The organism is Blastococcus sp. HT6-4, from assembly GCF_039679125.1.
Classification (GTDB): domain Bacteria; phylum Actinomycetota; class Actinomycetes; order Mycobacteriales; family Geodermatophilaceae; genus Blastococcus; species Blastococcus montanus.
In genome coordinates, this window is the sequence record NZ_CP155551.1 from 2,781,529 (window position 1) to 2,837,176 (window position 55,648).

The 55,648-nt window shown below is 75.5% G+C and carries 56 protein-coding genes (2 of these 56 running past the window's edge); 31 read left to right on the forward strand and 25 right to left on the reverse strand.

Annotated features, from left to right (window positions below):
• Window positions 1-1,129 carry the 3' portion of a S9 family peptidase gene (locus tag ABDB74_RS13270; RefSeq protein WP_346619093.1) on the forward strand. The gene continues 950 nt to the left of window position 1, outside the view, so the window shows 1,129 of its 2,079 coding nt (coding positions 951-2,079); its start codon lies off the left edge, out of view; its stop codon occupies window positions 1,127-1,129.
• 15 nt (window positions 1,130-1,144) lie between these two features.
• Here ABDB74_RS13270 and ABDB74_RS13275 read toward each other — a convergent pair whose 3' ends face one another.
• From ABDB74_RS13275 to ABDB74_RS13285, 3 genes are all read right to left on the reverse strand, one after another.
• On the reverse strand, window positions 1,145-2,239 hold the full coding sequence (locus tag ABDB74_RS13275; RefSeq protein WP_346619095.1) for a DUF4192 domain-containing protein: 1,095 nt from the start codon (window positions 2,237-2,239) through the stop codon (window positions 1,145-1,147).
• Window positions 2,240-2,332: 93 nt separating this feature from the next.
• On the reverse strand, window positions 2,333-3,097 hold the full coding sequence (locus ABDB74_RS13280) for a hypothetical protein (RefSeq protein ID WP_346619096.1): 765 nt from the start codon (window positions 3,095-3,097) through the stop codon (window positions 2,333-2,335).
• Window positions 3,098-3,147: 50 nt separating this feature from the next.
• On the reverse strand, window positions 3,148-3,441 hold the full coding sequence (locus tag ABDB74_RS13285; RefSeq protein WP_346619097.1) for a Dabb family protein: 294 nt from the start codon (window positions 3,439-3,441) through the stop codon (window positions 3,148-3,150).
• A gap of 84 nt (window positions 3,442-3,525) precedes the next feature.
• Between ABDB74_RS13285 and ABDB74_RS13290 the strand changes: the two genes are divergently transcribed.
• From ABDB74_RS13290 to ABDB74_RS13310, 5 genes are read left to right on the forward strand one after another with little or no spacing between them, the layout of a single operon-like run.
• On the forward strand, window positions 3,526-4,797 hold the full coding sequence (locus tag ABDB74_RS13290) for a glycosyltransferase family 4 protein (RefSeq protein ID WP_346619098.1): 1,272 nt from the start codon (window positions 3,526-3,528) through the stop codon (window positions 4,795-4,797).
• Entirely contained in the window at window positions 4,791-5,585 is a 795-nt protein-coding gene (locus ABDB74_RS13295) for a class I SAM-dependent methyltransferase (RefSeq protein ID WP_346619099.1), read from the forward strand. The genes ABDB74_RS13290 and ABDB74_RS13295 overlap by 7 nt, the downstream gene beginning before the upstream one ends.
• A 31-nt stretch (window positions 5,586-5,616) precedes the next feature.
• On the forward strand, window positions 5,617-6,681 hold the full coding sequence (locus ABDB74_RS13300; protein WP_346619101.1) for a prenyltransferase: 1,065 nt from the start codon (window positions 5,617-5,619) through the stop codon (window positions 6,679-6,681).
• A complete protein-coding gene (locus tag ABDB74_RS13305; protein WP_346619102.1) occupies window positions 6,678-7,556 on the forward strand; it encodes a glycosyltransferase in 879 nt (292 codons plus the stop codon). Before ABDB74_RS13300 ends, ABDB74_RS13305 begins: the two co-directional genes overlap by 4 nt.
• Window positions 7,553-8,491: a glycosyltransferase family 2 protein gene (locus ABDB74_RS13310; RefSeq protein ID WP_346619103.1), complete on the forward strand. Its 939-nt coding sequence runs from the start codon at window positions 7,553-7,555 to the stop codon at window positions 8,489-8,491. Before ABDB74_RS13305 ends, ABDB74_RS13310 begins: the two co-directional genes overlap by 4 nt.
• Window positions 8,492-8,516: 25 nt before the next feature.
• On the opposite strand, the gene ABDB74_RS13315 is transcribed toward ABDB74_RS13310, so the two are convergent.
• On the reverse strand, window positions 8,517-9,167 hold the full coding sequence (locus ABDB74_RS13315; RefSeq protein WP_346619104.1) for a TPM domain-containing protein: 651 nt from the start codon (window positions 9,165-9,167) through the stop codon (window positions 8,517-8,519).
• 1,316 nt (window positions 9,168-10,483) lie between these two features.
• Between ABDB74_RS13315 and ABDB74_RS13320 the strand changes: the two genes are divergently transcribed.
• From ABDB74_RS13320 to ABDB74_RS13330, 3 genes are read left to right on the forward strand one after another with little or no spacing between them, the layout of a single operon-like run.
• Complete coding sequence (locus ABDB74_RS13320) at window positions 10,484-14,587, forward strand: Pls/PosA family non-ribosomal peptide synthetase (protein ID WP_346619105.1); 4,104 nt, start codon at window positions 10,484-10,486, stop codon at window positions 14,585-14,587.
• Window positions 14,584-15,933, forward strand: coding sequence for a heparan-alpha-glucosaminide N-acetyltransferase domain-containing protein (locus ABDB74_RS13325; RefSeq protein WP_346619106.1), 1,350 nt, complete (start codon window positions 14,584-14,586; stop codon window positions 15,931-15,933). The genes ABDB74_RS13320 and ABDB74_RS13325 overlap by 4 nt, the downstream gene beginning before the upstream one ends.
• Entirely contained in the window at window positions 15,914-16,633 is a 720-nt protein-coding gene (locus tag ABDB74_RS13330) for a BPL-N domain-containing protein (RefSeq protein WP_346619108.1), read from the forward strand. The genes ABDB74_RS13325 and ABDB74_RS13330 overlap by 20 nt, the downstream gene beginning before the upstream one ends.
• A 92-nt stretch (window positions 16,634-16,725) precedes the next feature.
• Here ABDB74_RS13330 and ABDB74_RS13335 read toward each other — a convergent pair whose 3' ends face one another.
• Window positions 16,726-18,006 carry a hypothetical protein gene (locus ABDB74_RS13335; protein WP_346619109.1) on the reverse strand — a complete coding sequence of 427 codons (1,281 nt, stop codon included), beginning with the start codon at window positions 18,004-18,006 and terminating at the stop codon, window positions 16,726-16,728.
• Between the two features lie 258 nt (window positions 18,007-18,264).
• Here ABDB74_RS13335 and ABDB74_RS13340 point away from each other — a divergent pair, with 258 nt between their 5' ends.
• Together ABDB74_RS13340 and ABDB74_RS13345 are read left to right on the forward strand one after the other, a co-directional pair.
• Window positions 18,265-19,737, forward strand: a complete 1,473-nt coding sequence (locus ABDB74_RS13340; protein WP_346619110.1) for a peptidase M1 — start codon at window positions 18,265-18,267, stop codon at window positions 19,735-19,737.
• A gap of 100 nt (window positions 19,738-19,837) precedes the next feature.
• Window positions 19,838-20,146 carry a hypothetical protein gene (locus ABDB74_RS13345; protein WP_346619112.1) on the forward strand — a complete coding sequence of 103 codons (309 nt, stop codon included), beginning with the start codon at window positions 19,838-19,840 and terminating at the stop codon, window positions 20,144-20,146.
• A 25-nt stretch (window positions 20,147-20,171) separates the two neighbouring features.
• Here ABDB74_RS13345 and ABDB74_RS13350 read toward each other — a convergent pair whose 3' ends face one another.
• Genes ABDB74_RS13350 through ABDB74_RS13365 form a run of 4 tightly spaced genes read right to left on the reverse strand, consistent with a single transcriptional unit; the run spans window position 20,172 to window position 22,910 of the window.
• Window positions 20,172-20,510 (reverse strand): TraR/DksA C4-type zinc finger protein, encoded by a 339-nt coding sequence (locus ABDB74_RS13350; protein ID WP_346619113.1) that lies wholly within the window; start codon window positions 20,508-20,510, stop codon window positions 20,172-20,174.
• Entirely contained in the window at window positions 20,507-21,148 is a 642-nt protein-coding gene (locus ABDB74_RS13355) for a class I SAM-dependent methyltransferase (protein WP_346619114.1), read from the reverse strand. Before ABDB74_RS13355 ends, ABDB74_RS13350 begins: the two co-directional genes overlap by 4 nt.
• Before the next feature lie 14 nt (window positions 21,149-21,162).
• Entirely contained in the window at window positions 21,163-22,434 is a 1,272-nt protein-coding gene (locus ABDB74_RS13360; protein WP_346619115.1) for a YibE/F family protein, read from the reverse strand.
• Window positions 22,435-22,478: 44 nt separating this feature from the next.
• Window positions 22,479-22,910 carry an STAS domain-containing protein gene (locus tag ABDB74_RS13365; protein ID WP_346619117.1) on the reverse strand — a complete coding sequence of 144 codons (432 nt, stop codon included), beginning with the start codon at window positions 22,908-22,910 and terminating at the stop codon, window positions 22,479-22,481.
• 187 nt (window positions 22,911-23,097) lie between these two features.
• Here ABDB74_RS13365 and ABDB74_RS13370 point away from each other — a divergent pair, with 187 nt between their 5' ends.
• From ABDB74_RS13370 to ABDB74_RS13400, 7 genes are all read left to right on the forward strand, one after another.
• Window positions 23,098-23,583: an Hsp20/alpha crystallin family protein gene (locus tag ABDB74_RS13370; protein ID WP_346619119.1), complete on the forward strand. Its 486-nt coding sequence runs from the start codon at window positions 23,098-23,100 to the stop codon at window positions 23,581-23,583.
• Between the two features lie 110 nt (window positions 23,584-23,693).
• On the forward strand, window positions 23,694-24,032 hold the full coding sequence (locus ABDB74_RS13375) for a MerR family transcriptional regulator (protein WP_346619121.1): 339 nt from the start codon (window positions 23,694-23,696) through the stop codon (window positions 24,030-24,032).
• Window positions 24,033-24,138: 106 nt separating this feature from the next.
• Entirely contained in the window at window positions 24,139-24,408 is a 270-nt protein-coding gene (locus ABDB74_RS13380) for a metal-sensitive transcriptional regulator (RefSeq protein WP_209313698.1), read from the forward strand.
• A gap of 27 nt (window positions 24,409-24,435) precedes the next feature.
• Window positions 24,436-24,648 (forward strand): heavy-metal-associated domain-containing protein, encoded by a 213-nt coding sequence (locus ABDB74_RS13385; protein WP_346619123.1) that lies wholly within the window; start codon window positions 24,436-24,438, stop codon window positions 24,646-24,648.
• A gap of 13 nt (window positions 24,649-24,661) precedes the next feature.
• Window positions 24,662-25,615, forward strand: coding sequence for a hypothetical protein (locus ABDB74_RS13390; protein ID WP_346619124.1), 954 nt, complete (start codon window positions 24,662-24,664; stop codon window positions 25,613-25,615).
• A 2-nt stretch (window positions 25,616-25,617) separates the two neighbouring features.
• Window positions 25,618-27,951 (forward strand): heavy metal translocating P-type ATPase, encoded by a 2,334-nt coding sequence (locus ABDB74_RS13395; protein ID WP_346619126.1) that lies wholly within the window; start codon window positions 25,618-25,620, stop codon window positions 27,949-27,951.
• Between the two features lie 114 nt (window positions 27,952-28,065).
• Window positions 28,066-28,458, forward strand: a complete 393-nt coding sequence (locus ABDB74_RS13400) for a hypothetical protein (RefSeq protein WP_346619127.1) — start codon at window positions 28,066-28,068, stop codon at window positions 28,456-28,458.
• On the opposite strand, the gene ABDB74_RS13405 is transcribed toward ABDB74_RS13400, so the two are convergent.
• Together ABDB74_RS13405 and ABDB74_RS13410 are read right to left on the reverse strand one after the other, a co-directional pair.
• Window positions 28,444-29,373 carry a M56 family metallopeptidase gene (locus ABDB74_RS13405; protein WP_346619128.1) on the reverse strand — a complete coding sequence of 310 codons (930 nt, stop codon included), beginning with the start codon at window positions 29,371-29,373 and terminating at the stop codon, window positions 28,444-28,446. The genes ABDB74_RS13400 and ABDB74_RS13405 overlap by 15 nt on opposite strands.
• A gap of 17 nt (window positions 29,374-29,390) precedes the next feature.
• On the reverse strand, window positions 29,391-29,789 hold the full coding sequence (locus ABDB74_RS13410; RefSeq protein WP_346619129.1) for a BlaI/MecI/CopY family transcriptional regulator: 399 nt from the start codon (window positions 29,787-29,789) through the stop codon (window positions 29,391-29,393).
• Between the two features lie 100 nt (window positions 29,790-29,889).
• Between ABDB74_RS13410 and ABDB74_RS13415 the strand changes: the two genes are divergently transcribed.
• The 3 genes from ABDB74_RS13415 to cydC are packed head-to-tail and all read left to right on the forward strand — an operon-like array spanning window position 29,890 to window position 35,965.
• A complete protein-coding gene (locus ABDB74_RS13415) occupies window positions 29,890-31,467 on the forward strand; it encodes a cytochrome ubiquinol oxidase subunit I (RefSeq protein WP_346619130.1) in 1,578 nt (525 codons plus the stop codon).
• 44 nt (window positions 31,468-31,511) lie between these two features.
• Window positions 31,512-32,555, forward strand: coding sequence for a cytochrome d ubiquinol oxidase subunit II (cydB, locus tag ABDB74_RS13420; RefSeq protein ID WP_346619131.1), 1,044 nt, complete (start codon window positions 31,512-31,514; stop codon window positions 32,553-32,555).
• Window positions 32,552-35,965, forward strand: coding sequence for a thiol reductant ABC exporter subunit CydC (gene cydC / locus ABDB74_RS13425; protein WP_346619132.1), 3,414 nt, complete (start codon window positions 32,552-32,554; stop codon window positions 35,963-35,965). Before cydB ends, cydC begins: the two co-directional genes overlap by 4 nt.
• Before the next feature lie 252 nt (window positions 35,966-36,217).
• On the opposite strand, the gene ABDB74_RS13430 is transcribed toward cydC, so the two are convergent.
• Complete coding sequence (locus ABDB74_RS13430; RefSeq protein ID WP_346619133.1) at window positions 36,218-36,847, reverse strand: hypothetical protein; 630 nt, start codon at window positions 36,845-36,847, stop codon at window positions 36,218-36,220.
• Between the two features lie 19 nt (window positions 36,848-36,866).
• Between ABDB74_RS13430 and ABDB74_RS13435 the strand changes: the two genes are divergently transcribed.
• A complete protein-coding gene (locus ABDB74_RS13435; RefSeq protein WP_346619134.1) occupies window positions 36,867-37,100 on the forward strand; it encodes a hypothetical protein in 234 nt (77 codons plus the stop codon).
• Between the two features lie 12 nt (window positions 37,101-37,112).
• Here the strand turns inward: ABDB74_RS13435 and ABDB74_RS13440 are convergent, their stop codons facing one another.
• From ABDB74_RS13440 to ABDB74_RS13455, 4 genes are read right to left on the reverse strand one after another with little or no spacing between them, the layout of a single operon-like run.
• Window positions 37,113-37,523, reverse strand: coding sequence for a universal stress protein (locus ABDB74_RS13440; protein ID WP_346619135.1), 411 nt, complete (start codon window positions 37,521-37,523; stop codon window positions 37,113-37,115).
• Window positions 37,520-39,061: a tripartite tricarboxylate transporter permease gene (locus tag ABDB74_RS13445; RefSeq protein WP_346619136.1), complete on the reverse strand. Its 1,542-nt coding sequence runs from the start codon at window positions 39,059-39,061 to the stop codon at window positions 37,520-37,522. The genes ABDB74_RS13440 and ABDB74_RS13445 overlap by 4 nt, the downstream gene beginning before the upstream one ends.
• Window positions 39,054-39,605 carry a tripartite tricarboxylate transporter TctB family protein gene (locus tag ABDB74_RS13450; protein ID WP_346619137.1) on the reverse strand — a complete coding sequence of 184 codons (552 nt, stop codon included), beginning with the start codon at window positions 39,603-39,605 and terminating at the stop codon, window positions 39,054-39,056. The genes ABDB74_RS13445 and ABDB74_RS13450 overlap by 8 nt, the downstream gene beginning before the upstream one ends.
• Window positions 39,602-40,588, reverse strand: coding sequence for a tripartite tricarboxylate transporter substrate-binding protein (locus ABDB74_RS13455; RefSeq protein ID WP_346619138.1), 987 nt, complete (start codon window positions 40,586-40,588; stop codon window positions 39,602-39,604). The genes ABDB74_RS13450 and ABDB74_RS13455 overlap by 4 nt, the downstream gene beginning before the upstream one ends.
• A 195-nt stretch (window positions 40,589-40,783) precedes the next feature.
• On the opposite strand from ABDB74_RS13455, the gene ABDB74_RS13460 reads away from it, so the two are divergent.
• Together ABDB74_RS13460 and ABDB74_RS13465 are read left to right on the forward strand one after the other, a co-directional pair.
• Complete coding sequence (locus tag ABDB74_RS13460) at window positions 40,784-42,379, forward strand: sensor histidine kinase (RefSeq protein ID WP_346619140.1); 1,596 nt, start codon at window positions 40,784-40,786, stop codon at window positions 42,377-42,379.
• Window positions 42,376-43,092 (forward strand): response regulator, encoded by a 717-nt coding sequence (locus ABDB74_RS13465; RefSeq protein WP_346619141.1) that lies wholly within the window; start codon window positions 42,376-42,378, stop codon window positions 43,090-43,092. Before ABDB74_RS13460 ends, ABDB74_RS13465 begins: the two co-directional genes overlap by 4 nt.
• Window positions 43,093-43,111: 19 nt before the next feature.
• Here the strand turns inward: ABDB74_RS13465 and ABDB74_RS13470 are convergent, their stop codons facing one another.
• Both ABDB74_RS13470 and ABDB74_RS13475 read right to left on the reverse strand, forming a co-directional pair.
• A complete protein-coding gene (locus ABDB74_RS13470) occupies window positions 43,112-44,014 on the reverse strand; it encodes an SDR family NAD(P)-dependent oxidoreductase (RefSeq protein WP_346619142.1) in 903 nt (300 codons plus the stop codon).
• Between the two features lie 61 nt (window positions 44,015-44,075).
• Entirely contained in the window at window positions 44,076-44,501 is a 426-nt protein-coding gene (locus tag ABDB74_RS13475; protein WP_346619144.1) for a hypothetical protein, read from the reverse strand.
• 37 nt (window positions 44,502-44,538) lie between these two features.
• On the opposite strand from ABDB74_RS13475, the gene ABDB74_RS13480 reads away from it, so the two are divergent.
• The gene (locus ABDB74_RS13480) at window positions 44,539-44,823 is read left to right on the forward strand and encodes a DUF2277 domain-containing protein (RefSeq protein ID WP_346619145.1); all 285 of its coding nucleotides are present in this window, start codon (window positions 44,539-44,541) and stop codon (window positions 44,821-44,823) included.
• A gap of 134 nt (window positions 44,824-44,957) precedes the next feature.
• Window positions 44,958-45,485 (forward strand): PGPGW domain-containing protein, encoded by a 528-nt coding sequence (locus tag ABDB74_RS13485; RefSeq protein WP_346619146.1) that lies wholly within the window; start codon window positions 44,958-44,960, stop codon window positions 45,483-45,485.
• Window positions 45,486-45,507: 22 nt separating this feature from the next.
• Here ABDB74_RS13485 and ABDB74_RS13490 read toward each other — a convergent pair whose 3' ends face one another.
• On the reverse strand, window positions 45,508-45,750 hold the full coding sequence (locus ABDB74_RS13490; protein WP_346619148.1) for a hypothetical protein: 243 nt from the start codon (window positions 45,748-45,750) through the stop codon (window positions 45,508-45,510).
• A gap of 108 nt (window positions 45,751-45,858) precedes the next feature.
• On the opposite strand from ABDB74_RS13490, the gene ABDB74_RS13495 reads away from it, so the two are divergent.
• Both ABDB74_RS13495 and ABDB74_RS13500 read left to right on the forward strand, forming a co-directional pair.
• Window positions 45,859-46,320, forward strand: coding sequence for a GNAT family N-acetyltransferase (locus ABDB74_RS13495; protein WP_346619149.1), 462 nt, complete (start codon window positions 45,859-45,861; stop codon window positions 46,318-46,320).
• 73 nt (window positions 46,321-46,393) lie between these two features.
• Complete coding sequence (locus ABDB74_RS13500) at window positions 46,394-47,842, forward strand: glycosyltransferase family 39 protein (protein WP_346619151.1); 1,449 nt, start codon at window positions 46,394-46,396, stop codon at window positions 47,840-47,842.
• An 11-nt stretch (window positions 47,843-47,853) separates the two neighbouring features.
• On the opposite strand, the gene ABDB74_RS13505 is transcribed toward ABDB74_RS13500, so the two are convergent.
• From ABDB74_RS13505 to ABDB74_RS13530, 6 genes are all read right to left on the reverse strand, one after another.
• Window positions 47,854-48,525 carry a glycosyltransferase gene (locus ABDB74_RS13505; RefSeq protein ID WP_346619152.1) on the reverse strand — a complete coding sequence of 224 codons (672 nt, stop codon included), beginning with the start codon at window positions 48,523-48,525 and terminating at the stop codon, window positions 47,854-47,856.
• A gap of 20 nt (window positions 48,526-48,545) precedes the next feature.
• Window positions 48,546-49,397 (reverse strand): NAD(P)-dependent oxidoreductase, encoded by an 852-nt coding sequence (locus ABDB74_RS13510; RefSeq protein ID WP_346619153.1) that lies wholly within the window; start codon window positions 49,395-49,397, stop codon window positions 48,546-48,548.
• Window positions 49,394-50,197 (reverse strand): aldolase, encoded by an 804-nt coding sequence (locus ABDB74_RS13515; RefSeq protein ID WP_346619155.1) that lies wholly within the window; start codon window positions 50,195-50,197, stop codon window positions 49,394-49,396. The genes ABDB74_RS13510 and ABDB74_RS13515 overlap by 4 nt, the downstream gene beginning before the upstream one ends.
• Before the next feature lie 57 nt (window positions 50,198-50,254).
• Entirely contained in the window at window positions 50,255-51,328 is a 1,074-nt protein-coding gene (locus ABDB74_RS13520) for an ABC transporter ATP-binding protein (protein ID WP_346619156.1), read from the reverse strand.
• A complete protein-coding gene (locus ABDB74_RS13525; RefSeq protein WP_346619157.1) occupies window positions 51,325-52,746 on the reverse strand; it encodes an iron ABC transporter permease in 1,422 nt (473 codons plus the stop codon). Before ABDB74_RS13525 ends, ABDB74_RS13520 begins: the two co-directional genes overlap by 4 nt.
• Before the next feature lie 212 nt (window positions 52,747-52,958).
• A complete protein-coding gene (locus ABDB74_RS13530) occupies window positions 52,959-53,969 on the reverse strand; it encodes an iron ABC transporter substrate-binding protein (RefSeq protein WP_346619159.1) in 1,011 nt (336 codons plus the stop codon).
• A 99-nt stretch (window positions 53,970-54,068) separates the two neighbouring features.
• On the opposite strand from ABDB74_RS13530, the gene ABDB74_RS13535 reads away from it, so the two are divergent.
• The 3 genes from ABDB74_RS13535 to ABDB74_RS13545 form a co-directional block, all read left to right on the forward strand.
• Entirely contained in the window at window positions 54,069-54,413 is a 345-nt protein-coding gene (locus ABDB74_RS13535) for a hypothetical protein (protein ID WP_346619160.1), read from the forward strand.
• 63 nt (window positions 54,414-54,476) lie between these two features.
• Complete coding sequence (locus tag ABDB74_RS13540; RefSeq protein ID WP_346619162.1) at window positions 54,477-55,208, forward strand: hypothetical protein; 732 nt, start codon at window positions 54,477-54,479, stop codon at window positions 55,206-55,208.
• Window positions 55,209-55,267: 59 nt separating this feature from the next.
• On the forward strand, window positions 55,268-55,648 hold the 5' portion of the coding sequence (locus ABDB74_RS13545) for a PaaI family thioesterase (RefSeq protein WP_346619164.1). 3 nt of this gene lie beyond the right edge of the window; the window shows 381 of its 384 coding nt (coding positions 1-381); the start codon lies at window positions 55,268-55,270; its stop codon lies beyond the right edge, outside the window.

A 55,648-nucleotide genomic window follows, 5' to 3' on the forward strand; every position in this document is an offset into this window, starting at 1 on the left:
CGTCGCCGAGGGCACCGCCCGGGAGCTGACCGCCGGCTTCGACCGCTGGCCCAGCGCGCCGCAGTTCGCCGCCGACGGCGCCGCCGTGTACTTCCTGGCCGACGACGACGGCCGGCATGCGCTGTTCCGGGTGCCGGTGGACGGCGGGGACCCGGAACGGCTCACCGGGGACGGCGCGTACAGCGAGCTGCAGGTGGCCCGCGACGGCAGCGCCCTGTTCGCCCTGCGCTCGGGCTACGACTCGCCCCCCGTGCCGGTGCGGCTGGACCCGCGCGCACCGATGCAGGAGCCGGAGCCGCTGCCGAACCCGGGCACGGTGGGTGAGCTGCCCGGGACGGTGCACGAGGTGGCGGCGACCGCCGCCGACGGCACGCGGGTGCAGTCCTGGCTGGTGCTCCCGGAGGGCGCCTCGGCGGAGTCGCCGGCGCCGCTGGTGCTCTGGGTCCACGGCGGCCCCCTGATGAGCTGGAACTCGTGGTCGTGGCGCTGGTGCCCCTGGGTGCTGGCGGCCCGGGGGTACGCGGTGCTGCTGCCCAACCCGGCGCTGTCGCAGGGGTTCGGCCAGGACTTCGTCCGTCGCGGCTGGGGCGAGTGGGGCGAGGCCCCCTACGACGACCTGATGGCCGCGGTGGACGCCGCCGAGCAGCGACCGGACATCGACGCCGCCCGCACCGCGGCCATGGGCGGCTCCTTCGGCGGCTACATGGCCAACTGGATCGCCACCCGCACCGACCGCTTCCGGGCGATCGTCACCCACGCCAGCCTCTGGAACCTGGAGGCGTTCACCGGCACCACGGACGCCGCCTACTACTGGGAGAAGGAGTGGGGCGACCCGTTCACCGAGCCGCGGCGCTACGAGCAGAACTCGCCGCACCGGTACGTGGACGCCATCCGCACCCCGATGCTGGTGATCCACGGCGACAAGGACTACCGCGTGCCCATCGGCGAGGCCCTCGCGCTCTGGTACGGGCTGCAGAAGCGCGGCGTCCCGTCGAAGTTCCTGTACTTCCCGGACGAGAACCACTGGGTGCTGACGCCGGGGAACAGCCAGGTCTGGTACGAGACGGTGCTGAACTTCCTGGCCGAGCACGTGCTGGGCGAGGAGTGGCAGCGGCCCGAGCTGCTCTGAGCGCCGCACCGGTGGTCAGCCACCCGGATCGCGCCGGGCGGCTGCGCCCTGGGCTCGCTCGACCAGCTGGCGGAGGTCGGCCGGGCCGAGGCAGGCGTCGAGCGCCTGCCGCAGCAGCCGGGCCAGCCCGTGGTGCGGGTCGTCGCCCAGCGCCCGGTCGAGGGCGACGTTGGCCATGGCGCCGTCCCCGCGCAGCCAGACGCTGACCGCCAACAGGGTGGCCGGCGCTGCACCGAGCGGGGACGGTGCCCGCCGGGTGCACTCGCTCCACAGCTGCTCCGCCGCCGCGGCGTCGGCACCGAGGGCGAGCTGCAGGGCGCGGTCGCGCACCTGCGCGTCCCGCAGCCCCCACAGGAGCCGGGCGATCACGTCGTCGTCCGGCGGCCCGTCGGGGGCTCCTGGGCGGCAGCGGTCGACCGCGTGCCGGACCGCTGCCCACGACTCGTCGGCCAGCCCGGCCCGGCCGACCTCCCGGAGGCGCGCGGAGCAGTGCCCGGCGGCACGCAGGCAGCCGGCGAGCATGCCGCCCCGGTCCGGCGGCGCGGCGATGCGTGCGGCCAGCGCGGCCCGGTCGGGCGCGACCACCTGCCCGGTGGTGACGGCGGCCGCCGCCAGCTCGCTGACCCCCTCCGGCAGCGGGGTGCCCGCCGACGGCGCGCAGCACGGGTACGGGCAGTCGTAGGACCACCACCGGCCGCGGCGCACCAGCAGCACGTCGCGGACGCCGACGCCGGCGGCGTCCAGGGCGAGCAGCAGCTGGTGCGCCAGCCCGCGGTGCGGCAGGCCGGTGCCGCCGGGAGGCAGGCCGCCGGGCGCCGCGTCGAGGTCCGGGTCGTCCGGTGCCTCGGAGACCACGACGACGAGCGCGCCGGTGGGCCGGTCGCTGCACAGGCTGCGGGTCAGCCGGCGGGCCGCGACGGCGGCGTCGCCGGCCCGCGGGAGATCGGCCCGCACGGTGAGGCCCACCCGCCCCCCGCTCCTGCCACCGAGGCCGATCAGCACGACCGACTCCCGCGGGTGGAACCCGAGCAGGTGCGGCAGGGCGGCCGCCACCTCACCGGGATCGGAGATCCGTACCTCGGGGCGGTCCTGCCCGGGAAGCGCGTCCATGCCCCGACCCTGACCGGCACCGGAGCCGGCGGCGGTCGTCCGGACGGATCTGTGGACACCGCCGGGGGTTGTGGACCGCCGTCGCCGGACGGCTCAGCCCAGTGCGTCGGCCTGCGCCTCGTAGGCCCGCGCCAGGAGATCGGCGAACGCCGCTGGATCCGTCACCGCAGCCGGGTCCCCGCCGGTGTCGATGTCGACCAGGAGCAGCAACCGGTCGCCGTCCTCGACCGCCCCGATGAGGGTCGGCAGGGAGACCTGCGAACCGTCGGGTGCGGACAGCGACGTGGTGTAGCGCAGCAGGGCCGCGCCGTCACCGAGGTCCTCGACCGGGAAGTTCTCGAAGGCGATCGCCGCCTGCCCGATCTCCGGGGAGGTGACCTGCGCCTCCGGGCAGCGCTCGACAGCGGTGGCCAGCGAGGCGACCGTGCCCTCCAGCGGGCCCCCGCGCAGCAGCATCTCCACCGTCGACGAGGTCCCCGTGGTCGCGGTCTGCGCGGCGACGTCCTTGAACTCGTCGACGTCGGGCTGCATGCCCGCGACCGTGGCCCGGCAGCTCTCCGGGCTGATCTGCAGCTCGTCCGCCTCCGCCGCGAGGCCTGCGCCCTGCTCCAGCTGCTCCGGCGACACCTCGACGACCGTGGCCTCCGGCCCGAACGCCTCGGCCGGCAGCAGGCCGGCGGCCAGGTCGGGCTCCCCGCCCTCCGTCGTGGACGGCGCTGTCGACGACGCCGCCGTGGGGGTGGTGGGCGCGGCGGTCCCCCCGCCGGGCTCGTCGTCCCCTCCGCACCCGGTGAGCACCACCGTGGCGGTCAGCCCGGCGAGCAGCAGCCGGCCCGGGGCTCGCAGTTCGGCGGACATGACACCGAACGTAGTCGCTCCCGGCCGGCCGGGGAGGTCTCCGGACCCCGTCAGACCCGGTACTGGATGGCGCTGCGCGCGGCGAGGATCGGCCGGACGTGCTCGGCGATGACGGCCAGGTGCACCGGGTCCTGCGCGTAGCGGTGGAACGCCTCGGCGTCCGGGAAGTCGGCGATCAGCACCGTGTCGGCGGTGCCGTCGACCAGCCCGGCGTCGTCGGCGACGACGAGCGAGGTCATGCCACCGACCTCCGTGCGCAGGTTGCGCAGCGCCGCCACGGTGGCCGCCCGGCGGTCGGTGTCGGCATCGGGGGACCAGCTGAACACGACGACGTGGCGGATCATCCCAGCAACTGTGCCACCCCCGTAGGGATCGCACCTCCCGGCTGGGCGCACGGCCGCCGCACCCGGCTGGCTAGAGTCCGGCTCATGGGACGGTCGTTGCGCATCGCACTGCTGTCCTACCGGAGCAAGCCGCACGGCGGCGGGCAGGGCGTCTACGTGCGGGCCCTCTCCCGGGAGCTGGCGGAGCTCGGCCACCGGGTCGAGGTGCTCAGCGGGCAGCCCTACCCCGAGCTCGACGACGGCGTGCCGCTCACCCGGGTGCCGAGCCTGGACCTCTACCGGGAGCCCGACCCGTTCCGCACCCCGTGGCCCTCGGAGTTCCGCGACTGGGTGGACGTCGCCGAGTGGGCGACGATGTGCACCGCCGGGTTCCCCGAACCGCTCACCTTCACCCTGCGGGCGGCCCGCCACCTGCTGCCCCGCCGCGGCGAGTTCGACATCGTTCACGACAACCAGTCGCTCGGCTACGGCCTGCTGCGGCTGGTACGTGCCGGGATGCCCACGGTGGCCACCGTCCACCACCCGATCGCCATCGACCGGGAGCTGGAGCTCGCCGCGGCACCGACCCTGCGGCGGAGGCTCACGCTGCGCCGCTGGTACGCGTTCACCGCGATGCAGGCCCGGGTGGTGCAGCGGCTGGATGCGGTGACCACGGTCTCGGAGAACTCCCGGCGCGACATCGCCCAGCACATGGGGCTCGCGCCGGAACGGATGGCGGTCATCCCCGTGGGCATCGACCCCGGCCGGTTCACCCCGCCCCCGGCCGGGCGCCCCCGGGACACCGACTCGATCCTGGCCATCACCAGCGCCGACGTGCCGCTGAAGGGCCTGGTCCACCTGCTGGAGGCGGTCGCCAAGCTGCGGACCGAGCGACCCGTGCGGCTCACCGTCGTCGGCACCGCCCGGCCCGGCGGGCCGGCGCAGGCGGCGCTGGACCGGCTGGCCCTGCGCGACGCCGTCCGTTTCACCGGGCCCATCCCCGAGGACGAGCTCGTCCGGCTGTTCCAGGAGGCCGCCGTGGTGGCGATCCCCTCGCTGTACGAGGGGTTCTCGCTGCCCGCGATCGAGGCGATGGCGTGCGGCACCCCGCTGGTGACCACCGACGCCGGCGCGCTGCCGGAGGTCGTGGGCACCAAGGCCGGGCTGCGGGTCAGGGCGGGGGACGTCGGCGAGCTGACCGCGGCGCTCGCGCTGGTCCTGGACTCGCCGTCCCTGGCCGAGCAGCTCGGCCGGGCCGGCCGGCGGCGGGTCCTCGACACCTACACCTGGCGGGCCACGGCCGAGCGGACGGCCGACTGGTACGCCGAGACGCTCGACCGCAGGGCCGCCGACCGCAAGGGGGACGAGCAGTGCTGACCGTCGACTACGACCGCCTCGACCTGCGGCCGGGGATGACCGTCCTCGACCTGGGCTGCGGCGAGGGGCGGCACGCCTTCGAGGCCTACCGCCGCGGCGCCCACGTCGTCGCCGTCGACTGGGGTCAGGCGGAGGTCGAGACGACGAAGCGCTGGCTCGGCGCGATCGCCGAGGCCGGGGAGGCCGGGCGGGCGGGCGATGGCACAGCAGCCCGCTACGAGGTGGTGCGCGGGGACCTGCTGCACCTGCCCTTCCCGGACGCCAGCGTCGACCGGGTCATGGCCTCCGAGGTGCTCGAGCACATCCCGGACGACGCCACCGCGCTGGCCGAGATCTTCCGGGTGCTGAAGCCCGGCGGCCGGGTGGCCGTGACCGTTCCCCGCTTCGGCCCGGAGCGGGTGTGCTGGGCGCTGTCGGACGAGTACCACGCCAACGAGGGGGGGCACATCCGCATCTACCGGCGCGACGTGCTGCGCGCCCGGCTGGCCGCCGCCGGGCTGGTGCCCGGCGACAGCCACCACGCGCACGCCCTGCACGCGCCCTACTGGTGGCTCAAGTGCGCCGTCGGCGTGGAGAAGGACTCCCCGCTCGTCCGCGCCTACCACCGCCTGCTGGTCTGGGACCTCACCACCCGCCCCTGGCTGACCCGCGCAGCCGAACGGGTGCTCGACCCGCTGATCGGCAAGAGCTTCGTCGTGTACGCCGACCGGCCGGCGGCCCCCGACGTCCCGCGGCCGGCGGTCGTCGGCGCCGCCGAGGTGCGGGAGCGGTCCGCTGCGGCGCGCTGACCGGGGCGCCGGGCTGCCGGAGCTCCCGGGGGTGCTCACCGCCGACCAGGTGCGCCGGACGGTGTCCTGGATCGCCGGCGAGCAGCAGGGCGACGGCGCGCTGCCGTGGTTCCGCGCCGGTCAGCTCGACCCCTGGGACTCCGTCGAGGCGGCCATGGCGCTGGACGTCGGTGGCGAGCACGCCGGTGCCGTGGCGGCCTACCGCTGGCTGGCCGCCCGGCAGCGCGCCGACGGCAGCTGGGCGGCCGAGTACCGGGCCGGCGCGGAGTCCGCGCCCGCCGCGGAGAGCAATCACGCCGGCTACCTCGCCGTCGGCGCCTGGCACTCCTGGCTGACCGCTGCCGACGAGGAACTGGTGACCGAGCTGTGGCCGGTCGTGCGCGCCGGCCTCGACCTGGTCACCCGCATGCAGCTGCCCGGCGGCGCGATCAGCTGGGCCCTGCGCCCCGACGGCACCCCGGACGACCTCGCGCTGCTCACCGGCAACGCGAGCCTGTTCCAGGCCCTGCGCTGCGGGCTCGCGCTCGCCGACCTGGTCGGCGAGGCGCAGCCGGACTGGGAGCTGGCCGTCGCCGATCTCGGCGTGGCGCTGCGCGGGCGCCCGGAGGCCTTCGCCGACCGGTCCCGCTACTCGATGGACTGGTACTACCCCGTGCTGGGCGGCGCGGTCACCGGGGCCCAGGCGGACGAGCGGCTGGCCGGCGACTGGGACCGTTTCGTCGTCGCCGGGCTCGGCATCCGCTGCGTCGCCGACCGGCCCTGGGTGACCGGCGCGGAGACCTGCGAGCTGGCGCTGGCCCTGGTCGCGGCCGGCCGGCCCGACGCCGCCCTGGAACAGGTCGCGGCGATGCAGCACCTGCGCGACGACGACGGCGCGTACTGGACCGGCTTCGTCTACCCCGACGACGCGCGATGGCCGGTGGAGCGGACCACCTGGACGGCGGCCGCGGTGGTGCTCGCGGCGGACGCGCTGTCCGGGGCCTCCCCGGCCTCGGGGCTGTTCGCCGATCCGGGCGCGCTGCCGGCCGCCGGCATGACCGATGCCACCGAACGCGCCGATTGGCTGCCGGGGCGCGCGGGCACGGTGTTCCCGTGACCGCCCTGCCCGCAGACCGCCCGCGCCCGCCGGCGGCCGACGTCACCGTCGTCGTCGCCAGCCGCAACCGCCGGGACGACCTGCTGGCCTCGCTCCCCCGGCACGAGGCCCCGGTCGTCCTGGTCGACAACGCCTCCACCGACGACACGCTCGCCGCGGTCGGGGAGGCCCACCCCGAGGTCACCCTCCTCCCGCTGGAGCGCAACGAGGGCGCGCACGGACGCACGCTGGGCGCCGCCCGGGCGCGCACGCCGTTCCTCGCCTTCGCCGACGACGACTCGTGGTGGGCCCCCGGGGACCTCGCCCGCGCGGTCGCGATCCTGCGGGCACATCCGCGCCTGGCGCTGGTCAACGCGCGGATCCTGGTCGGCCCGGAGCAGCGCCTGGACCCGGTCTGCGCCGAGATGGCCGCCAGCCCGCTGGGCACCGCGCCCGACCTGCCCGGCCCCTCCCTGCTCGGCTTCGTCGCCTGCGCCGCGATCGTGCGCACCGAGGCGTTCGAGGCGGTCGGCGGGTTCGACCCGGTGGTGCGGTTCCCCGGGGAGGAGGAGCGGCTGGCGCTCGACCTGGCCGCCGCAGGCTGGGGGCTGGCCTACGTCGACGAGGTGACCGTGCACCACCACCCCTCCCCCCGCCGGGAGGCGCCGGACCGCCGGCAGGCCGGTCTCTGGCGCAGCCGCCTGCTCACCGCGCTGATGCGGCTGCCCGCCGGTTCCGTCGCCGGCGTGGTCGCCGGCGCGGTGCGCACCGGCCGCCCCGGTGTCGAGGGGCTGGTGCGGGCGCTGCCGGACGTGCCCGCCGCGCTCCGCAGGCGCCGGCCGGTGCCCGCGGACGTGCTGGCCCAGCTGCGCGTGCTCGCCGGGGAGCAGGCGTGACCGCGGCCGAGCCCGGCACCCGGGCGGCCACCGACGCCCGGCGCGACCCGCGCGTCGCCGTCGTCGTCATCACGCACCAGCGCCGCGACGAGCTGCTCGTCGCCCTCGAGCGCCTGATCGCCCTGCCGGAGCAGCCGCACGTCGTGGTCGTGGACAACGGGTCGACCGACGGCACGGCCGAGGCCGTCCGCACCCGGTTCCCGCAGGTGGAGCTGATCGCCAGCCCGGAGAACCTGGGCGCGGTGGGCCGCAACCTCGGGGTGGCGCGGCTGGACACCCCGTACGTCGCCTTCTGCGACGACGACACGTGGTGGGAGCCCGGCGCGCTGCGCACCGCGGCCGACACCCTCGACGCGCATCCGCGGCTCGCGGTGGTCACCGCCCGGATCCTGGTGGAGCCGGGGAGCACCGAGGACCCGATCGTCGCCGAGCTGCGCGACTCCCCCGTCCGCGGCGCCGAGTGGCTGCCCGGGCCGGCGCTCGGCTCGTTCCTCGCAGGCGCGTCGGTGCTGCGCCGGGAGGCGTTCGACGAGGTCGGCGGCTTCTCCGAGCGGCTGTGGCTCGGCGGCGAGGAGGAGCTGATGGCCGGTGACCTGGCCGCCCGCGGCTGGGAGCTGTGCTACCTGCCCGCGCTCACCGTCCACCACCAGGCCAGCACCGCGCGCGATCCGCACAAGCGCCGGGCCGACGGCATCCGGAACACGCTCTGGACGACGTGGCTGCGGCGGCCGATCCGCCCGGCGCTGCGGCGCACCGTGCACCTGCTCCGCACGGTCCCGCGGGACCGGGTGACCGCCCGCGGCCTGGTGCAGGCGGTGCGCGGGCTGCCGTGGGTGCTCCGCGAGCGGCGGGTGCTGCCCCCGCACGCGGAGGCGCGGTTCGCCGCGCTCGAGGCCGCCCAGCGGACGTCGGCCGCCCGCAAGTACGTCAGCTGATCGCCGGGCCGGAGCGGAGTCCGCGTCAGCGGCGGGACTCGACCGACGATCGCCTGGTCTCGGGCCTCCTCCGGTCCGGCATCTGATTCCGCGAGAGGAGATGGGCCCCGAGGAGGACGACCGCCGCCGCGCCCACGACGACGACCACGGTCGTCATCGACCACCCTTGGGTGTCGACGCTGTCGTCCACCAACTCGGCGCTCCGCTCCTCCACGAGGAACGGCTCGTCCCGCAGCGCCTCCCCGAGTGCCACCAACGCCTCGGTCCAGTTGCTCTCCACGACCTCCGGTTCCACCCGGGCGGTCACGACGTCGTCGACATCGGCCACCGGCAGCGCGGCGGAGGGATCCACCCACCACTCGTACTCGGCGTCGTCCACGCCGACGGCGAACAGCATGTCCTCGGTGCCGAGTCCGGTGAGTTCCGCGGTCTCCTGGACCCAGTCGTCGCCGGCGTTGCCCTCGAAGTCGGGGACGAGGACGACGTACAGCTCCGGACCTCCCGCGTCGAGCAGCTCGGCCAGCGACTGCTCCACCTGCGCCTCCTCGTCCCCGTCCAGGACACCCGCCACGTCGCTGAGCTGGTCGCTCAGCTCCAGGGGCGGCTCCGCCGAGGCCGGTCCCGCGCCGAGCAGGAGCCCGAGGGCAGTGACCAGGACGACGATGAAGCGGTACACAGCAGCCTCCGGTGGCGGCTCGGCGCGGTCCCGACTCGCGACCGCACTCTAGGCCTGACCATCAGAGGGACGACCGGCCCGCGGCACGCCACCCTCGCCCGCCCCGCACGCCGACGCCGGTGACCACCGGCCGGCGCACTCGGCACGTCCGCGTGCTGGGCCCCGGCGACGGGGAGTAGCCGACGCGCCGTCCTGCGGACGACCCGGTGCCATTCCACCATGCGCTCCGCTATCCGAGCGTAATGGCACCGTCGCGGAGTGGTTGAACAAAGTCGCGCGCCCCCGACGCGGACTGCTGCGTGCACATATGTGCACGCTCGTCGCGCACACGGCGAATTCACTCGCGGAGGGGGAGGAAAGGGCGGACCTCGGGGGGTTCGGCGCCGGCGGCCGCGACGACCACCCCCAGGACGCGTCGGACCAGTGCACCATGTGCACATCGCGGTATCGGATTCGCACCCGACCGTCGGGGCCCATCGTCTCCGCCCACGCCGCCAGGTCCACCCGACCCAGGGTGTCGAGGGTGGTCGCACCGACCTCGACCAGGCACTCCTCGTGCACCGAGTGCCGGAGCGAGCACCCCCCGGCGTTCCGGTGCCGCCGGCACCCGTCTCTGCTCGGCGGCCGACAGCGCGACCGGCATCGCCGCCAGGACGTCGCCGGACACTGCCTCGACGTCCACGGCGACGGCGTCCCACCCGGCGACAGCAGCGACCGCCCGCCGGGTCCGGGACAGGCTCACGTGCACGCCGGGCAGGCCCCGCAGTCCCGGCTCGCCGTGCATCGCGGAGCCGCAGTCCGGGCACCGCTGCTCCGTCCCGAGGCTCTCGATCGGCCGCTGCGTCAATGCGGCCGCGCACCACCGGGCCAGCAGGTGGGCGGCGACGTAGGCCTCCCGGTCCGCGGGGTGCCGCAGCGCTGCGGCCCGCCGCCACTCCACTGCAGTGAGCAGTGCGCCGTCGAGTGCGCGCAGCCCGTGATCCGGCCGCACCGCGCAGGCGAGCGGCCGCCGAGCGGCGGTGACCGCCACCGCCTGCGTCACCGGACCTGCTCCGCCGACGCGCCCGCACCCAGCGTGACCTTTCTTGCACGGGATGGAGCGCCACGAGTTGACGGACGAGCACCCGGACTCGTCCCGCCGCCGGCGCGAATACCTGACGCAATGTCGCGCGCCGACAACACTGGGACAAACTGCTGGCACAGGTCCGAGCAGATCATTTCAGCCATCCGTTTCCGCCCCGTCCGGCTGCTATTTTCCGAGTAGCTGTGACTTTCCTCCACGAGCTTCGGGAACCGCCACGAGGACGGAACGCGACATGAGCACACCGCGCCGAGAGTGGGACCACCTCCTGTCCGCGGTGCCCGGGTTCATGGGCGAGCAGGGCACGTCGACGGCCCCGAGGTTCCGCCTCGAGGGCAACGTCGTCGCACACCCCGGCGACCTCGGCGCCCGGTACGCCCGGTTGAGCCAGTACTTCGAGCGCACCTGCGACAGCTCCCCGTCGGCGACGGCGGTGGAGTGCGACGGCGAGCGGCTCTCCTACGCGGAGCTCGACCAACGGGCGAACCGGCTGGCCAACTACCTGATCGGGCGGGGCGTCGGCGTCGGCTCCCGGGTGGGGATCCTCCTGGACCGCTCGGTCAGCACCTACGTCACGCTGCTCGCGGTCACGAAGACGGAGGCCACCTTCGTCCCGGTCGACCCGGCTGCGCCGGCCGACCGGCTGGAGTTCATCGCCGAGGACGCCGGCCTGGCGCTGATGGTGACCACGACGTCGTTCGGGGCCACGTCCGCAGGGCTGCCGTGCCCGGCGATCCACCTCGACGAGCTGGCCGGGGAGCTCGCCGCCCAGTCGAGCCACCGCCCCGATCGCCGATCCGGCGGCGACCCGGTCTGCTACGTCATCTACACGTCGGGGTCCAGCGGCCGGCCCAAGGGCGTGGAGATCGCCCAATCCAGCATCTGCAACTTCATCGGCATCGTGCCGATGCTGTACGGCGTCGAGCCCTCCGACCGCGTCTACCAGGGCATGACGATCGCCTTCGACTTCTCCATCGAGGAGATCTGGCCCACCTGGGCGGTCGGCGCCACCCTGGTGGCCGGCCCGACCGACGGTCGCCGGGTGGGATCGGGTCTGGCCGACTTCCTGGAGGAGCAGGAGGTCACGATGATCTACTGCGTCCCCACCGTCCTGGCGACGCTGGACCGCCTGCTGCCGCTGATCCGCACGGTGAACGTCGGCGGTGAGGCCTGTCCACGCGAGCTGGTCGACCGCTGGGGTCCCGGACGGCGGATCCTGAACACCTACGGCCCGACGGAGACCACCGTCACCTGCACCATGGCGGAGCTGCGGCCGGGCAAGCCGGTCACCATCGGCCGGCCGCTGCCCACCTATCGGATCAGCCTGCTGGACGAGCGGCGCGCGACCGTCGCGCCGGGCGAGGTGGGCGAGATCTGCGTGGGCGGCCCGGGCGTCGCCCGCGGTTACGTCAACCGGCCCGACCTCACCGAGGACCGCTTCATCCCCGATCCGCGGTTCCCGGGTGAGCGGATCTACCGGACCGGCGACCTGGGCAGGTTCCTCGCCGACGGGGAGCTCGAGTACCTCGGCCGGGCCGACAGCGAGGTCAAGGTGCGCGGGCACCGCGTCGACCTCCAGGAGATCGAGAGCGTGCTCCAGGAGCACGGCCAGGTCGTCGCGGCCGTGGTCACGCTGCTGGAGTCCCAGGGGAGCGGCGGCGAGCTGGCCGGGTACGTCGTGCTCCGGGCGGGCGCCGCGGAGGACGGTCTCATCGACGAGCTGCACGACCGGCTGGAGCAGCAGCTGCCCGACTACATGGTCCCGGCCTACCTCGACGTGGTCGGCACCATCCCGATGCTGCCCAGCGGCAAGGCCGACCGGAAGAGCCTCCCCGGCCCGCGTGGCCCGCGCCTCATGCGGAGCAGCGGGGCGTACGTCCCCCCGGCCGATGCCGTCGAGGCATGGATCGCCGGGCTGTGGGAGGAGACCCTGGAGCTGCCGCCGGGCTCGGTCTCCGTCGAGGCCGACTTCTTCGAGGCGCTGGGCGGGCACTCCCTCCTCGCGGCGACGGTCGTCTCCACCATGCGGGAGAGCGACCTCGCCTGCGGGCTGTCGATCCTGGAGCTGTACCGGCATCCGACCGTCCGCGCTCTCGCGGGGTTCCTCGAGGACGGCGTCGACGGTGCGGCTCCCGCCGAGCGGGCCACCCGCCCGGCGGCTCCCTCGAGGCGACGGGTCGCCGTGTTCGGCTCGGCCCAGGTGGGCTGGCTCTACGCCGTCGTCGCACTGCTGCTGCTGCCGGTGACCGCGGTCTACGTGCTCAACGACGGCGTCCCCTCGTTCGCGCTCGTCGTCCAGCTCGCCCTGCTGCTGCCGCCGGCATACCTGGTCATCCGCTGGGTCCTGCCCCTGGTCGGCAGCCGGCTGCTCTCCCGCGGGCTCCAGCCCGGTGACCATCCCCTGTGGGGGCAGGTCCACCTGCGGGTGTGGACGGTCCAGAAGCTGATGCAGATGTCCCCGCTCAACGTCCTGGCCGGATCGCCCTTCGCGGCCACCTACCTCCGCCTCGCCGGTGCCCGGGTGGAGGACGAGAGCCACATCAACAGTGCGGACATCAGCCTGCCCGGGCACCTGAGCATCGGGCGCGGCGCGACCGTGGGCTACGGCACGCAGCTGCACCCCCACCGCATCACCGACGGGGTGCTCTCCATCCGTCCCATCACGGTCGGCGACGGCGCGCTCGTCGGCGCCCAGTGCCTCCTCGAGTGCGGCTCGACCGTCGGCGAACGCGCCATCCTGCGGGACCAGTCCTTCCTCGAGTCCGGCGAGTCCGTCCCGGCCGGGGAGACCTGGTCGGGGTCGGCGGCCCGGCCGATGCCGGACGACATGGACCCGGTCGTGGAGCTCATGGCCGGCTGCGACGCCGCGCCGCGCACCTGGCGCCGCGAGCTGCTGGCCGGCTTCTCGGGCGGGATCCTGCTGCTCGAGCTGATGCCCTTCCTGATCATGCTCCCGGTCGTGGCGCTCGTCTGGTGGGCACTGCTCACGTTCGGGCTGGGTGCGGGCCTGCTCGCCACCGCGCTGTCGGGGCCGCTCTTCGTGGCCACCTCCTGCGGGCTCATCCTCGGGTTCCGGCGCCTGGCCCTGCCCACGACGCCACCGGGGATCCATCACCTGCGCTCGCAGCTCGGGCTGGAGAAGTGGCTCGGCGACAAGATGCAGGAGCTGAGCCTGCTGCTGAACAACACGATGTACTCCACCCTCTACACCCCCCTGTGGCTGCGGGCGCTGGGGACGAAGGTCGGCAAGGGCGCCGAGGTCTCGACCATCGCCAACATCGACCCCGACCTGCTCACCCTGGAGGACGGCAGCTTCGTCGCCGACATGGCCAGCGTCGGGAGCGCCACCTACGCCAACGGGCACGTCGCGTTCCGGCCGACCGTCATCGGCTCCCGGGCCTTCGTCGGCAACGCCGCCTTCATCCCGTCCGGCACGCATCTGGGCGACGGATCGCTGATCGGCGTCCGTACCGTTCCGCCGTCGACCCAGGTCGGAGCGGGGACGTCGTGGCTGGGCTCCCCGGCCTTCTTCCTGCCGCGACGGGAGATCTTCGACGAGTTCACCGAGGAGCAGACCTTCAGCCCCGGCCGGGCACGGGTCCGGGCGCGCTACGCGATCGAGTTCCTCCGGATCGTGCTGCCGAGTTCGCTGCTCGCGGTGGCGATGTTCGCGACCCTGTACGGCACGGCCCTGCTGGCCACGACCTACGGCGCGCTGGTCACCGTCCTCGGCGGGCCGCTGATCGCCCTCGCCTCCAGCGTCGGCGTCGTGGTGCTGGTGGCCGCGCTCAAGTGGCTCCTCGTCGGCCGGTACGAGCCGCGGGTGCGCCCGCTGTGGAGCGGCTTCGTGCGGCGCACGGAGTTCGTCACCGGCATCTACGAAGCGGCCGCCGTGCCGGCCCTGCTCACCTGGCTGACCGGCACTCCGCTGCTCGGCCCGGCGCTGCGTCTCTACGGCACCCAGGTCGGCCGTCGCTCGCTGATCGACACCACCTACGTCACCGAGTTCGACCTCGTCCGGCTCGGCGACGACGTGGCGGTCGGCGCCGGCGCTTCGTTGCAGACCCACCTGTTCGAGGACCGCGTCATGAAGATGGGCTACGTCACCCTCCGCGACCGCGCCAGTGTCGGCGCCAAGTCCGTGGTGCTGTACGACTCCGCCGTCGAGGAGGAGGCGACCCTCGCGCCGCTGTCCCTGGTCATGAAGGGCGAGTCGCTCCCACCGGGCACCACCTGGTCGGGCATCCCGGCGGAGAAGGTCAGCCGGCCGATCGCCTGGCTGCCGGATGCGGCACCGGCGCCCGCCGGCGCCCCGGCCGGTGAGCAGGGGCACCGATGAGCACCCCGCTGGGACGCCACAGACGCCCGGAAGCGGCGGCCCCTCCCGCGGCACCGCCCGGGACATCCGCCGGGACCGGGCCGGTCGCGCACGCCTGCGCGCCGGTCCGCTCCGGCGACGTCTCCGGAACGCCGCCCAGCACCGCGACAGGCCCGCACGGGGGCTCCCGCCCCCGCCTGGTCGGGATCGACGCGGCCCGTGGTGTGGCGCTGCTGGGCATGATGGCGGTCCACACCATCGACGCCTACGACGACGACCGCACGCTGTCGTTGGCGTGGACGCTGTCCGCCGGGAAGGCCGCCGCGCTGTTCGCGGTCCTGGCCGGGGTCGGCGTCGCGTTCGCCAGCGGTGGTCACCGTCCCACCGGACGCAGCTGGAGGGCGGACGCGGCCTCGCTGGCCGTGCGTGCGCTGCTCATCGGTGCCGTGGGCCTGACGCTGGGTTACGTGGTGCCCTCGGCATACGCCGCGATCATCCTCGCCTACTACGCGCTGCTGTTCCTGTTCGCGATCCCGTTGCTGTCGCTGTCCATCCGCACGCTGGTGGTCCTGACCGGCGCCATCGCCGTGGTCGTCCCGGTGCTCAGCCATGCCGTCCGGGCGAGCACGGGTCTGTCGGGCGACGGCAGGAACCCGACGTTCACCGACCTGCTCGACGACCCGCTGGGACTGCTCGGGGAGCTCGCGCTCACCGGTGTCTACCCCGCCCTCCCGTGGCTGGCCTACCTCTGTGCCGGGATGGCCGTCGGACGCTCGCTGCTCTCGTCCCGGCGGACCGTCGGCTTCATCGTGCTCATCGGCGCCGGGCTCGTCGTGGGCGCCCGGACGACCTCGTGGCTGCTCCTGGACGTGCTGGGCGGCCGCGCCGAGCTGGGGACCGGAGCACGTGCGTCGATGACCGCCGACGATGTCGAGCGTGTCCTGCAGAGCGGCTGGGCCGGCACGACGCCGCCCGACACCGGCTGGTGGCTGGCGACGACGGCGCCGCACTCCAGCACCCCCCTGGACATGCTGTACACGATCGGCATCGCGTTGGTGGTGCTCGGCGTCTTCATCCTGATCGGGCGCACCACCACCGCCCTGCTGCGGCCGCTGGCCGCCGCCGGCAGCATGACGCTGACCGTCTACAGCCTGCACCTGCTGATGCTGGGCTCCGACGTCCTCCCCGGAGGCCCGGCCGAGCTGGTCATCCAGCTCGCGGTGGTCGTCGCCTTCGCGCTGGTCTGGAGCCGGTACCACCTCCGGGGGCCCCTCGAGGAGCTGGTGGCGTCGGCGACCGGCGCGGTGCGCAGGAAGGTGGCGGCGGCCGGGAGGACGGAGACCGCGGGTGACCGCAGCGGGAGCTGATCCGACGTCGCCCGGCGATCGCCTGGCGCTGGTGTACCGGGGCCCGGCGTCGACGCCGGGCTGCCCGGAGGCGGTCGCCGCCGCCCTGGCACGGAGCCGGTGGGACCTCGACGTGCGGTTCGTCGGGCCCGGGGAGCAGCTGCCCCTCGACCCCGCGGTGCTCGCCGGTGCCGCCGTCTACGCCCAGCCCGGCGGCGGAGAGCTGCGCCGTGCCTACCGAAAGCTCCGCCGGTCCGCCGACGCGGTCCGGGACTTCGTCCGCGCCGGCGGCGGCTACCTCGGATTCTGCCTCGGCGGATACCTCGCCGGCGAGACTCCCGGCTTCGGCCTGCTGCCCGGGGACGCGGACCGGTTCATCTCCTCCCCCGACGCAGATCCGGCGGGCGAGGGTGACCACGTGGTCACCGTGACCTGGGCCGGCCGGCGACGGCAGGTCTTCTTCGAGGACGGCCCCTGGTTCGACCTCGATCCCGCCCGGGGTCCGGCCGAGGTCGTGGCCACCTACGGCAACGGGCTGCCCGCCGCCGTGGTGGCTCCCTTCGGGCGCGGCCGGGTCGGCGTGGTGGGGCCGCACCCGGAAGCTCCACCGGACTGGTACGCCGACGCCGGGCTGCGGTTGCCCGAGGACCTGCAGGCAGACCTCACCCAGGACCTCGTCGACCGGGTCCTGGACATCCGCCGCACGGCCCGCCGGGTCTGACCCGGACCGCGACGGCGGGCGTCCCCCGGGCCCGGTCGTACCGGAGGGGACGCCGTCGTCGGTCCAGCCGATCCCGATCGGCGGAGTTCGCCTCAGCCGGCGTCGAGCATCCTCGCGACGGTCGGCCCCAGCCGGCCGTCCAGGGCGTGCCCGACGCCGGACGGGAACTCCGCGGTCGCGGCCACGCCACGGGCGGCGTACCAGTCCCGGCCGGCACGTGCGCCCCAGGATGCCGTCAGCGGAACGGCCGTGTCGGCGGTGCCGGTGAACCAGTGGCCGCGGACACCGGACATGTGAGCCGACGTCAGGGAGGTGCGACCCGCCGGCGGCCCCCCACCGCCGAAGACGACCCAGCCGCCGCCGAGCCGCATGAGCTCGGGGTGCCTGGGCACCAGGAAGCGGGTGATCTCCTGGGCGCCCGAGGAGAAGCCGGCGAGCCACACCTCGGTGATCGGGTAGGCGCCGATCCCCTCCCGCTCGATCAACTCGGCGAGGAAGTCGGCGTAACCGGCGGTGTCGCCGGTGTGCCAGCACTCGCACGACTGGTTCGGGCTCTCCACGGCCAGCGTCACCATGTTGCGCGCCCTGCTCTGGGCGACGAGTCCGGACCGTCCACCCAGTGCGTAGCTCGCGTCCGGGTTGTCGATCCCGTACTCCCCCGTGCCGTCGACGTACACCACCAGGCCCACCGGCTTGCTCGCGTCGATCCCGCCGGCGTAGCGCAGGTAGCGGCCGGTGTGGCCGTTCCCGGCTGTGAACGATGCACGGGGCTGATCGCTGTAGGACCCCCCCGAGCCGGCGCTGACGCCGGGGACCGCCGGGCCTCCCGCGGCCGCCGCCGCCGGGGTCGCCGGAGTGGCAGCCGCTACGGGGGCCGGTTCTCGGACCGGGCCGCCCCGGCTTCCGCGCCCGGCCGACTCGTGGCCCCGCCCGGCCGTCGGCGTCCCGGCTGCCGCAGGAGCCTGGCCGGTCGCGGCCACGGCGGGATCGGTGGCGACCTGATCGGTCCCCGCCGTCCTGGTCCCGGCCGCCACGGCCGCCTCGGCCGCCTCGGCCCCGGCCACCTCGGCCCCGTCCGTCCCCGCCGGGTCCGGTCCCGCCGGGTCCGTCCCGGAGGGGTCCGGTACCGCAGGAGCGGGCGGCACCCCGATGACTGTGTGCTCGGCGGGCAGGGGTGCGGGCACGGAGCCGGGGGCCGTCGCTGCGCCCTGCGCGGGGTCGGTGGCGCCCTGGCTCGACCCGATCGCATGGTCGGGAGCCGACGCGGACACCGTCAGCCCTTCCGGCACGCAGGCGGTGGTGAGGAGCGCGATCGTGGTGGCCGCGACCAGCACGCCGGCGCGGCGGCCGACGGTGGTGAGGGATGTGCGCACGGGGAGTTCCTCCGGGATGCCCGACGTCAACGATGGCGACGGAGCGTTGCGGCGTGACCACTCGATGCAAGCACGCACGGTTCGCAACGGGAAGGTCACGCCCGGCTCACAGTTGCCCCATTCGCCTCCCTCGCCTCAGCTGTCCCGCCCCCCATGCCGATGACGGGGGCTCCCGTTCGGCGAGGGCTGTACAGCCCGGTCGGGGACACTGGAGCGACCGATCGAGCCCACCGGGCCCGGCGGGGCCTCGAAGGCGGGATGGGCTGGATGCGTGGGATGGGCTGGCGGGGGGCGTTCCTCGGCGTCGCGCTGACCCTGCTGGCGGCCGGCTGCACGACTCCGCAGCCCGGACCGGGACCCGGTCCCGACGCCGGCCCGGAGCCGAGCTCGAGCCCGAGTGCACCCCCGCCCGAGCCCGAGCCCGAGCCCGAGCCGTGGGCCGACCGTCCGGTCGTCGACCTCCGCTTCGCTGTGGCAGAGGACCTCGACACGGTGGTCGGCCGGGAGCGCATCCTCTTCACCCCCGACCTGCCGACGTGCGAACTGGTGTTCCGCGCGTGGCCGAACAAGCCGGCCACCTCGGTGGCAGGCAACTCCCTGGTGGTCACCGAGGTGCGCCTGGAGGACCGGGCGGTCGGCTTCCGGGACATCGCCGCCGGGGCACCGGCCGACGCCCCGGCGGGCACGCTGGTGGAGGTCCCGCTCGGCGAGTGCGCCGCGGCCGGGGACCAGATCGAGGTCGAGCTCGACTTCCAGCTGGAGCTCGGCGAGGACACCAACGAGCGGGTCGGCACGTCCGGCACCGAGGAGGTCGCCTGGTTCGCCACGGCCTTCCCGCTCCTGGCCTGGGAGCGTGGGCGGGGATGGGACCGCGGGCCCGCGGTCCCCGTCACCGGTGAGATGGCGGTGAGCGAGGACTTCGAGCTCTCGCTCGCGGTGGCCGCCCCCTCGGGTCTCGACGTGCTGAGCACCGGCACCCCGATCGGCACCTCCGACGGCCCCGACGGGACGACGGTCCACCGGTTCACCTCCCCCGCCGTCCGCGACGTCGCGGTGTCCGTCGGCGAGTTCGACGTGGCCGAGCGGGAGATCGCGGGCGTGCGCGTGCGGGTGGCCGCCGACCAGGGGGTGGCGGCAGCGGACCCGTCGGACTGGCTGGACCAGATCGAGGAATCGACCCGCGACCTGGTCGACCTGCTGGGCCCCTTCCCGTTCCCCGACCTGTCGGTCACGGTGCTCTCGGCCCAGACCAGTGGCATCGAGTTCCCCGGGGCCATCCAGTTCGGCGACGTCGATCCGCAGGGACGACGTGGGCTGGTGGCGCACGAACTGGCGCACATGTGGTTCTACGGCCGCGTCGGCAACGACCAGGGTGCCCACCCGTGGATCGACGAGTCGTTCGCGACGTTCGCCCAGATGGTGTCCGGGGGCGACGATCTCCCCGACGCGCCCGTCGTGCGGGACGGCGCCCCGCCGGTGGGTGCGCCGATGTCGTACTGGACCGGGTTCCGCCGCCCGAGCAGCGTCTACTACGAGACCGTCTACATCCGCGGCGGCGCCGCCCTGGTCGCCGCCCGCGAGCAGGCCGGCCGCGACGAGTTCGACGCCGCGCTCGCCGACTACCTGCGGGAGAACGCCTACTCCCTCGCGACCCCCGAGGACGTCGAGGAGGCGTTCGCCGATCTCCCCGAGGTGCTCACCGCGCTCCGCGAGGTCGGCGCGCTGCCCTGAACCCGCACAGGCGACGTACGAGAACCGAGAGGCGGCGAGGCGGGCGCACGCCTACCGTCCCGACCGTGCGGAGCCAGGACGCCGGCAGCACGTCCGGCTGATGACCGACTACGGGGCCGGGTCACCGTTGTGGACAGACGGCGGCAACACCGACCCTGCCGAGCTGGGGGTGTCCGCGGCGCTGGCCGCCCGGCTGGACGAGTGGAACGAGCTGTTCCAGGAGCACTTCCACTGGGACGGCGGCTGGCGCGACGCGGGTGCACGCGCGCGCTTCGCGGCCGAGGGGCCGCGCCTGCTGCGCGACCTCCAGCGGGAGCTCCCGGAGGCAGAGGTGGAGCTCGACGACTGGACGCAGGACGGGGTGTTCGGCCATCCGCGCCGGCCCGGCGGCCGCTCCCCCGAGGCCTGAGGCCCCGGAGCCCGCGACCCCCTTCTCAGCGCGCGCAGTCGACGCAGGTGCGGGCGGTCGGGCGGGCGGCGAGCCGCTCAGGTGGGATCGGCCGCCCGCAGCCCTCGCACCGCCCGTAGGTGCCGGCCTCCACGGCGGCCACGGCGGCATCGACGTCGGCCAGCCGGCGGCGGGCGGAGTCGAGCAGCGCGGCCACCTGCTGACGCTCGAAGGCGATCGTCGCGCCCTCGGGGTCGTGCTCGTCGTCGGCGTTGGACGCCTTCGATGCCGCCACGATGGCGTCGAACTCGCGGGTCAGCGCCTCGATCTGGGCCTGGGCCGCGGCCCGTTCAGCGCTCAGCGCGTCCCCACCCGCCCCGGTCATCGGACGCGGCGCAGCAGCCGCAGCGACCCGGTGCCGGGCAGCTCCGCGAAGTCACCGGACTCCAGCACCCGCCGGTAGACCCCGTACGGCGCCTGCCCGCCGTCGGCCGGGTCGGGGAAGACGTCGTGGATGGCCAGGGTCCCTCCCACGGCGAGCGCGGCCACCCAGGCGTCCTGGTCGCGGCGCGCGGACTCCTCGGTGTGGCTGCCGTCGAGGAACAGCAGGGCCAGCGGGGTCGACCACAGCGGGGCCAGCGTCTCCGACCGGGTGACGACGGCGATCACGACGTCCTCCGCGCCGGCGTCGGCGATGGTCCGCCGGAACCGGGGCAGCGTGTCGATCCGGCCCACGGCGGGGTCGACCAGCGACGAGTCGTGGTACTCCCACCCCGGCTGGTGCTCCTCGGACCCGCGGTGGTGGTCGACGGTGACCACCTGGCGGCCGGTCTCGCGCGCCGCGGCGGCCAGGTAGAGCGCGGACTTCCCCATCCAGCTGCCCACCTCCAGCAGCGGCCCGGGGACGGCGACGGTGCGGGCCGCCTCGTACAGGGCGAGGCCCTCGTCGTCGGGCATGAAGCCCGGCGCGGCCTGCGCGGCGGCGAGGAGATCGGTGCTCGGGGGCGGGACGGGCGCGGGCATGGGGACAGCCTCGCTCATCGGGCGAACCGGGCACGCAGGCCGGTCAGCCCGCGCTCGGTCACGGTGCCCGCCGAGGCATCGGCCGCCTTGGCGAAGAAGGCGCCCGCGGCGGTGGTGACGGGCACCGCGAGCACCAGGGCGATCGCGCCGACGAGCGTGCGGATCACCTCCTCGGCCAGCGCCGAGCTGGTCACGATGACGTGCCACGGCTGGTCGTAGACCTCGAAGAGCAGGAGCAGCGGCAGCGCGGCGCCGGAGTAGGCGAAGACGATCGTGTAGACGGTCGAGGCGATGTGGTCCCGCCCCACCGACATCCCGCGGGTGTAGAGCTCGCGCCAGGTCATCGACGGGTCGACCTCGTGCAGCTGCCAGATCGCCGATGCCTGGGTGATCGTGACGTCGTTGAGCACGCCCAGCCCGGCGACGACGATGCCGGCGAGCACGAGCCCGGAGAAGTCCAGCGTCGGGTCGAAGTTGTTCAGCGTCGTCGTCTCCTCGTTGGTCAGCCCGGTCAACCGGGCGGCGGCCACGGCGAGGGAGCCGAGCACGGCGACGAGCGTGAGGCCGAACAGCGTGCCGACCAGCGCGGTCGTGGTCCGGGCGGAGAAGCCGTGCGCGAGGTAGAGGACGACGAACATGATCGCCGCGGACCCGACCAGGCTCACCAGCGCCGGCGAGTCGTACTGGAGCAGACCGGGCAGGACGAACTGCAGGAGCACGAAGAAGGCGAACGCCAGGCCCACCAGCGACGCCAGCCCCCGCAGCCGCGCCACCAGCCCGACCACGACGGCGAAGCCGACGGCCAGCGCGATCATCGGGGTGTCCCGCTCGAAGTCGAAGAACTGGTACGCCGGCCCGCCCTCTGCCCCCGGGTCCCGGGTGAGCACCAGCGTGTCGCCTTCCGAGACCCCGCCGGCCACGACGTCGGGCTGCAGGTCGATCTGCGTGAAGTCGCCGGCGCCGTCGCCCTCGAGGACCTCCACGACGACGCGGGCGCACGTGGCCGGCCCGCCCTCCGGGTCGCCGCAGTCGTACTCCTCGACGGAGACGACCCGTGCGTCCGGGTAGGTGGTGCCCGGGAGCAGGTAGGTGTCGGCCACCTGCTCGGCGCGCGTCGGCTCGTCGCTGGGCCACAGCGCGACCAGGCCGATGATCGTGGCCAGGCCGACGGGCACGAGCAGCAGGAGCATCAGCCAGACCGCGCGCCGGCGGCGGGCGACCGCCTCGGCCGAGGGCGGCGGCGGGTCCGGGTCGGCGACGTGGCTGTGGGCGTGGGTGGACGGCACCCGATCAGGCTAGGAGCCCCGGCGCCCCCCGACCGGCCCCCCGCCTAGGAGTGTCGGGTATCCGGCGGGCCGGCGGCGGCCGGCTCACCGGCCACCTCACCGGCCTCCACGACGGTGAACCGGTGCCACAGCCCGCTGAGCTGCAGGGGGCGCGCCACCGCGGGCGGCGGGTCGACGAGCACCGTCTCGATGCCGCGCGGAACCCCCATGCGCTGCACCTGCACGAGCACGGCGAGCCCGCCCGAGTTCATGAAGGGCACGTCGTGCAGGTGCAGCTCCACCCGGCGCAGCGAGTGCTCGGCCAGCAGCACGTCGGTGAGGATGCGGACGAGCGGGCGGCGGGCCGCATCGGTCAGCTCCCCACCGACCGCGAGCCGGACGGTGTCGTCATAGACCGCGTGCTCGACGGACGGCTCGGCGGTCGCCGCCTCGCTGTCGGACGGGCTGGGCGCGGTGGCGTCGGTCGTCTCCTCCACGGGGTGCTCCTGCCCCGTGCGGCGCCGGTTCACGCACCGCGCGGGCGACCGGCGGCACCTCCCGCGGGGAACATTTCTCGCGGATGCACGTTTACCTCTGTGCACGCCCGAGGTAATCTCTAGTTGCCATTAGAGGTTCACACCTCGGGCAGCGAACACCAGATCGACCGTCCAGGAGGTTCCAGCCATGATGCTGACCGCTTACGACCCGTTCGCCGCCACGTCCGCCGCCTTCCGCGCGCTGGACCAGCTCACCGGCCGGGCCGGCACCGGCACGGCCCGCCCGCTGTCGGGGATGCCGATGGACGCCTACCGGGTGGGTGACAACTTCGTCGCCCACTTCGACCTCCCCGGCGTCGACCCCGGCTCCATCGACCTGTCGGTCGAGGGCAACACCCTCACCGTCAGCGCCGAGCGCTCCGTCCCGCAGCTGGAGAACGCGGAGTGGACCGTCGCCGAGCGTCCGTTCGGCAGCTACACCCGCCAGCTGGTGCTCGGCCGCAGCCTCGACACCGACCGGCTGGAGGCCAGCTACCACGACGGCGTGCTGACCATCAGCATCCCCGTCGCGGAGAAGGCCAAGGCGCGCAAGATCACGGTCACCCGCGCCGACGAACCGGCGGCCGTCGAGGGTCGCACCATCGAGGGCGAGCAGCCGGCGGTCGAGAGCTGACCGCGAGCAGACCGGCCGGAACGCAGGGGCCGGGCCCGTCCAGGGCCCGGCCCCTGCGTCGTCCGGCCACCCGCCCGCGACGACGACCCACGACGACAGGAGCGCCCGCCATGCCCGCGGTCCCCCCCGATCCGCTGCACCGGCTGGACGACCCGGAGTACCCCGCCCTGACCATGAGCCAGGCGGCGGAACTGCTCGGCGTCCAGGCCGCCTTCCTCCGCAGCCTCGACACCTCCGGCGTCCTCCAGCCGCACCGATCCCCCGGGGGGCACCGCCGCTACTCCCGCCGGCAGCTGGGTCTGGCCGCCCGCGTGCGGGTACTGCTCGACGACGGCCACCCGCTGGCCTCGGCGGAGGTGATCGTCGGCCTCCAGGACGAGCTGGCCTCGGCGCGCGCCGACCTGGACGAGCTCCGGGCCCAGCCGGAGGGGGTTGACGGTAAACCCTAGGGGGGTATGGTTGCCCGTGCCGCCGCGCACCGCGGCGCCGACCGGGAGGGACGACGTGGACACGACCGAGGGCGCCTGCACCGGGCACGACCACGCGCACGGCTACATCCACCGCAAGGACGACTACCTCAAGCGCCTGCGGCGGATCGAGGGCCAGGCCCGCGGCCTGCAGCGCATGGTGGAGGACGAGAAGTACTGCATCGACATCCTCACCCAGGTCTCCGCCATGACGAAGGCGTTGCAGGCGGTCTCCCTCGGCCTGCTCGAGGAGCACCTGAGCCACTGCGTCGTGGACGCCGCGAAGGCCGGCGGCCGCGAGGCCGAGGAGAAGGTCCGCGAGGCCACCGAGGCGATCGCCCGCCTCGTCCGTTCCTGATCACTCCCCACCTCCGAAAGGAACACCATGACCACCACCGCCAGCTACACCGTCGCCGGCATGACCTGCGGGCACTGCGTCAACTCGGTGACCGAGGAGGTCTCGCAGGTGCCGGGTGTCACCGATGTCGAGGTCGACCTCGCCACCGGCGGCCTGACCGTCACCAGCGAGCAGCCGGTCGACGAGACCGCCGTGCGCGCCGCCGTCGAGGAGGCCGGATACGAGGTGAGCGGCCGCTGATGCGGCCGGCGCCATGAACACACCGACGAAGATCGCCGGGTTCGCCGTCGGCCTCGTCGCCGTCTTCGGCGCCGCGGTGGGGGTGGGCTCGGCCGTCGGCCCGGTCGGACCGGCCTCGGCGGAGGACTCCGCCGAGGCCGGTCGCGCACCGTCCGGCGGGCACGGGGACGGCGGCCACGACGCCGCGACCCCGGCGCCCGCGGCGTCGGCGGAGCTCCCCGGCGGCCTCCAGGTGACCGAGGACGGGTACACGTTCTCCCTCGCCGCGCCGACTGCCCCGGCCGGCCCGGCCACCCCGGTCGCCTTCGAGATCCAGGGCCCCGACGGGCGACCGGTGACCGCGTACGAGACCGACCACGACGTCGACCTGCACCTGGTCGCCGTCCGCCGGGACCTCACCGGCTACCAGCACGTGCACCCCGAGCTCGGTGCCGACGGCGTCTGGCGAGCCCCACTGGCGCTGGACCCCGGCAGCTGGCGGCTGTACGCCGACTTCACCGCCGCCGCCGACGGCGAGAACCGCGTCCTGGGCGCGGACCTCGCGGTCCCCGGCAGCTACGAGCCCGAGTCCCTGCCCGCCCCGTCGGCGGTCGCCGAGGTCGACGGCTACACCGTCGTCCTGACCGGCGAGCTGGCCCCGGGCAGCGAGTCGGAGCTGACGCTGAGCGTGAGCCGCGACGGTGTTCCCGTCACCGACCTGCAGCCCTACCTGGGCGCCTACGGGCACCTGGTCGCGCTGCGCGACGGCGACCTCGCCTACCTGCACGTGCACCCGGCCGGTCACGGCGCTGCCGCGCCCGCGCCCGGTCCGCACATCCCGTTCGTCACCACCGCGCCCTCGGCGGGCACCTACCGGCTGTTCCTGGACTTCCGGCACGGCGACGCCGTGCACACGGCGGCGTTCACGGTCCGAGCCGGTGAGCACTCCGCCGGTGAGCACTCCGCCGGCGCAGACGAGGAGCACTGACCATGACCACCGCCCCCGGCGGGACCACCACCGACGTCGAGCTGCTGATCGGCGGGATGACCTGCGCCTCGTGCGCGAACCGCGTCGAGAAGAAGCTGAACAAGCTCGACGGGGTCACCGCCACGGTCAACTACGCCACCGAGAAGGCGAAGGTCAGCTACGCCGACGGCGTCAGCCCCGAGGACCTGATCGCCACCGTCGAGAAGACCGGCTACACCGCACGCCTGCCCGAGCCCCCGCGGCCGGAGATCGACGCGGAGGCCGAGGCCGACCCGGCCGACGCGCCGCTGCGGGCGCTGCGGACCCGGCTGCTGGTCTCGACCCTGCTCACCGTCCCGGTCGTGGTGCTGGCCATGGTGCCGGCGCTGCAGTTCGAGTACTGGCAGTGGCTGTCGCTGACGCTGGCCGCGCCGGTCGTCGTGTGGGGCGGGGCGCCGTTCCACCGCGCCGCGTGGACGAACCTGCGGCACGGCGCCGCCACCATGGACACCCTGGTGTCGCTCGGCACGCTCGCCGCGCTCGGCTGGTCGATCTACGCCCTCTTCTGGGGCACCGCGGGCATCCCGGGGATGACCCACCCGTTCGAGCTCACGATCGCCCGCACCGACGGCGCCGCCAACATCTACCTGGAGGCCGCCGCCGGGGTGACCACGTTCATCCTCGCGGGGCGCTGGTTCGAAGCGCGGTCCAAGCGCCGGGCCGGTGCCGCGCTGCGCGCGCTGCTCGAGCTGGGCGCCAAGGAGGTCTCGGTGCTGCGCGGCGGCACCGAGCAGCGGGTCCCGGTCGGAGAGCTGGGCGTGGGTGACCTGTTCGTCGTCCGTCCCGGCGAGAAGATCGCCGCCGACGGCGAGGTGACCGAGGGCAGCTCCGCCGTCGACGCCTCGATGCTCACCGGCGAGTCGGTGCCCGTCGAGGTGCGCCCCGGGGACGTCGTCACCGGCGGCACGGTGAACGCCGGCGGACGGCTGGTCGTGCGGGCCACCCGCGTGGGCAGCGCGACGCAGCTCGCGCAGATGGCCCGGCTGGTCGAGGACGCGCAGAACGGCAAGGCCGAGGTGCAGCGCCTCGCCGACCGGATCTCCGGGGTGTTCGTGCCGATCGTGCTGGTCCTGGCCGCCGGCACGCTCGGCTTCTGGATCGGCACCGGCGCGGGCCTGCCCGCCGCCTTCACCGCCGCCGTCGCGGTGCTGATCATCGCCTGCCCCTGCGCGCTCGGGCTCGCCACGCCGACCGCGCTCATGGTCGGCACCGGCCGCGGGGCCCAGCTCGGCATCCTGATCAAGGGACCCGAGGTGCTGGAGTCCACCCGACGGGTCGACACCGTGGTCCTGGACAAGACCGGCACGGTGACCACCGGGCGCATGACGCTGCTGGACGTCGTCCCGGCCACCGGCGAGGACGCCGGCCAGGTGCTGCGGCTGGCCGGCGCGCTGGAGTCGGCGTCGGAGCACCCCATCGCGCAGGCCGTGGCCCGCGGCGCGGTCGAGCGGGTCGGCGACCTCCCCGCGGTCGCCGACTTCGCCAACGTCGAGGGCCTCGGCGTCCACGGCGTCGTCGAGGGCTCGGCGGTGGTGGTCGGCCGGCGGCGGCTGCTGGCCGACTGGGCGCTGCCGCTCCCGGCCGAGCTGGAGAAGGCCGTCACCGAGGCCGAGGACGCCGGGCGCACGGCGATCGCGGTCGGCTGGGACGGCTCCGCCCGGGGCGTCCTCGTGGTCGCCGACGCGGTCAAGGAGACGTCGGCCACCGCGGTCGCCCAGCTCCGCGGCCTCGGGCTCACGCCGATCCTGCTGACCGGGGACAACGAGAAGGCCGCCCGCGCCGTCGCCGCCCAGGTCGGCATCGACGAGGTGATCGCCGAGGTCCTGCCCCAGGACAAGGTCGACCTGGTGCGCCGGCTGCAGGACGAGGGCCGGACGGTGGCCATGGTGGGCGACGGCGTGAACGACGCGCCGGCCCTCGCCCAGGCCGACCTCGGGCTGGCGATGGGCACGGGCACCGACGTCGCCATCCAGGCCGGTGACCTGACCCTGGTCCGCGGCGACCTGCGGGTGGCCGCCGATGCGATCCGGCTCTCCCGCCGGACGCTGTCGACGATCAAGGGCAACCTGTTCTGGGCGTTCGCCTACAACGTGGCGGCCCTCCCGCTGGCCGCCGCCGGGCTGCTCAACCCGATGATCGCCGGCGCCGCGATGGCGTTCAGCTCGGTGTTCGTCGTCTCCAACAGCCTGCGGCTGCGCGGGTTCGCCCCGTTGCCGGAGAACCGGGACGCGGCCCTGGCCGTCGCCGGTGGGCGTCCCGCCACCGCGCCGGCCGGGGCCGAGGGCACGACCGCCTGATCCGGTCACCGCGCCCGGGCCCTGGGGTCACCCCGTGCACAGTCGGACTCTGCCCACCATGGTGGGCAGAGTCCGACTGTGCCCAGATGCGTGTACGACCCGGGAGGTGTGACCGTGAGTAGCAGTCCTGACCACGGGCGGCGACGGGTGGCCCGGCTGCTCTCCGGAGCCGGCCTCGCCGCCGGACTGGCCTTGCTCGCGCGACCGGCCGCGGTCACCGCGGTGCTCGACCCGCGCTTCCCGCCGCGACGGCTCTGGATCGCCCGGGTGCTCGGCGCCCGCCTGGTGGCCCAGCACGCCGCGGTGCTGGCCTCCCCCGGGCCGTCGACGATCCGGCCGGCTGCCGCGATGGACGGCCTGCACGCGGTGAGCATGCTGCCGGTGCTGGCGCTGCCCCGTTACCGGGGGGCGGCGCTGGTCACGGGCGGGCTGGCCGCCGCGCACGCGCTCGCCGGAAGGTGGCTGGCGGGGTCCGGAGGGTGGCTGGCGGGGTCAGAGCGCGGGTAGCAGCAGCAGAGCCGTCGGCAGCAGGAGCAGCAGGACGGCGCAGGTGAGCGCGGTCCAGCGGGCGACCGTCGGCAGCGGGTCGGCGGGCTCGAGCAACCGCACGACCCGCGCGCGCACCCCGGCACCCGAGACGGCGAGGGCACCGCTGGGCACGACCCCTCCCCCGGGCCCACCGGCCGCGGCCACGATCGCCTCGGCCAGGGTGCGCCGGGGGGTGGTGGCCGGCAACGACCGCAGCGCGACGTCGTCGGCGCGCATCTCGACCAGGTCGCGGACCGCGTCGTAGGCACGCTCGGCTGCCGGCAGCACCGGCAGGGCCGCCTTCCACGCCACGAACGGCAGCAGCAGCAGGTGATGGCGCTCCCCCAGGTGCGCCCGCTCGTGCGCGACCACCGCCGCGAGCTGCTCCTCGTCCAGTTCGGCGACCATCCCCGACGAGAGCACCAGCAGCGGACGGGCGCCCGGGATGCAGAAGGCGACCGGGGCCGGGTGCTCGAGCAGCCGCGTGTCCGGCTGCGGTGCCGGCTGCACCACCAGCTCGAGCAGCGCACGGTGCCGCCGGCGGGTGCGGGTGATCCGCGCCCAGGACAGCACGAGGACGCCGATCAGCTCGACCGCCAGCACGCCGGCCAGCGTCAGGGTCACCCAATGGTCACCGCGCACCGGGTCGGCCGCGGAGTCGCCGGTGAGCACCGACCAGACCGCCTCGGGCAGCGAGTGCCCCCACGGCGCCAGGCCGTGGACGAGCAGCGCGCCGATGATCGACAACCCGCCGGCCAGCCCGATCGCCTGCCAGCACACCAGCGCCACCACCGGATCGCGCACGGGCCAGCGCGACCGGGCGATCAACGCCGGCACCGGCCAGGCCAGCAGCGCGGCGAGGACGGCGAGGGCGACGGCGGTGGCGGGGAGCACCGGGAGACCGCCGGACGTCAGGCGCGCGCCGCGCCGTCCGGGCCGCCGGCGAGGAGCTCGCGCAGCATCCGCGCCTCCTCGGCGTCGACGCCGCCGACGAAGCGGGCGAGCACGGCCTGGCGGTCCGCGGCCTGACCGAGCACCTCGCGCATCACCTGCGCGGCGTGCTCCTCCCGGCTGGCCCGCGGGAGGAAGCGGCGCGGCCGGCCGTCGTCGTGGACGACGAACCCCTTCTGCTCCAGCCGGGTCAGCACCGTGTGGACGGTGGTCAGAGCGAGGCCCCGGTCGGCCAGCTCGTCCCGCAGGGTCGCCGCGGCGACGGGACCACCAGCCGCCCACAGCCGGTCCATCACAGTTCTCTCGAGCTCACCCAGTGAGGCCAACGGTCCCTCCCTGTCGGACGTCTCACACGCCATCGTCCATGCGGCGCTGTGCGCAGTCTTCTACAAGTCGTAGAATTTCTACGCGCCGTAGAAATCGTACGTCCCATCGTCCGACCGAGAAAGCGAGACCAGGGTGGACGTGCTCGACATCGCCCGCTGGCAGTTCGGCATCACGACCGTCTACCACTTCCTGATGGTCCCGCTGACCATCGGGCTGGGGATCCTGGTCGCGGTCATGCACACCATGTGGGTGCGCACCGACAAGCCCGAGTGGCTCCGGATGACCCGGTTCTGGGGCAAGATCTTCCTGATCAACTTCGTGCTCGGGGTGGCGACCGGGCTCGTGCAGGAGTTCCAGTTCGGACTGGCCTGGAGCGAGTACTCCCGCTTCGTCGGCGACGTGTTCGGCTCGCTGCTGGCGCTGGAGGCCCTGCTGGCCTTCTTCCTGGAGTCGACCTTCCTGGGGCTGTGGATCTTCGGCTGGGGCCGGATCCCCAAGAAGGTGCACCTGGCCACCCTCTGGGCGGCGGTCATCGGCTCGACCGTCAGCGCCTACTTCATCATCGCCGCCAACTCCTGGATGCAGCACCCGGTCGGGGTGGTCGCCGACGACGCCACCGGCCGCCCCGTGCAGGTGGACTTCCTCGCCGTGCTCACCAACAACACCGCGGTGGCCGCGTTCACGCACACCATCGTCGCCGCCCTCATGGTCGCCGGCGGCCTCCTGGTCGGCGTCGGGCTGTGGCACCTCCGCCGGCGGAAGCTGGCCGGGCGCCCCGCCGACGAGATCGATCACGCGGTGTGGCGGCGCTCGGTCCGGATCGGCGGCTGGGTGTCCCTGGCCGCCTTCGTCCTGGTCGCCCTCACCGGTGACTGGCAGGCCAAGCTGATGTACCAGCAGCAGCCGCTGAAGATGAGCTCGGCCGAGGCGCTGTGCGAGACCGAGGCGCCCGCGTCCTTCTCGATCTTCGCCTGGAGCAAGCTCGGCTCCAACGAGTGCGACGACGTCCACTCGATCACCGTCCCGGGGCTGCTGTCCTTGCTCGCGCACAACGACTTCTCCAGCGAGGTCCCCGGCGTCAACCAGCTCCAGGAGGACTACTCCGAGGTCTACGGCGCCACCTACCCCGACGACCCGTCGCGGTTCGGCGCGCTGGCCGGGGAGCCGATCGACTACCAGCCGGTGCTCGCGGTCACCTACTGGAGCTTCCGGCTGATGATCGGGATGGGCGTGGTCTCGGCCGGGGTGGCGGCCTACGCCCTGTGGTCGACCCGGCGCGGCCGGGTGCCGACCTCCCGGATCGGCGTGTACGGCTCGCTCGCCGCCGTGGGTGCTCCGTTCGTGGCCAACGCCGCCGGGTGGATCTTCACCGAGATGGGCCGCCAGCCGTTCGTCGTCGTCCCCAACCCGGACGTGCCGGTCGACGAGCAGATCTGGTTCTTCACCGCCCAGGCCGTCTCCCCCGGGGTCACGGCCGGTGAGGTCTGGACGTCGCTCATCGCGCTGACCCTCGTCTACGGCGTGCTCGCGGTGATCGAGGTCGGTCTGCTCACCCACTTCATCCGCGCCGGCATCACCTCCGGCGACACCAGCGCCACCCCCGTCGGCACCGGACCCGACGACGACCGCCGCGAGGGACCCGGCGGTGACGCCGGCGGCGTCGGCGGTCGGCGCACCCCGGGCGACGACGTCCTCCAGTTCGCCTACTGACCCCCGATCCCTCCCCTGACGCCAGAGACCCGAGGACATCCGTCATGGACCTGCAGACCGTCTGGTTCGCCGCCGTCGCCGTGCTGTGGACCGGCTTCCTCCTGCTCGAGGGCTTCGACTTCGGCGTCGCCGCCCTCCTGCCCGTGCTGGGCCGCAAGCCCGCCGACCGGCACCTGATGCTGCGCAGCATCGGCCCGCTGTGGGACGGCAACGAGGTGTGGCTGATCACCGCGGCCGGCGCGGTGTTCGCCGCCTTCCCCGGCTGGTACGCCACCTGGCTGCCGGCGCTGTACCTGCCGTTCGTGCTCGTCCTGCTGGGGCTGATCGTGCGGGCGGTGGCCTTCGAGTGGCGGCACCAGTCCCACGACCCGCGCTGGGACACCAGCTGGACGCACGTGATCACCGCCGGCTCGCTGATCGCCGCGCTCGGGGTGGGCGCCGCGCTGGCCACCACCACCCTCGGGCTGCCGATCGGCGCCGACGGCATCCGGGTCGGCGGCAGCTTCTCCGGCGTGGGCTGGGTGGCGCTGCTCGGGGCCGCGGCGGTCGGCGGGTTCTCCGTCGTCCACGGCGCGCTGTTCCTCGCGCTGAAGACCGACGGCGACGTCCGGCTGCGGGCGCAGGCCTTCGCCCTGCACTGGGCCCCGGTGGCCGCGCTGCCGCTGCTCGCGTGGGCCGCGCTCGTGCACCTGCGCTACGGGACGTCGGTGACGGGGGCGCTCTGGGTCGTCGGTGCGCTCGCCGTCCTGGTGACCTGGGCACGGATCAAGGTCGACCGGGAGGGCCAGGCCTTCGCCGGCTGGGCGGTCATGCTGGTGTCGTCGGCCGCGACGATCTTCGGGGCGGCCTACCCCGTCGTCGTCCCCTCGACGATCGACCCCGCCTTCGACGTGACGATCGCCGAGGCGTCGGTCAGCGACTACACGCTCACCGTGATGACGTGGGCGGCCGGTATCGGGCTGCCGATCGTGCTGACCTACCAGGCGTGGACCTACTGGGTGTTCCGCCAGCGGCTGACCGCCGAGCCGCAGCACGAGGACGCACCCGACGCCGGCCGGGCCCCGGCCCCGGGCGAGGTGCCGGCGTGAGTGCTCGTCCCGGCGCCCGGCGCGGACCGCTCGGCGCGCTGGCCGGCGTCCCCGGGCTGCGCGGGGCGTTGATCCGGTCGGCGCTGGCCGCGCTGGTGCAGACCACCGGTCTCGTCCTGCTGGCCGCCGGCCTGGCGCACGCGGTCGCCCGGGTCACCGGCTTCGCCGACGGCCCGGTCACCACGCCGCTGCTGGTCGCGGCGGCCGGCGCGGCCGTGCGGGCCGCCGCGGGGGCCCTCGGCGAGGCCGTCGCCGCCCGCGATGCGCGCCGCGCCGAGGACGAGCTGCGCCGTCGGCTGCTGGACCGGTTCGCCGCCTCGCCGGCGGCCGTGGCCGCCGCCGGCGGCACCGGCCCGGCAGCCGTGCTGGCCACCACCCGGCTGCACGACCTCGCTCCGGCGCTGGCCGGCTACCTGCCGGCGCTGGCGCAGACGCTGATGGTGCCCCCGGCGCTGCTGGTGGTGCTGGCCGCGACCGACCTGCTGTCGGCCGTCCTGGTCGCGGTCACGCTGCCGCTGGTGCCCGTCTTCATGGTGCTGGTGGGCACCTACACGCGCGACGCGACCGTCGACTCGGCCCGGGCGCTCGACCGGATCGCCGCGCACGTCGCCGAGCTGGTCCGCGGACTGCCGGTGCTGGTCGGCCTGGGCCGCGCCGCCGAGCAGACCGCGGCGCTCGCCGAGCTGGGCGAGGCCCACCGCGCCCGAACCCTGGCCACCCTGCGGATCGCGTTCCTCTCCGCGCTGGTCCTCGAGCTGATCGCCACCCTGTCGGTCGCCCTGGTGGCGGTCACCGTCGGCCTGCGGCTGCTGCACGGTGACCTGGCGCTGGCCGTGGGGCTCACCGCGCTGCTGCTCGCACCGGAGGCCTTCGCACCGCTGCGGGCCCTGGGCAGCGCGCACCACGCCGCCGAGGACGCCGCGCTGGCGGCGGCCGAGGCCCGCGCGGTGCTCGCTGCGCCGGTTCCGGTGGCGCCCGACGGTGTCGATGCGGGCGACGACCCGCGCGGCGCCGACGTCGCCGTGCGCGGGCTGTCGGTGCGCCACCCCGGGCGCCCGGTGCCCGCCCTGCCACCCACCGACCTGGTGCTGCGCCCGGGTGACCTGGTCGCGCTCGCGGGCGCCAGCGGATCGGGGAAGTCGACCCTGCTGGCGGCGCTCGCCGGGGGGCTAGCTCCCGGCGCGGTCGCGACCGGCACGGTGACCGGCGTCCCGGCCGGCGCGGTGGCCGTCGTGCCGCAGTTCCCGCGGACGACCGGGCGCTCCGTGGCCGAGGAGCTGCGCCGGCACGCCGCTCCGGACACCGGGGCCGACGACGGCGGCGACGTCGAGGAGATCGTGCGCGAGGCGCTGACCCGCGTCGGAGCCGGCGCGCTGGCCGCCCGCACCCCGGAGGACCTCTCCCCCGGCGAGCTGCAGCGGGTCGCGCTCGCCCGTGCGCTGGTCCGGATCCGCCGCGGCGCCCGGCTGCTGCTGCTCGACGAGCCGACCGCGCACCTCGACGACGAGGCGAGCGCGCTGGTCGCCGACGTGCTGGCCGCGCTGCGCGGCACGGTCACCACGCTGCTGGTCACGCACGATCCGCGGCTGGCCGCGCTGGCCGACCGCACCGTGGTCCTCCCCGCGCCTGCCGGGGGACCCGGCGCCCGAGAGCTCCCGGCTCCGGCGCAGACCTCCGCGGCCGAGAGCCCCCACCGGCCCGCCGTCGCGACCGCGTCGACGGCTCCGGTTCCCGCTCCGGCGCCGGTCGCGGCGTCCACCGCCCACGGGTCCGACGCCGCCGGCCCGGCCGCGGTCCGGCGGACCATGCGGCGCGCGGTGCTGGCCGGCACGCTCTCCGCCGGCGCCGGGGTCGCGCTGACCGCCGTGTCGGGCTGGCTGATCGTCCGGGCGGCCGAGGCACCTCCGGTCCTCACCCTGCTGGTCGCCACCGCCGGGGTGCGCGGGTTCGGCGTGGCCCGCGCCGCGCTGCGCTGGGTGGAGCGGATGACCGCGCACGACGCCGCCCTCCGGCTGGTCGCCCGCACCCGGGTGCAGGTGTGGCGGGCGCTGGCCGCACAGGGCCTGGCCGCCGACCGGACCCCGGGCGCCGCGCTGGCCCGCGTCGTCGGCGACGTCGGCCTGGTCCAGGACCTCACCGTGCGGGTGCGGCCCCCGCTGCTCGTGGCGGTCGCCGTCCCCACGGCCACCGTGGCCGCCCTCGCGTTCATCGACCTGCTCGCCGCGGGTGCGATCGCCGCGACCCTGGCCGTCACGGCCGGCCTGATCCTGCTCGCGCACCGCCACCTCGACGCCGGCGCCGCCCGGGCCGCCGGCACGCTGCGGGTCGCGACGCTGCGCGAGACGACGACGGCACTGGAAGGCGCCGCCGACCTGCGCGCGCACGGCCTCGCGGGCCGGACCGGGGCGGACCTCGCGGCCCTGGGGGCCCGGCAGGGTCGCACCGCCACCACGGGCGCGCGGGCCGCGGCGGTGGGCACCGGGCTGGTCGCCCTCGGCACGGGCCTGGCCGCCGTCCTCGGCACGGCCGTGGCCGCGGGCGGCGGGGTGCGCGGACCGGCGCTGGCGGCGATGGCCCTGGCGCCCCTCGCGCTGGTCGAGCCGCTGGCCGGCCTCGTCGGCGCGCTGCAGCGGCGGGGCACGCTGGCCGACGCGCAGGACCGCCTCACCGCCGTCCTCGAGACGCCGGTGGCCGCCGACCCGGCCCACCCGCGGCCGGCACCGGTGTCCGTCTCGACGCTGCGCACCGAGGCCCTCACCGCCGGCTGGCCGGGTGGCCCGGACGTGCTGCGGGGCGTGGACGCCTCCGCCCGCGCCGGGGACGGCTGGCTGGTGGTGCGCGGCCCCTCGGGCGCCGGCAAGTCGACCTTCCTCGCCGTGCTGATGGCCGCGCTGCGCCCCCGGACCGGCCGCTACACGGTGGACGGCGCCGCGGCCGGCGAGTTCACCGGCGCGGACCTGCGGGGCCGGATGGCGTGGCTGCCGCAGGAGGCCCACGTGTTCTCCTCGACCGTCCGGGCCAACCTGGCGGTGGCTGCGCCGCGCGGCGCGCTGGCCGGCGCCGACGGCGAGCGGCGCATGCGGGCCGCTCTCGCCGCCACCGGCCTGGGCGGGCTGCTCGCCACGCTGCCCGCCGGCCTGGACACCCCGGTCGGAGCGGGCGGGACCGCACTGTCGGGGGGCGAGCGGCGGCGGCTGGCCGCGGCCCGGGCGCTGCTGGCCGACCGGGACGTCGTGCTGCTCGACGAGCCCACCGCCCACCTCGACGCCCCCACGGCGGCGGCGCTCGTCCGCGACCTCCGGTCGGCGCTGGCCGGCCGCGTCGTCGTCTGCGTCACCCACGACGACCTCGAGCTCCCCGGCGACACCGTCCTGCACCTCCGCGAGGCGGCGGCCCGCGCCACCGCCTGAGGGGGTTCTGCGGTCGGTCGGTCTCTGCCCACGGCAGGTGGGCAGAGACCGACTGCGCGCAGCGCACCTCTGTCGGACCCTGCGAAGGCCGGTGCACGTCCTCATCGCGACGCCGGATCCCGGCGCCGATCCGCGGGTCACCGTGCACCGCTCGTTCGACGAGGCGGTGGTGGCACGGGACGCGGCCGGGTACCGGCGGGGTGGTGCAGGGCACCGACCGGGGAGTGCGCCGGCCGGCGTGCGGAGACCGGTTCAGGCGGCCGGGACGTCGACCGGGATCTCCGGGCCGAGCCGCGCCCCCTGGAGCAGCGGCAGATCGTCACCGGACCAGAAGCTCCCGGGGTCGTAGGCGTTCAGCGGGCGGCCGTCGGGGAGCAGGCCCATCGCCGTGTAGGTGGCCGCGACCAGCTCCGCGCAGAAGACGGTCTCGGCGGCGGTCTGCCGGCGCAGCCGGCCGTTGACCCATCCACGCACCAGCCCGCGGGTGGTCGGGAACGGCCGCCCGTCCAGCCGGGCGATCGTGCGCAGCACGGCGTCCTCCATGGCCGGGGTCACCCCGCCGTCCTCCGCCGGGCCGACCAGCTGCCGCAGCCAGGCCCGCTGGCCGTAGCGCTGCCGCCAGGTGAGCACCGCGTCGCGCAGGTCGTGCAGCTGGACGCCCCGCTGGTGGGTGCCGCTCCAGGCGTCGGGCAGCGATCTCCCGAGCTCGGCGTGCCACAGCAGCGGCGGCAGGTCCTCCAGGACGACCGCCATGCCGACGTGGTTCACCGGCGCGTTGGTCAGCGCGCGGATGGCACGGTCGGCCAGCGACGGGCCGCGGAAGACCCAGACGTCGCCGGTGCGGGTCAGGTCGACCGCGGCGTCCAGGAAGAGATCGGGCACGGGCCGCTACGTTACGGACGTGCGCCTCTGGAAGCTCTTGGGACTGGCCGGGCTCGCGGGAGTCACCGCCGGCGGTGTCGTGCTCGCCCGCGACGAGCGGCAGCGCCGGGCCTACACCCCCGACGACGTGCGGGCGCGGCTGCACGAGCGCGCGGCGGCGGCCCCCGAGCCGGTCGCCCCGGCCCCGGCGACCGCCGCCGAGCTCACCGCGGGCCGGACCCACCGCCTGGCCCGCGTCCTGCGCCGCCGCTGAGCGGCCGCACGGTCACCCGCGGCCGTCCGCCTCCCCCGCCTTGACCGCCAGTACCTGGCAGCCGGCGTCGAGCAGGATCCGCTGCGCGTCGCTGCCGAAGATCAGCTTGCCGGTCGGCGTCCGCCGCCGGAGCCCGATCACGATCAGCGACGCGCCGAGCCGGTCCGCCGCCGCGACCACCTCCTCGGCCCCGTCGCGGCCGCCGACGCGCTGCTCGAGCTCGAACGGGACGCCGGACTCCTCCAGCAGCCGCCGGACCTCGGCCAGGTCCTCGGGCGAGGCGAAGGACTGGTCGACGTAGGCCTCCCCCCGCGACGTGTTGATCACGTGCAGCGGCTGGTTGCGCAGGTCGGCCTCCTCGACCGCCGCGCGCAGCGCGGCGCGCCCCTCGGGCTTGGGGACGTACCCCACGACGATGGTCACGAACGGTTCCCTCCTGGTGCCGCGGACTCGGTCCGGGACTGGTTGAGCTCCGCCTCGATCCGCGACTGCCGGCGCCTGAGGTAGATGCCGGCGGCGAGGAAGACGAGGAGCAGGGTGTAGACGACGGCGGCGAACGGGCTGGTGACCAGCGCCGTGGGATCGCCCTGGCTGATCGCCAGCGTGCGGCGCAGCTGCTCCTCGGCGATCGGCCCGAGGATGAGGCCGACGACCGCCGGCGCCACCGGGAAGCCGAACTGCCGCATCCCCCAGCCGAGCACGCCCACGAGGAACAGCAGGATCATGTCCGCGGTCGAGGCACCCACCGCGTAGCTGCCCAGCGCGGCGAAGGTGAGGATCCCGGCGTACAGGTAGGGGCGCGGGATCTGCAGCAGCTTCACCCAGACCCCCACCAGCGGCAGGTTGAGCACCAGCAGCAGCAGGTTGCCGATGTAGAGGCTGGCGATCAGCGTCCACACCAGCGGCGCCTCCTGCTCGAAGAGCAGCGGACCGGGCTGGATGCCGTAGCTCTGGAAGGCCACGATGATGATCGCGGCCGTCGCCGAGGTCGGCAGGCCCAGGGTCAGCAGCGGCACCAGCACCCCGGCGGCCGCCGCGTTGTTCGCCGACTCCGGGCCGGCCACGCCCTCGATCGCGCCGTGGCCGAACTCCTCCTTCCGCTTGGAGAGCTTCCGCTCCATCGAGTAGGAGAGGAACGTCGCGACGTCCGCACCACCGGCCGGGATGGTGCCGATGGGGAACCCGACCGCGGCGCCGCGCAGCCACGGCTTCCACGACCGCCGGAAGTCCTCGCGGTTCATCCAGCTGCCGCCCACCGGCACCAGGGGCAGCGGCCCCTTCCGCATCCGGGAGGCCACGTAGAGCGCCTCGCCGACGGCGAAGATGCCGACCGCCACCACCACGACGTCGATGCCGTCGGCGAGGGCCGGCAGCCCGAAGGTGAAGCGCTGCTGCCCGGTGAGCGAATCGGTGCCGACCATCGCCAGGAGCAGCCCGACCGCCAGCGCGGCGATCCCGCGCGCCGGCGAGGCGCCGAACATCGCCGCCACGGTGAGGAAGGCCAGCACCGTGAGCGCCACGAAGTCCTGCGGGCCGAGCTGGACGGCGAGGTCGGCCACGAGCGGGGCCAGGAAGGTGAGCGCGATCGTGGCGATGGTGCCGGCGACGAACGAGCCGATCGCCGCCGTCGCCAGCGCCGACGCCCCCCGCCCGGCCCGGGCCATGGCGTTGCCCTCCAGCGCGGTGACGATCGACGCCGCCTCGCCGGGGGTGTTCAGCAGGATCGACGTCGTGGAACCGCCGTACATGCCGCCGTAGTAGATGCCGGCGAACAGGATCAGGGCGGCGGCGGGCTCCAGGCTGTAGGTCAGCGGCAGGAGCAGGGCCACGGTCATGGCCGGGCCGAGGCCGGGCAGCACGCCGACGGCGGTGCCCACCGTGACGCCGACCAGCGCGTACAGCAGGTAGAGCGGCTGGAGGACGGCCGCGAAGCCTTCCAGCAGCAGGCCGATGTCACCCAAAGAAGGGCACCCCCTCCAGCGGCCCCGCGGGCAGGAACAGCCCGAGGACCTGCACGAACAGCACGTGGACGGCGACGTTGAGGACGGCGCCGACGACGGCCGCGCGGACGATGCGTGCGCCCAGGGCCCACGCCGTGCCCGCGAACAGCAGGGTGGCGGCGATGGGCCAGCCCAGGGGCTCGATCAGCAGGACCAGGGCCGCGAACGAGGCGACCAGCTTGGCGACGGTCACCCAGTCGGTGCGCGCCCGGGCGTCGACGTCCTCCCCCTCCTCGGCGGAGCCGTGCCGCCCACGCGCCACGCTGACCGCCAGCGCCAGGGACGCGCCGATCAGCAGCACGCCGACCGCGTAGGGGAAGGCCCGCGGCCCCAGCACGTTGGCCGAGCCCGGGACGGTGATGGTCGTCGTCTCCACCAGGGTGAACACCCCCACGGCGAACAGCCCCGCGGCGATGGCGGCCTCGCCCCAGGACCAGCTCCGGGCGGGGCCCTGCTCCGGCGCCACCCCGTCCGGGGCGGCGCCGGAGCCGGACGCGGTGCTCACGAGACGAGCCCGATGTCCTCCAGCACGCCACGGACGCGCTGGCGCTCCTCCTCGAGGAAGGCCTCGAACTCGTCACCCGCGAGGTAGGCGTCCTCCCAGCCGCGCTCCTCGAGCTCGTTCTGCCAGGACTCGGACTCCTGCATCTCCGCCACCACGGCGAGCAGCCGCTCCCGCGCCTCGTCCGAGATGTTCGGCGGCGCGACGACGCCCCGCCAGTTGGTCAGCTCCACGTCGTAGCCGGCCTCGGTGAGGGTGGGTGCGTCGATGCCCTCCACCGGGTCGGACCCGGTCACCGCCAGGGGCCGCAGTTCCCCTGCCTCGATCTGCTGGGCGTACTCACCGACACCCGAGATGCCGGCGTCGACCTGGCCGCCCAGCAGCGCGGCCAGCGACTCGCCGCCGCCGGAGAACGCCACGTAGTTCAGGTCCTCGATCGGGAGGTCGGCGGCCTGGAAGAGCAGCCCGGCCGCGATGTGGTCGGTGCCGCCGGCCGAGCCACCGGCGATGGAGACGCCGCGGCCCTCGGCGCGGACGGCCTCGACCAGGTCGTCGACCGTCTGGAACGGCGAGCCCGCCGGGACGACGATGATCTCGTCCTCCGTGGTGAGCCGGGCGATCGGCGTGACGTCGTCCAGCGTCGCCTGCGACTGGTTGGTCTCGACGGCGCCGACCATGACCAGCCCCATCACCATGAGGAAGTCCTCGCTGCGCTCGTTGGCGAGCTCCGCGAGGCCGACGGTGCCGCCGGCGCCGCCCACGTTGGTCACGCGGGTGCTGCCGACCAGCTCCTCCTCCTCGAGCGACGCCGCGATGGCCCGGGCGGTCTGGTCCCACCCGCCGCCGGGGTCCGCCGGGGCCATGACCGCGAGCCGGTTGATGCGGTCGGCGCCTCCCCCGGCGCCACCCCCGCCGCCGCCGTCGCTGCCGCAGCCGGTCAGGCCGACCGCCACGGCGGTCGCGACCGCGACGGATGCCGAACGCACGCGCCGGCGAACCGGCCGGTGGACCGCGCGATGGGTGACTGTCATGGAGGACCTCCTCGTCCCGGAGCCGGTGCGGCTCGTGGTGCGAGGGACGCTAGGAGCGCCCGCGCGGCGGGCACATCCTGCGGTCGTAGCGGTCGTATTGGTCGTTGTGGTCGCAGTCACATCGGGTCCCCCGGCGGTGACAATGGAGCGGTGCGCCGGACCATGACCCTGGGAGCCCAGCTCCTCCTGCTGCAGGTCGGCATCGTGCTGGTGACGCTCCTCCTGGCCGGCGCCGTCGCCGTGCACTACCAGCAGGAGCGGATCCGGGACGCCTACCGCCAGCAGGTGCTCACGGTCGCCAACAGCACCGCCCGGCTGCCCAGCGTGGTCGACGCCTACGGCACCCCCGATCCCAGCGAGACGCTGCAGCCGCTCGCGGAGCTGATCCGCGAGGCCTCGGCGGTGACCTTCGTCGTCATCACCGACCGGTCCGGTATCCGGTTCTCGCACCCCGATCCCGGCCGCGTGGGGGAACGGGTGTCGACCGACCCCAGCTCGACCCTGGCCGGCGAGGTGTTCGTCGGCACCGAGACCGGCACGCTCGGGGAGTCGCTGCGCGCGAAGGTGCCGGTCCGTGCCCCGGACGGCGAGGTGATCGGCGCCGTGTCGGTCGGCATCCTGGAGAGCCAGCTCGCGGCCGAGTTCGGCCGCGAGGCCCCCGTCCTCGTGGCCTGGCTCGGCGGTGCGGCGATGGTCGGCGCACTGGGGTCGGTGCTCGTCGTCCGCCTGCTGCGCCGCCGCATCTTCGGCCTGGAGCCCGAGGAGATCGCCCGGCTGCTGGAGACGCGGGAGGCGATGCTGCACGGCATCCGGGAGGGGCTCGTGGCCGTCGACGAGAAGGGGCGGGTCGTCCTGGTCAACGACGAGGCGTCCCGGCTGCTCGACCTCCCCGCCGACGTCGCCGGCCGGCCGGCCGCCGACGTCCTCGACTCCGCGATGCTCCCGCTCGTCCTCGGCCACCGGCGGGTCACCGACGAGCTCGTCCTCTCCGGCGAGCGCCTGCTCGTCGCCAACCGCACCCCCGCCGTGGTCGGTGGCCGCCGGATCGCCGAGGTGCTCACCCTGCGCGACCGCACGGAGCTGTTCGACGCGATGCGCGAGCTCGACGGCCAGCGGAACCTGACCAACACGCTGCGGGCGCAGGCGCACGAGTTCAGCAACCAGCTGCACGTCGTCCAGGGGCTGATCGAGCTCGACCGGCCGGACGACGCGGTCGCCTTCATCGAGCGTCTCGGCGGGGGCCGGCTGCTCGGCGGCGCCCCGCTGACCGTCGTCGCCGATCCCGGCGTGAGCGCCCTCCTGCTGGCCAAGGCGGCGGTGGCCCGGGAGCAGGGCGTCCGGCTGGTGCTCGACTCCGGCAGCCGGCTGCCGGCCGAGCTCGGCGACGACGTCGTCACCGTGCTCGGCAACCTGGTCGACAACGCGATCGACGCCACCGGCTCCGGCGGGGAGGTGCACGTGCTCGTGCGCCAGGAGGACGACGGGACCGTGCTGGTGCAGGTGGACGACGACGGCCCCGGGGTCGCGCCCGCCGAGCGGTCCCGGGTGTTCGACGTGGGCGTGACGAGCAAGGGCCGGCCGGACGGCAACCACGGCCGCGGCATCGGGCTGGCCCTGGTCGCCCGCATCGCGACCCGCCGCAACGGGACGGCGACGGTCACCGACTCCCCCGCCGGCGGCGCCCGCGTCGTGGTGCGGCTGCCCCGCGCGGCGGAGGCCGCACCGGGCGCGCTGGTGGCTCCGTGAGCGGGGCGCCGGTGCGCGTCCTCGTGGTGGACGACGACTTCGCCGTCGCCTCGGTGCACCGCGGGTACGTGGAGTCCCTCCCGGGGTTCGAGGTGGTGGGCGAGGTGCACCGCGGGGTGCAGGCGGTGGAGGCCGTGCGCGTACTGCGGCCGGACCTGCTGCTCCTCGACGTCTACCTGCCCGACATCTCCGGCATCGAGGTGCTCCGGAGGATCCGGTCGGCACCGGGGCCGCAGCCCGACGTCCTGGCGATCACGGCGGCGCGGGAGGTCGAGACCGTCCGGCAGGCGATGGCCGGCGGCGTCGTCGACTACCTGGTCAAGCCGTTCTCCCTGGCCACGTTCCGGGAACGGCTGGAGGTCTACCGCTCCCACCGTGCCGAGCTCCTGCGGCGCAGCGCCGAGGACTCCGGGGCGCTGGAGCAGAGCGACGTGGACCGGATGCTGGCCGGCCGCCGCCGCGCCGGCGGCCCGGGGGCGGTCACCGACCTGCCGAAGGGGCTCTCCCCGCGCACGCTCGAGGCCGTGGCCCGCGCGCTGCGCAGCGACCCCACCCGGGACCTGTCCGCCGGCGAGGTGGCGGAACGCTGCGGCCTGGCCCGCGTCAGCGCCCGCCGGTACCTCGAGCACCTGGAGCGCACCGGCCGGGCCGCGGTCTTCCCGCGGTACGGCGGCACCGGGCGGCCGGAGAACGGCTACCGCTGGGTGGGATGAGCGCCCGCCCGGATCCGCCTCAGATGCTGCGCCAGCGCCCCTCGGTGGCGTTGCCGTCGGGGTTGGACCGGAAGACGTTGCCCTCCGTCGGGCCGGTCGGGGCGTCGGCGGCGAGCGCGAGCCGCCGCAGCAGCGGCTCGACGAGGACGTCGTAGACCCCGGGCAGCAGCCGGAACCCGGCGGTGATCAGCGGGTTGAGCAGCCCCGCCTGCACGACGCGGCGCGGGCTGTCGAGGGTCGCGAGCACCCGCCGGGCCACCCGCTGCGGCGAGTACGCCGGCGGTGGGGGCCGGCCGGTGGTGCCGGCCCACGAGGCGGCCTGGGAGTAGATGGGCGTGTTGACGCCGCCCGGCTGCACGATCGAGACGGAGATGCCCGGCTCGTCCCGGGTCTCCTGCTGCAGCACCCGCGCCAGCGCGAGCTGCCCCCACTTCGCGACGGCGTAGCTGCCCAGCACCGGGGTGGTGACGTTGCCGAGCAGCGAGTTCACGATGACCAGGTGCCCGGCGTGCTGGCGACGGAACACGGGGAGGACGTGCCGGGCCACCGTGGCGGTGCCGTGCAGCGAGGTGTCAACGACTCGCTCGTAGACCTCCTTCGGCACGTCCTCGATGCGCCCGTAGGCCATCACCTGCGCGGCGTGGACGACGACGTCGAGCCGGCCGTGCTCGGCGACCGTGGCGGCGACGACCGCGCCGACGGCGTCCTCGTCGAGCACGTCGGCGGGGCAGACGGTGACCGCGGTCGCGCCGGCGGCCCGGACCTCGTCGGCCGCGGCCTCCAGCGACTCCCGGCCGCGGGCGACCAGGACGACCCGGGCACCGCGCTCGCCCAGCTGGACGGCCGTGGCCCGCCCGATGCCGCTGGAGGCGCCGGTGACCAGGGCGGTGAGCGGGCGTCCGCTGTCCTCGGGGATCGGCACGAACTCTCCTCACGAGCAGGACGGGACGGCGCGGGAGGCCCGGCCCGATGTCGGTCGTGGACTACCCGGTCGCCTCCTCGGCCATGCCGTCGAGCCGGTCCCGCAACCATCCCGGCCCGGCGATGCCGGCCTCCTCGGGCAGCCGCGCCCGCAGCCCGCGGTCGGCGGTGACCACGAGCAGGTCGGTCCCGTCCGCGGCGAGACCGGCGACCTCGTCGACGAGGGCGTCGTCCCCGCTCCCCGGCGCCTGCACCACCCGCAGCCCCTCCGGCGTGCCGTCGTCCGGGGCCGCTTTCTTCGCCGCCCCCTCGACGACGGCGACCACCCCGGCAACGGACACCGGCGTGCCGTCCGGCCCCTCGATCGTGGTGCCGGGCAGCGCGGCCAGCTGGTCCAGCAGCCGGGTGGCCGCCCCGGCCCGGTCCCGCCACCAGCCGTCGGGCCGGCTCCCCATCACGTTCGCGACGTCGACCACCAGCACGCTCATCCTGTTCTCCTCATCGATCCGCTCCTACGCTCCGGCCATGTGCCGGAACATCCGTCCACTGGCCAACTTCGAGCCGCCGGCGGCCGGCGACGAGATCCACGCCGCCGCGCTGCAGTACGTCCGCAAGATCAGCGGCACGGCCCGGCCGTCCCGGGCGAACGCCGAGGCGTTCGAGCGGGCGGTGGCCGAGGTCGCCGCCGCATCGGCCCGGCTGCTCGACGCCCTGGTCACCACCGCGCCGCCGAAGGACCGCGAGACCGAGGCGGCCAGGGCCCGCGTCCGGTCGGCGGCCAGGTACGGCGGTCCCGCGGCGGCCGGCTGACGCGACCGAGGTAGGTGCCGGCCAGTCCTGTTGCGCACAACGGGCATGACGGCGGAGTCCGCGGGGTATCCCGGGCGGCGTCCGTCCCGTCGGGGAGTGACCTCCTCCCCCGTCCGCCGAGGAGCGCCTCCGTCATGGGAGCCCCCCTGTCCTCCGCCCCGCAGACCGCCCACCCGGACCGGTTCCGCGTCGCCGGCAACCACGCGGCCGAGCCCGCGCGACCCGGATCGCCCGGGGACCGCGGCAGCACCCGCTGCGCACACTGCACCGACGGGCTCGGCGAGCCGCGCCCGGTGGAGCCCGGCTCGTTCCGGGATCGGGTGCACCGCCACCACGGCGTGGCCGTCGCGTACCGGGTCGCCGTCTTCACGGTGGGGCTGTTGCTGGTGATGCTCGGCATCGCCCTCACCGTGCTGCCCGGCCCCCTCACCATCCCGCCGGTCCTGGCCGGGCTCTGGGTGTGGTCGACGGAGTTCGCCTGGGCACGGCGGTTCTTCACCACGTTCCGGCGCAAGGCCGTCGAGGCCTGGCGGCACGCGCGCCAGCACCCGGCGAGCTCCGTGGCGGTCACCCTCGGTGGGCTGGCCGCCGCCGGCGTCGCGTTCTGGGCCGTGGGCCACTTCCGGCTCGTCGACCAGGCGACGACCGCGCTCGGCCTCTGAGCCCGACGGTCCCGCGTGGTCGTCAGCGCTCCGGCCCGGCGTCGTGCGGGTCCGGGGTCCGGAAGGGCGGGTCGTCCGGCGGGTCGGCGTGCTGCCCGCCCGAGTCCGCCGGCGGACGGACGGCCTCGGCGGGGCGGTCGGGCTGCTCGCCCGGCACGCCGAAGCCCTCGGCGGTCGGGGGCGCACCGGGACCGGGGTCGGCGGCCGGGATGCCGTCGTCGTCCGTGCGACCGGAGAAGGGGTCCAGGGGATCCATCATCGACATGCGCCCTCCCTACCCCGCCTCGCCGCCGTCCTCCCGTCGGCCACCGGGAGTTCCCCGGCCCGCCCCCCGGGCGTGGGGTGGGAGGGGCCGCCGGGCTACAACTCCTGCATGACCTCCGCACGGCCGCTCTCCCCCGAACCCCGACTGCGCCGCGCCCGGTTCGCCGACCTCACGCCGTTCGAGGTCTACGGGCTGTGCCGGCTGCGGGTCGACGTGTTCGTCGTGGAGCAGGAGTGCCCCTACCCGGAGCTAGACGGCCGGGACGTGGAGCCGGCCACCGAGCACCTGTGGTTCGAGGCCGGCGGCGAGGTGCTGGCCACGATCCGCGTGCTCGACGACGGCGCCACCCGGGCGATCGGCCGGGTGGCGACCGCCGCGCACGCCCGGGGCCGCGGGCTGGCCGCCCGGCTCATCGAGGAGGGGATCGGCCGGTGCGGCGGGGCCCCGATCACCCTGGGCGCCCAGGCCCACCTGGAGCCCTGGTACGAGCGGTTCGGGTTCCGCAGGAGCGGACCCGGCTACGTCGAGGACGGCATCCCGCACGTGCCGATGCGCCGTGAACCCGCCTGAGCGGAGGCGCCCGCGTCGGCCGGTCCCGGCCGCGGTGACCGGGAGCCCGCTCAGGGTCACCTAACCTGCAGGGGTGACGACGGCGACGGAGCTGCCCCCGCCGGCCGCCTCCCCGGGCGTCCGGGACGCCGTGGCGCCGGTGCGCTGGTCGCCGGTGGAGCTGCTGCCCGCGGTGCTCGTCGCCCTCCTCGGCGGCTGGCTGCTCCGCCCCGGCCACGGGCTCTGGTTCGACGAGCTGTTCACCGCCGAGGTCGCCCGCCTGCCGCTGGGGGACATCCTCACCGCGATCGCCACCGGCGAGGGCACCACCAGCTACCTGGCCGGCGTGCCGCCGTCCTACAACGCCCCCTACTACCTGGTCACGCACGTCTGGATGTCCGTGCCGGGCCTGGGCGGGGACACCTCCCTCCGCGTCCTGTCCCTCCTGGCCACGGCAGGCGGGCTCGCGCTGCTCACCCGCGCGCTCACCCGCCTCGCGGGCCGGGGCACCGGGGTGCTGGCCGGGCTGGTGCTCGCCGCCAACCCGCTGGTGCTCGAGCAGTCCGTCGAGGCCCGGAGCTACGGGCTGGCCGTCCTGGCCACCGGGGCCACGGCGCTCGGACTGGTCCGCTGGCTGCAGGAGCCGCCGCGGGGCCTGCTGCTGTTCGGCCTGGCCGGAGCGGGCATGGGGCTGGCGCACTGGTACGCGGTCACCGTGCTCGCCGCCTTCGTCGTCGCCGCGGTGCTGCTCCGGGGACGGCGGGCCCTGCCCGTCGTGCTCACGGGGGCGCTGGCCGCCCTGCCGGCCGTGGGCTTCGTGAGCCTCGCCGTCCTGAACGGGACCGGCGCACGCAACGCCGAGCACCTGCGCGACACCGACGGCGAACTGGTCGCCCTCGCCGCCGAGGCCTGGGCCGGCGGCCGCACCCCGCTCCTCCACGTGGCGCTGGGGCTGGCCGTGGTGGGGGCCTTCCGCGCGACCGGCGCCCGGGTGGTCGGCGTCTCGTGGCTGGTCGTGCCGCTGCTGCTGCTGCTGGCCGCCGAGCTGGTGCGGCCGGTGTTCCTCCCCCGCTACCTGCTGGCCGGGCTGCTCGGCCTGGGCGTGCTGGCGGCGGCCGGCGCGATGGCGATGCCCCGGGCGGCCCGGATCCCGGTGGCGGCGCTCCTGCTGGGCTGCTCGCTGCTGGCCTCCGCGCCGCTGGCCGACCGCGGCCCGCGGGAACGGGCCGAGGACGTGGTGGCGGTGCTCGCCGACGTGCAGCAGCCCGGCGAGCCGATCGTCGCCGCCGACCAGCGGTCGGCCACCGGCCTGGACCACTACGTGCGCACCCTGGCCCCCCGCCTGCGCCCGGACGTCGTGCTGCCCCCGGACGACGCACCGGCGGGCGAGGACCGGGTCTGGGTGGTGCGCCGGCTCCTCGGCGGGGAGCCCGAGCCCACCGACGACGACGCCGTCCTCCGGAGCGCCGGCCTGCGGATCGTCGACCAGTACGACTTCCCGGCGAGCAAGACCGACCTGGTCCTCCAGCTCTGGAGCCGCTGACCCGTCCGAGGTCAGCGGCGGCCGCGCACCGCCCAGGTCAGCGACCGGAGCGACTGCCGCAGCCGCGCCCTCGCCGTCCAGGCCGAGCGGCCCACCGGACGCCGGTCCCGCACGACGGGCACGCTGGCCACCGGCCGGCCGGACCGGCCGACGGCGAGGACCACGCTCGGCGCGCCGTGTTCCTGCACGGCGGTCACGACGGCGGCGCGCACCGCGGGCCTCATGGCCAGGAAGGCCCCGGCGTCCGGCGGCAGCCCGGTCAGCCGGCCGGCCAGGCGCCGGTGCAGCGTGCCGGTGAGCCGCCGCAGCGGGGACTCGTAGCGCCCGCGCCGCCCGGCGAACACGGCCTCCACGTCGCCGGCGGCCAGCCGGTCGAGGAGCAGCGGCACCGCCTCCGGCGGGTCCTGCAGGTCGGCATCCAGGCACACCCAGACGTCGGCGGCGGGCTCCGCGGCCAGCCCGCAGGCCAGTGCGGCGTGCTGCCCGACGTTGACCGTCAGCCCGGTGACCGCGATCCGGGCATCCCGGGCGGCGAGGGCGAGCGCCACGGCCGCGCTGTCGTCCGGCGAGGCGTCGATGACCAGCCGCAGCCGCCACTCGCGGCCGGTCAGCGCGGCGGCCAGCCGGTCGGCGAGCTCGGGCAGGGTCGCCTCGTTGCCGTACACCGGCACGACGACCGCCACCCGGGACCCGGCTCCGCCGGTCACCCCGCCGCCCAGGTCCGCGCCAGCCCCTCGGCGAGGTCCACCGTCGGGGTCCAGCCCAGCAGCCGCCGGGCCAGCGCCGGGTCGCTGACCCAGTCGGCGGTGTCCCAGCCACGCCCGGGGTGGGCGCCCGGCGCCGTCGCGATCGGGCGGCCGGTGACCCGTTCGGCGGTGGCCACGAGCTCCTCGGTGCTGGTCTGGACGCCGGTGCCGATGTTCAGCACGACCCCCGGGGGCAGGTCCTCGTCCACCGCCGCACGGATGCAGGTGTCGACGACGTCGCCGACCCACACCCAGTCTCGCCGGCTCAGCCGGGCGGGCAGGGCCACCGTCCCGCCGGTGCGCGCGGCGGCCATCACGACCGGGACCAGGCGGGTGGGGTGGTCACCGGGCCCGTAGACCTGGAAGGCCCGCAGCACCACGGCCCGGACGCCTCGCTCGGCGGCCGCCGCCTGCAGGAGGAGCGAACCGGCCGCCTTGGTCGCGCCGAAGAAGCCGCGCGGCTCCAGGGCGGCGTCCTCGGCCAGCGGGTGCGGGGCGGCGGCGTACTCGGTCGAGGAGCCCAGCCGCACCACGGCACGGCAGCGCCCGGGCAGGGCGTCGACCAGCCACGGGCTGGTGTTGACCGCCGTCGTGGCGGCGCGCTCCTCGGGCGTGGCCTTCGACCGGCCGGCGGCGAGGGCGAACACGACGTCGGGGTCCGCGGCCCGGACCGCGGCCGCGCCGGCGACCGGGTCGGCGAGGTCGACGTCGCGCCGGGTGAGGCCGGTGACGTGCCAGCCGTCCCGTTCCAGCCGGTCGACCAGGTGCCGGCCGACGAATCCACCGGCCCCCGTCACGAGCGCTCTCACGCCGGCTGCGCCACCCGTGCGGCGGTGTCGTGGGGCGGGGCCGTGACGGCGGCGACGAACGCCTCCCGCAGGGCGGCGGTGCGCTCGGCACCGGCCCGGCGGAGCTCGTCGAGACCCGCCAGCAGGCGCGGCACCTCCACGAACGGGTCCCGGCCGGCCATGTCGGCGGTGAACGAACGGCGCAGGAACGTGAACCGGGTGCCGATCCGGACCAGCTCGGCGGCCAGCAGCTCGCCCGGCACCGGGAAGCCCCGGCCCGGGAGGGTCAGGCCCCCCACCCCGAAGTCCATGGGGACCTGGGCCCGCACCGCGTCGACCGTGCCGTCGACGAGCGGGGCGAACAGCTCGGTGGACCGGCGGTCGATGCGCAGGTCGTTGAGGCCGACGTAGATCCGCGAGAGCGGCCGCCGCCCGAGCTCGGCCGCGCGGTCGACGGCGTCCTGGGTCTCGACCAGGATGCCCAGGCCGCACCGCCCCGCGACGAGGTCCAGGGTCCGGTCGATCTCCTCGGTCGAGCGCACCATGGGCAGGAGGAGCTCGTCGGCCCCGCGGGCGACCGCGTCGGCCACCTCGTCGGCGGTCCACGGCCCGAACCCGTTGATCCGGCAGACCAGGCGGCCCGGGGTCGCCGCGCGCATCCGCGACAGGTCCTCGGGGGTGTCCCCGTTGATCTGGGTCCCCTCACCCGCCTGGCGCCGCAGCTTGCCGCGCCGCTCCCAGTCGACGACGATCCCGGCCGCACCCGCGGCCACGACGTCGTGACCCCACTGCGGGTCGACGGTGAAGAGGAACAGGTCCATGCCGGGCAGCTTAGGCATTCCTAACCGAACATCCCGGCCGGGTCCCGGTGCGTCGGCTCAGATCGCCGGATCGGCGACGACGGCGCGCGTGGCGCGCCCGGCCGCCGGGAACGTCAGCGCCGCGCCGACGACCTCGATCGCCACCTCCTGGCCGACCACGGGCAGCTCCGCGCCCTCCAGCCGGGCGGTCACCGTCGTGCCGTCGGCCAGCGTCAGCCACACGCGGGAGTCGTGTCCGTAGAAGTCCACGCTGCGCACCCGCGCCCGGGCACCCGGCCCGAGCGGCGCGCCGAGCCGCAGCTGCTCCGGCCGCAGCAGGATCCGGGCCGGGCCGTCGGCTCCCGCCCCCGCGACGGGGAGGGCGCCCAGGACGCAGTGGGCGTCGCCGTCCCGGATCTCGGCCTCGAGGACCACCGACTCGCCGACGAACGCGGCCACGTCGAGGTCGGCCGGACGGCGGTAGAGCGTCCTCGGGTCGGTGAGCTGGACCAGCCGCCCGCCGCGCAGGACCGCCACCTGGTCGGCGGTCGACAACGCCTCGGCCTGGTCGTGCGTGACCAGCACGGCGGTCGCGCCGGCGGCGGTGAGCGCCGCGACGACGGCCCTCCGGGTCTCCTCGCGCAGCGCGGCGTCCAGGGAGGAGAACGGCTCGTCGAGCAGCACGAGGGAGGGCTCGGGGGCCAGCGCCCGGGCGAGCGCGACGCGCTGCTGCTGGCCGCCGGAGAGCTGGTGCGGCGACCGGTCGGCCAGCGCGGGGTCCAGGCCAACCAGCGCCAGCAGCTCCGCCACCCGCCCGCGGTCGGCGCGCAGCCGCCGGGGCAGGCCGAACGTGACGTTGCCCGCCACGCTCAGGTGCGGGAACAGGCCACCCTCCTGCGGCACGAAGCCGATCCCCCGGCGGCGGGCGGGCACGCCCCGCCCGGCACCGGCCACGACCCGGTCGCCGAGGACGACGGTGCCGCTGTCGGGGTCGTCGAAGCCGGCGACCAGGCGCAGCAGCGTCGTCTTGCCGCAGCCCGAGGGGCCGAGCAGGGCGGTGAGCCCGCCGGCCGGCACGTGCAGGTCCACGCCGGCGAGGACGGGGGTGGCGCCGAACGCCTTGGACAGACCGGTCACGGTCAGCGAGCTCATGGGGTGAGACCTCGGGGGGTATCGGCCGCGGCGGTGCTGCGGGCGCCACGGGACAGCAGCACGGTGGCCGGCGCGGAGAGCAGCACCATGACCACCGCGTACGGGGCGGCGGCCCCGTACTCCAGGGCGTTGCTCGCCGACCAGAACGCGGTGGCGAGGGTGGCCGTCCCGGTGGGGGCCAGGAGCAGGGTCGCGGTGAGCTCGGTGACCACCGCGAGGAAGACCAGGGCCGCGCCGGCGCCGAGACCCGGCGCGAGCAGCGGGAGGGTGATCCGGCGGAGCCGGTCGGCGCCGGAGGACCCGAGCGAGGCGGCGACGTCGTCGTAGAGCGGCGGGGACTGCTCGACCGCCGCGCGGACGGTCACGATCGCCCGGGGCAGGAAGAGGATCGCGTAGGCGGCCAGCAGCACCGGAACGGTCTGGTACAGCCACGGCGTGGCCCGGATGCTCAGCGTGACCAGGGCCAGCGCGACGACGATGCCGGGCAGCGAGCTGCCCAGGTACGTGGCCCGCTCCAGCAGCGTCGCCACCCGCCCGCGGGCGCGGACCGCCAGCCACCCGGTCGGCAGGGCCATGGCGGTGGTCAGCACGGCCGCCGTGGCGGCCAGGGCCAGCGTGGTCCCGGTGGTGGCGGCGAGCGCACCCCACGCGAGGCCGGCCGACGCCCCCCCGGCCAGCCAGTAGGCCAGCGCACCGAGCGGGACCAGGAGGGCCAGGCCGACGAGCCCGGCCAGCGCCAGCAGCGCCGGCACGGTCAGCGCCCGCAGGTCCACCGGGCGGACGGGACGGGCCGCACCGCGCCCGCTGCCGGCGTAGCCGCGGTGCCCGCGCAGCCGGACCTCGCCCAGCAGCAGGAGCAGGCAGAGCAGGACGAGGACGCCGGCCAGCATGGTGGCGGCGGGCCCGTTGAAGGTGGCCCGGTACTGGTCGTAGATCGCGGTGGTGAACGTCGGGTAGCGCAGCATCTGCAGCGCCCCGAACTCGGCCAGCACGTGCAGCGCCACGAGGAGGCCGCCACCCAGCAGGGCCACCCGCAGCTGCGGGAGCTGCACCCGCCGGAACACCGCCCAGCTCGACAGGCCCAGCCCGCGGGCGGTCTCCTCCAGCGCCGGGTCGAGCCCGCGCAGGGCGGCCACCACGGGCAGGTACACGAACGGGAAGTACGACAGCGAGACGACCAGCAGCGCCCCGGCGTAGGTGTCCAGCCAGGGCAGCAGCGAGATCCAGGCGAAGCTGTTCACGAACGCCGGCACCGCGAGCGGGGCGACCAGCAGCACGTGCCACAGCCGCCGTCCGGGTACCGCCGAGCGCGCCACGAGCCAGGCCGCGCCGACGCCCAGGGCGGCGGTGACCGCCACGGTGCCCACGACCAGGCGGGTGGTGTTCCAGAGCAGCTCGGCCACCCGCGGGCGGAACACCAGCTCGCGGATGCCCGACCAGCCGACGTCCAGCGTGTACCCGGCGATGTAGACCAGCGGCAGGAGCGCCAGCGCGGCGACGCAGACCGCCAGCGCGAGGGTGACCGGCGAGCGCCAAAGCGGCCGCCGCCCCCTGCCCGCGGACGCACCGGAGCCCCGGACCGCCGGCAGGGCCGGCGCTCCGGGGCCCGGGGTGCGGAGCGCGGGAGGAGTCAGAGCAGGCCCACTTCCTGCATCAGCTCGGTGACCTGCGGGGCGTTGAGGGAGCCCGGGTCGACGGTGGGCGCCTGCAGCTCCGCCAGCGGCGGCAGCGCCTCGGCGGAGGGGACGCCGGTCCCGACGGCGTACTCCAGGGCGCTGCTGTCGGCCAGCCGCTCCTGGGCCGCACGGCTCGTGAGGTACTCGACCAGCTGCTGGGCCTGCTCGGGCTGGTCGGAGGAGGCGAGCACCCCGGCCCCCGAGACGCTGAGGAAGGCGCCCGGGTCCTGGTTGCGGAAGTAGTGCAGCTCGGCGTCGTCGCCGATGAGCCCGTTCTGGGCCTGGTCGCGGAACCAGTAGTAGTGGTACGTGATGCCGACCGGGACCTCGCCCTCGTCGACGGCCTTCATGATCGCGGTGTTGCTCGCGTAGATCTCGGCGTTGCGCTCCAGCCCGGCGAGCCACTCACGGGTCGCCTCCTCGCCCTCCAGCTCCAGGACGGCACTGACGATCGCCTGGAAGTCCGCCCCGCCGGCCGCGATGCCGACCCGGCCCTGCCACTCGGGGTCGGCGAGGTCGAGCATCGACTCCGGGAGCTCGTCCTCGGCGATCAGCGCCGGGTTGTGGATCAGCGCGGTCGAGCGGGCGGCGAAACCGACCCAGTTGCCCGACGACGGCCGGAACTGCTCCTCGACCTGGCCGAGGGTGCCCTCCTCCAGCGGCGCGAGCAGCCCGGCCTCGTCCACGGCGGAGATGGCCGGGCTGTTCTCGGTGAGGAAGACGTCGGCCGGCGAGGCCTCGCCCTCCTCGACGATCTGGTTGGCCAGCTCGGAGTCGTTCGCGTCGCGGAACTCCAGCTCGATGCCCGTCTCCGCGGTGAAGTCCTCGAGCATCGTGCGGACCAGGCTCTCGTGCTGGGCGCTGTACACGGTCAGCGTGTCGGTGTCCGAGCCGCAGGCGGCCAGCGACGCCGCGAGGGTGAGGGTGGAGACGACGCCGACGGTCGAGCGCCCGAGCCTGGTCACGTGTGTCCTCCTGCTGATAGGCGAGGCACACCTAAGCATGCCCGGTCCGGCGCCGATGAGCCGCCCACCCCGCCGGTGCGGTGCGCTACAACGGACGGCGTGACCTCTCCCGGCCCCGTCGGCCCCATGGACCCGCCCGGCGGCGCCGACGCCGTGCTGCTGCGGGAGGCCGCGGACCGGCTGGACCTGCTGGCCGACCGGACCACTCCCGGCGACTGGCGCCTGGACGGGCTCCTGGCCAGCCGGCCCGAGGTCGTCGCCCACGCCCCCGACGGCGGGACCGAGCACGTCGCCGAGGCGCGGGCCCGGAGCGGCGCCTGGATCGCCGCCCTCTCCTCCGCGCTGGCCGGCCCGCTCGCGGCCTGGCTCCGGGCCGCCGCCGACGGACCGGCGCACCCGGCCGCGGTCGAGGTGGCCCGGCACCTCGTCGCCCGCCTGCCCTGAGCGGCGCACGCTTCGGGACCGGCCGGGCGGGGAGAACGCCGCCGGACTGGGTAGGCGGCGGGGATGCAGCGACATCCGGCACCCGATCCCGTCGGCCCCGCGTCCGGCGCCGACGACCCGGACGCCCCGGAGAAGGAGGGGCTGGCACGGCGCCTGGACAAGCCGATGGGGGCGCTCGGGCTGGTGTTCGTCTTCATCGTCCTCGGCCAGTCGCTCGCCCGGGAGCCGTGGCTGGTGACCACGCTGAGCGTCACCGGGTGGGTGCTGTGGGCCGTCTTCGTCGCCGAGTTCGCCCACCGGGCGATCACCGCCCGCGACAAGCGGCGGTTCTGGGCCCGGAACTGGTGGCAGCTGATCTTCCTCGCGATCCCGTTCCTGCGGTTCGCCCGCGCGCTCACCCTGTTGCGGGCGGCGCGCGTCGGAGGCGTCGTCTCGGCCGCCGTCCGCGGATCGCGGTCGGCGGGGCGGCTGCTGAGCGGGCGGATCGGCTGGCTCTCCGCGGTGACCGTCGTCGTGGTGCTCGGGGTCAGCCAGCTCCTCTACGTCCTCGGTGCCTACGACACGTACGGGACGGCGCTCTACGACGCGGCGCAGGCCACGATCAGCGGGCGGCCGCTGTCGGCCGAGGGTGGGGTCGCCCGCTTCCTCGACATCGCCCTGGCGATCTACTCGGTGGCGGTCTTCGCCACGGTCGCCGGCGCGCTCGGGGCCTACTACCTCGAGCGCCGGGAGTCCGACAGTGGGACGCCTGCGCCGGTCGGCCCGGAACCGGACCCGCACCCGTCGGCCCCGTGACCGGCGGTGGCGTGGCCGGCGGTGGCGTGGCCGGCGGGCACGGCGGGTAGGGGGGGCCGATGAGCGACGACGTGGCCACGGGTGGGTTCGCCGGACGGCTGGGGGCCCGGCCGGAGTCGGCCGAGGACGGCACGGCGCGGATCGCGTTCGAGGCGACCGACGACCACCTCAACCCCGCCGGGACCGTGCACGGAGGCGTGCTGGCGACCCTCGTCGACACGGCGATGGGGCTGGCGGTGCGCACGACCACCGGCGACGGCGAGGTGCCGGCGACCAGCCAGCTGACGGTCACCTACCTGCGGCCGGGGAAACCCGGTCCGGTGACGGTGACCGCACGTCTGCGCACGCGCGGCGAGCACCTCACGGTGTGCGAGGCCGACGTGGAGCAGGACGGCACGGTCCTGGTCCACGCGGTGGCGACGTTCGCGCTGCTGGAGCGC

Bases quoted from the DNA above. Each gene is read 5' to 3' on its own strand.
- ABDB74_RS13540 (WP_346619162.1), top strand. From the start codon at position 54,477: ATGCAGCGACATCCGGCACCCGATCCCGTCGGCCCCGCGTCCGGCGCC.
- ABDB74_RS13290 (WP_346619098.1), top strand. From the start codon at position 3,526: ATGGGACGGTCGTTGCGCATCGCACTGCTGTCCTACCGGAGCAAGCCG.
- ABDB74_RS13490 (WP_346619148.1), bottom strand. From the start codon at position 45,750: ATGTCGATGATGGATCCCCTGGACCCCTTCTCCGGTCGCACGGACGAC.
- ABDB74_RS13340 (WP_346619110.1), top strand. From the start codon at position 18,265: ATGGGCTGGATGCGTGGGATGGGCTGGCGGGGGGCGTTCCTCGGCGTC.
- ABDB74_RS13385 (WP_346619123.1), top strand. From the start codon at position 24,436: ATGACCACCACCGCCAGCTACACCGTCGCCGGCATGACCTGCGGGCAC.
- ABDB74_RS13475 (WP_346619144.1), bottom strand. From the start codon at position 44,501: ATGAGCGTGCTGGTGGTCGACGTCGCGAACGTGATGGGGAGCCGGCCC.
- ABDB74_RS13345 (WP_346619112.1), top strand. From the start codon at position 19,838: ATGACCGACTACGGGGCCGGGTCACCGTTGTGGACAGACGGCGGCAAC.
- ABDB74_RS13280 (WP_346619096.1), bottom strand. From the start codon at position 3,097: ATGTCCGCCGAACTGCGAGCCCCGGGCCGGCTGCTGCTCGCCGGGCTG.
- ABDB74_RS13410 (WP_346619129.1), bottom strand. From the start codon at position 29,789: ATGGCGTGTGAGACGTCCGACAGGGAGGGACCGTTGGCCTCACTGGGT.
- ABDB74_RS13515 (WP_346619155.1), bottom strand. From the start codon at position 50,197: ATGGACCTGTTCCTCTTCACCGTCGACCCGCAGTGGGGTCACGACGTC.
- ABDB74_RS13320 (WP_346619105.1), top strand. From the start codon at position 10,484: ATGAGCACACCGCGCCGAGAGTGGGACCACCTCCTGTCCGCGGTGCCC.
- ABDB74_RS13325 (WP_346619106.1), top strand. From the start codon at position 14,584: ATGAGCACCCCGCTGGGACGCCACAGACGCCCGGAAGCGGCGGCCCCT.
- ABDB74_RS13375 (WP_346619121.1), top strand. From the start codon at position 23,694: ATGCCCGCGGTCCCCCCCGATCCGCTGCACCGGCTGGACGACCCGGAG.
- ABDB74_RS13395 (WP_346619126.1), top strand. From the start codon at position 25,618: ATGACCACCGCCCCCGGCGGGACCACCACCGACGTCGAGCTGCTGATC.
- ABDB74_RS13495 (WP_346619149.1), top strand. From the start codon at position 45,859: ATGACCTCCGCACGGCCGCTCTCCCCCGAACCCCGACTGCGCCGCGCC.
- ABDB74_RS13370 (WP_346619119.1), top strand. From the start codon at position 23,098: ATGATGCTGACCGCTTACGACCCGTTCGCCGCCACGTCCGCCGCCTTC.
- cydB (WP_346619131.1), top strand. From the start codon at position 31,512: ATGGACCTGCAGACCGTCTGGTTCGCCGCCGTCGCCGTGCTGTGGACC.
- ABDB74_RS13480 (WP_346619145.1), top strand. From the start codon at position 44,539: ATGTGCCGGAACATCCGTCCACTGGCCAACTTCGAGCCGCCGGCGGCC.
- ABDB74_RS13275 (WP_346619095.1), bottom strand. From the start codon at position 2,239: ATGGACGCGCTTCCCGGGCAGGACCGCCCCGAGGTACGGATCTCCGAT.
- ABDB74_RS13390 (WP_346619124.1), top strand. From the start codon at position 24,662: ATGAACACACCGACGAAGATCGCCGGGTTCGCCGTCGGCCTCGTCGCC.
- ABDB74_RS13485 (WP_346619146.1), top strand. From the start codon at position 44,958: ATGGGAGCCCCCCTGTCCTCCGCCCCGCAGACCGCCCACCCGGACCGG.
- ABDB74_RS13285 (WP_346619097.1), bottom strand. From the start codon at position 3,441: ATGATCCGCCACGTCGTCGTGTTCAGCTGGTCCCCCGATGCCGACACC.
- ABDB74_RS13355 (WP_346619114.1), bottom strand. From the start codon at position 21,148: ATGCCCGCGCCCGTCCCGCCCCCGAGCACCGATCTCCTCGCCGCCGCG.
- ABDB74_RS13520 (WP_346619156.1), bottom strand. From the start codon at position 51,328: ATGAGCTCGCTGACCGTGACCGGTCTGTCCAAGGCGTTCGGCGCCACC.
- ABDB74_RS13350 (WP_346619113.1), bottom strand. From the start codon at position 20,510: ATGACCGGGGCGGGTGGGGACGCGCTGAGCGCTGAACGGGCCGCGGCC.